This window comes from Paenibacillus apii, assembly GCF_011043685.1.
GTDB classification, from domain to species: Bacteria; Bacillota; Bacilli; order Paenibacillales; family Paenibacillaceae; genus Paenibacillus_AQ; species Paenibacillus_AQ sabinae.
In genome coordinates, this window is the sequence record NZ_JAAKGU010000004.1 from 288357 (window position 1) to 345470 (window position 57114).

The window sequence follows — 57114 nt, forward strand, 5'->3', positions numbered from 1 at the left end:
CTCCGTGCTCTCCATCGCAGTGGCCGGCAAAGGCCAGCACCAGGACGCAGGGGCCAAGATGATCCATTTGGCACCGGACACAACATCCACCATCATTTCCAAATCGATCAGCAAGCACGGCGGCAAAGTTACTTACCGCGGACTTGCTTCCTTCGGCCGCCAGGCGGAAGGCGCGAAATCGAACATCAAGTGCGATACACTCATTATGGATAACGAGTCCACTTCGGATACGATTCCTTATAATGAGATTATGAACGATAACATTACGCTTGAGCACGAAGCGACGGTCTCGAAGGTATCCGAGGAACAGCTCTTCTACCTCATGAGCCGCGGTCTGTCGGAAGCCGAAGCAACCCAGATGATCGTCATGGGCTTCATCGAGCCGTTCACCAAGGAGCTGCCGATGGAATACGCCGTCGAAATGAACCGTCTCATCAAGTTCGAGATGGAAGGAAGCATCGGTTAACCTTGATTATTCAAGGTTTTCCGGCTTTCGGACGGAGTTTAGCCCGATAATCAAATATCATCTTAGATACGTGTCCGCCAGTGAACTTGACGCTCTTATGCCCAAGACGCTCGGACACGTATTTTATTTAGGCCTACATACTTTAAATTGTGCTGGAAATTAGGGGGAATATCATGAGCTTTGTGTCTATTTTGGGCCGGGAGAATTTTTTAAGTGTGATGAGCGACGGAAAGCTGCTGGGTGAGAACAACGAGGTTTTGCAGGAGGATTATCAGAATTTTATTAATATCGGTAACAGCGCTTTTATTGCTTTCGCGGGCAGTCAAGGACCTTGTGAAGAGCTTTCAGTCCAGATGCTTCCCTACTTTGATGAAAAAACGGATTTTGCCGCCATTCATCAAGCTTTGGTCGATTTTTTTAAAGTCGATGATCCGAGTCAAAGGGATGTAAAGATAATGATTGCCTTTGGAGGCATCAACCTCGAAGGCCGTATTGAGTTCTATACGATTGATTCAGGAACGAACACAAGCGAGAGGTACCTTCCGGAGGGTGAAGATATTAAATTCTGTTTCCTGCGCAGCGGAGAGCTCCTTACTAACCTGAATGTAAAGGGGAAAATGATCGAGCTGCTCCGCACTACAGGCGCAGGTACGCCGACCGAGTGCATTTCCGCGCAAAAATTGCTGAATGATTATGCAGCCGACCATGATGCTTCGGTTAATAAGAAGACCACGAGAATGGTTATCAAAAAATAAGGTAAGCCCGACCCGGCCGCGGCCGGGTTATATTTTGGACTAGACACGAACATATGTTCTATGATAACATGGCAGTAGATATTTAAAATCCAAGATTGAAAGGGATGTTGAAGACATGGCTAAACTGACCCCGTACATTTTTTCGGAGGATGCCAAATCTCAGGCTGCTTTTTATACCGAGGCGCTTGGCGGAGAAATTCTGGACGTGATGACATTTGCGGATGGTCCCGACCCGAATCCGGAGTACAAAGATAAGGTTATGCATCTGAGTCTGAAGGCGGCCGGTATTGTATTTTACATGTGTGATTCCATGTGGGCGTTCGAGCGTGGTAACGGGCTGGCTCTCTCGCTTGAATTTCCTGCGGAAGCAGAGGCTTATGCCGCTTTTGACAAGCTGGCCGAGGGCGGCAAAATCATGGAGCCATTAAAGAAACAATTTTGGGGAGCGCACTTCGGTCAGCTTGAGGACAAGTACGGGATCATTTGGCAAGTCATGACGGAGATGGCGGCGCCCGAGCCCTCCTGATTCCATCCGAAGCTTGCAAGCTTGACAACGGTAATGACAGGATAACGATGAGCGTTTCCGCGCTGGAGACGCTTTTTATTTTGTTCCCGATTTATCCTAGATAAGGCCAGCATGGAGGAGAGAATAGAAGCATTCTATGAACGCGAGGACCGATTTGGATAGAATAAACGTCAAATTCCAGGATTTAACGCCGAATCCGGCTATTTTTCCGCTTTGCTCCATCAATTTAGGAATGATAAACTGCTTAAAGTCGCTAAAAACTGAAAGCGTTAAATTTTGGAAAGGTGTGAAATAAAGGAGGAGAGACATGGATGTTCTTAGGCAACTGCGGGGCTTTTACCGGGAGAGGCTGCATTATCTGATTCTTTCGATAGTATGTTTAGCCGCCGCTACGGCAGTAGGGCTGATTACCCCGAACCTGCTGAGGAAGCTGATTGACGATGTGATTGTGCCCATGAAGTTCGATGACGTTCCCCTGCTTGCTCTGACCGTACTGGCTGTGGTGTGCGTGAAGGCGAGTTTGCAGTTCGCACACGGTTTTTTCGGAGGAAGGGTTGGGAATTATCTGGCCTACCGGCTCCGCAACGCCTGTTATGAGAAACTGCAGTTTCTGTCATTCCGTTATTACGACACCGCAAAGACCGGAGATCTCATGTCCCGGCTGACCGGTGATCTCGAGGCGATCCGGCTGTTCATCGGCTTCGGATTCGCGCAGCTGCTGAATGTTTTCTTCATGGTGGTTTTCGGATCGATCATGATGTTCTCGCTCAACTGGCAGCTTACGCTGGTGACGCTTGTCACGATGCCGCTGCTGGCAGCGGTAGCTTTCAGGTTCGAATCCCGCATTCATCCGGCTTTTCAGGAGATGCGTCTTGCGCTCAGCGCGCTGACAACGGCGGTTCAGGAGAACGTGACCGGTGTGAGGACCGTCAAATCTTTTGCCAGAGAGCCGCATGAGGTGGAGAAATTCTCCGGTCGTAATGAGCGGTATAAAAATAATCAAATTTTTGCAGCCGGTCTCTGGAGCAAGTTCTTTCCGATCATGGAGTTTCTGGCTTGCGCCTGTGTGGCTATTCTCCTTGGAGTGGGCGGAACGCTGGTCATTAATTATGGAATGACACTCGGCGAACTGGTCGCTTTTTTCAGTCTGATCTGGTATATTATCGCTCCCGTATGGGGGCTCGGCTTTCATATCAACAATTATACCCAGTCAAAGGCTTCCGGAGAAAGAGTGCTGGAGGTGCTGAATCAATGGATCGACGTCCGGGATCGACCGGGTGCGGTGGAAGTGGCTGCGACCGAAGTTGAGGGTAATATCGAGTTTGATCATGTTACCTTTGCGTATGGAAATAAGCTTCCGGCTGTAACGGATATTAACTTTGAGGCAAAAGCCGGCTCGGTCATCGGTTTCCTTGGCGGGACCGGTTCGGGCAAATCAACGATCATCCAGCTGCTCATGCGGGCTTATGATGTTAATGAGGGCAGCATCAGACTGGACGGCACCGACATCAGGGAGCTCGGAGTGCGCAGCTTGAGATCTCAGATCGCCACCGTATTTCAGGAGACCTTTCTGTTCTCGTCCTCGATTCGGAACAATATCGCCTACGGGCTGAAGGATGTGACGATGGAGGAGGTAATCCGGGCAGCCAAGCTGGCACAGGCGCATGATTTTATTATGGAGCTGCCGGAAGGGTACGAGACGATTGTCGGTGAGCGCGGCATGGGGCTCTCGGGAGGCCAGAAGCAGCGGGTTGCAATCGCCAGAGCTCTGCTGAAGAACCCGCGGATTCTGATTCTTGACGATGCCACAAGCGCGGTCGATATGGAGACGGAGCATGAAATCCAGGCAGGATTTCAGGAGGTTATGCGCGGCCGGACGACACTGATTATCGCGCACCGCATTTCTTCGCTCCGGCATGCGGACGAGATCATTGTTCTGGACGAAGGAAAAATCGCGCAGCGCGGCACCCATGATCAGTTAATTCAGGTTCCGGGCCCCTACCAGGATGTGTACCGGATTCAATACGCCGATTATTTGGCGAAAGCCGCTGGAGGTGAGGTACAGTGAGCCATGTGACGGTGAAGACCAAAGAGGAAGCGCCCAGCTCTTTGAAGACGGGAACGGAGATATCGACGCAGGAGAGATTCGTCTACAAGGATGACGATGTCATTGACAAGCCCTTCGACTGGAGGCAGTTTCTCCGGTTGTTCGGCTACATGAAGCCATATGCCAGGCAGATGCTCCCACTTGTTCTGCTGATGATGGTACTGGGCACGATCACCAAGCTTGCGGTACCGTTTCTCACCAGTCAGGCGATTGATAAAGCCATCGCACCGAGGACAGGAATCCCGAATCCGACCTTGCTCTATCTTCTTACCGCAGGCGTTATCGTACTGTACATCGTACAGTGGGTTGCCGGTGTCTACCGGATCAAGTACACCAATGTGATCGGCCAACGCGTCATCTACGATCTCCGCTCCGATCTGTTCAAGCATATTCAGAAGCTCTCATTCAACTTTTTCGACAAACGACCGGCAGGCTCGGTGCTGGTGAGGGTGACCAATGACATCAACTCGCTCCAGGATCTGTTCACGAATGGGGTCGTCAACTCGATTATCGACTGCGTTCAGCTTGCCGGGATTATCGTAATTTTGCTGGCGCTGAACTGGAAGCTGGGCCTCGCCGTCATGGTGACGGTGCCGATCATGTTCTTCGTCTCGACGAAGCTCCGCAAGACGATCCGCATCGCCTGGCAGGAGGTCCGGATCAAGAACTCGCGGATCAATTCGCATTTGAACGAGTCGATTCAAGGCATACGGGTAACCCAGGCCTACACCCAGGAGCTCGAGAACATGAGCTACTTCGACGCCATGAACATGGACAGCAAGAAGTCCTGGGATAAGGCGTCAGCCATGAACCAGTCTTTCGGACCGATTATCGAGATCACGGGCGGCATCGGAACGCTGATTCTGTTCTGGCTCGGAGCGCATCTGATCCAGACGGGGAATCTGACGGTAGGTGTGCTCGTGGCTTTCAGTACTTATGTGAGCAACTTCTGGGACCCGATCAACCGGCTGGGGCAGACCTATAATCAGCTGCTTGTGGCGATGGCATCTTCGGAACGCATTTTTGAATATCTTGATGAAGAGCCGCTTGTCCGGGATCATCCCGGCGCGAAGCCGCTGCCGACGATCCGCGGCGATATCGCCTTCCGGAAGGTCTATTTCGAGTATGAGAGAGGCCGCGCCGCGCTGAAAGGAATCGATCTGGATGTCAAAGCGGGGCAGTCGATCGCGTTAGTCGGCCATACCGGTTCGGGTAAGAGCACCATTATTAATCTGATCGGGCGCTTCTATGATATTACGGGCGGACTAATTACAATAGACGGCCGGGACATCCGCGAGGTCACTCTGAGCAGTCTCCGGAGCCAAATCGGAATCGTGCTGCAGGATACGTTTATTTTCTCCGGGACCATCCGGGATAACATCCGCTTTGGGCGGCTTGACGCGACAGACAAAGAGGTTGAAGAAGCGGCCAAAGCGGTGGATGCCCATGAATTCATTATGAAGCTCCCGGACGGCTATGATACCGAGGTAGAGGAGCGCGGCAGCGCGCTGTCGATGGGGCAGCGTCAGCTGTTGTCATTTGCCCGGGCGCTGCTGGCCGACCCGCGTATTCTGATTCTGGACGAAGCGACGGCCAGCATCGATACCGAGACGGAGCTGAAGATTCAGGAGGCGCTAAAGGTGCTGCTTAAAGGCCGGACGTCGTTCATCGTCGCCCACCGGCTGTCCACGATCCGCCATGCGGACCAGATCGTCGTTCTCGATCACGGGGAAATTAAAGAAATGGGAACGCACCGCGAGCTGACGGAACGGGAAGGCATATATAACGGCCTGATCGAAGCGCAGTTCCGGTTTCTGTGACAAATAAATACCCCGGCAGAGTCCTGAATGTTCAGGCTCCGCCGGGGTATTTATGTGCATATATGCAGCGGGTTACAGCTTCTCCACCTTGAATACAAAACGCCATGTGGCCGTGTTTCCGGAATACCGTCCGCGGTTCTCGGTAACAGTGACGTTCAACGTTTGTTGATGGAGGATTTAAGGGAGGACACTTTAACGGAAGCATTGGCGATTCCGTCTTCAGGAATTTTATCCTGTTCCTGGGCTTCCGCGCGAAGCTTGATGGAACCCGATGAGCTGGCGCTTACAGTCACAGACGATCCTTCCTCAAGCTCCTTGCCATTGACATAACCGCCCCACCACCACTCATTGCCCACATGCTCGTTCTGAACCAGCTCAGCGCTTACGAAGGTCACTTTAACCTTCACAGTCTTGCCTGCCGCAAAGAGGGGCTGAGCCGAGAGGATAAAGGCCAGCATGAACAAAAGACCCGCTTTTACCGCTTGCTTAACCATTGTGCTGCATCTCCTTACAAACTATTTTCTTCCAATTATACTACTCTATTTATACTAGGTATATGGAACTATATGAAAATAATATGTACAAGGCGTATCCGTCTTTTGGCGGGGCATGACGAAAAATCTTAAACCGTGGGTGATATGCAGGGCCGGTGTAACCTCATAATAAGAGCAGCCCCCCGGGAAGCTTCCCGGAGGGCCAAGTCTGTCACTCCATATAGATTTCTACAATTGAAACCTGCCGTTCCCGGTCCAGATCGATGAAGCGGCCTTCGCTCTGGACGAGAGGCCGAAAGACGTCAATTGGGTTATTCATGATGATAATTCCCATGTCGCCGGTGCTGAGCAGCACTCTTTTGCCGATAAAGTTAGGAATTAAATGATGGATAAAGGATTGTACAAATTTGCCGTTCAATTTGCCGAATCCGAGATTATGCAGCTCTCGCAATACACTGATAAACTCCTGCTTGGACTGAAACGCGCGGGTTGTTGTCATTGCGCTGTACACGTCCGCGATTGCGGCGATTTGGGCGTAGGGATGAATTTCGCTTGATTTCAGACGCCCGGGATAACCCGACCCGTCCTCGCGTTCATGATGCTGAAGAGCCACAAGCGCCGTGCTGTCATCGTTCATGGAATTGCGGATGATTTCATATCCGTATGTAGTGTGCCGCTTGACCTCCTGAAATTCTTCTGGAGTCAGTCTGCCGGGCTTGTTCAGCAAGGAAGTCGGGATACGGCATTTGCCAATGTCGAGCAAGTAACCCGCCCGGGAAATTTCGTAGCATTCCTGCTTGGAATAACCGAGCCAGGTAGCAATATAATAGGTTAGCATACCGACCTGAAGGGAATGGGTATAGGTATATTCATCATCACGATCCAGCAGAAGAAGCAGCGAAACAGTGTCCTTGTGCTGGTCGAGCGAGTGAAGCAGAGGCTTCAGGATATCGTCAACCATGGAACGGTTGAAGCTTCCTCTGGACAACGCCTCCAGATAGAGGGATTGAAAGCCCTCGATGCTTTGGTCAAAATTCGTGGTAACCGTATGGAAGACACGAGGAATCGAAGCGAGTGTTTGAGGGGGGTCCTCAATATCCACATAGTCCACATCATGCCGAATTAACCTGGAAATATCATCCATTTGGAGCAGAGCTCCCTTGGACAGCACATGAATGCCCCTCTTGCTGAAGGTGTCGTCCTTCAGGCAATCGCCGGGCTTTAAATCTGTGACGTGAACTCTCAAATCCAATGTCTCCCCTGCCAGTTATTTGCTTCAAGCATAACAAGAGCAGGTAAAATTTTCAATGAGAATCAGCGGGGGGAGCAGGTCAATTGTCCCGGGAAGCCGGATCGGCGCCTTTCCACGATTGGGAGGATTCGCCTATGTCTTTCTTCCAGATGGGGACCATTCGTTTCAGCTCTTCAATCGCAAAGCGGCTGGCCTCATAACAGGCCGCCCGATGCGGGGAAGATACCGCGATCACAACGCTTGCTTCCTGCACGCCCACATGTCCGATGCGGTGCGAAATGGCGCAGCGCGCCTGCCAGCGTTCCCCGACTTCCCTGCCGATTTCTTCAAATTTGGAGAGGGCCATCGGAATATAAGCCTCGTAGTACAGGGCGGAGGTGTGCTCGCTGCCCGTAATTTCCCGGGTCGTTCCGACAAAGACAAGCGAAGCGCCGTGATTCCTGTCCAACACTTTTGCCAGGATGTCCTCCGTACGGAGCGGCTGCTCCGTTACGGTGTACAATCCATCCTGAGTGCTGTTCTCCTCCGGGGAGGGCTCTCCCCCGGAAACCGGAGGAATCAGCGCCACTTCGGAAGATTCGGGAATTACGGTGTCTTCGGGAGCATATTCGCGGTCGACGGCCACCATGGAAACGGCGATCTGACCGGCGGCTTCCGGATAGGAAGCGGACAGGAGCTCCTTGAGTCTGCCGGCGGTTACAGGAGGCTCGGCAACGTGGAAATTCAAGGTCTGGGAGCCGATAACTTCGGCCAATCCCGCGAAAAGACGAATGGAAAGCTGCATCTGAAGTTCACCTCGCTATGATCGTAATGACTACAATATACCATAATGTCTTTTAAAATGTTATGCTAGGCACTATAGACAAACTGCCGGCCGCCCCTTATGGGCGCGGATATACAGGCGGAAGGAGCTTGGACGATGAGGCCTGAAACAGAGCGTCTGACGATTCTACATACTAATGACATTCACAGCCACTTCGAGATGATGAGCCCGCTTGCAGCCGCTATCGCAAGGCAGAAACAAGAGGCCCGAAGCAGTCCCGTGCTTCTGTTCGATATCGGAGATCATATGGATCGGGCCGCCCCGGAAACTGAAGGCACCTTGGGACATGCGAATATCGATATGATCAACCTGACGGGCTACGACGCCGTTACAATCGGTAATAATGAAGGCTTAACCTTTACCCGGGAGATGCTGTCTTCCGTCTTTGCCGGCATTCAGTGTCCGGTCGTATGCTGCAACTTGGTGGAGAGCGCAACGGGGAAGCCCCCGCATTGGATGCAGCCCCATGCCATTCTGGAAAGAGAAGGCATACGGATCGGTGTTACAGGAGCAACCGCTCCTTTCACCTCGTTCTATTCCCTGCTCGGATGGGATGTGCTGGAGCCCGAAGAATGCCTTCGGGAACAATGCCGGCTGCTCGCACAGAAGGCTGATATTGTCATTATCCTTTCGCATCTGGGCTTGCCGACGGATCAGCGGCTCGCCGAACGCCTGGACGGGGTTCACGCCATTCTCGGCGGCCATACGCATCACGTGCTGGAACAGCCGCTGCTCGTAAGCGGCACAGCGGTATGCGGCGCGGGCAAATTCGGGAACTATCTAGGGCGCCTTGAATTCGAGCGCGACGAAGCGTCGGGACGTTTCCGTTACTTAGCTGGAGAATGCGTGCCCGTCAATCCGGATTTCATGGAACCTTCACTTTCCTCTGCGGCCGCCCTGCAGCTGGAACGCGGAAGGGAAGCGCTGAGCGAGACGGTTGCCATTACCGACCGGCGGCTGGCCCTTGATCTCAGGGGAGAGTCGCCTTTTGCCAATCTGCTGGCGCAGTCGGTAAGACGATTCACAGGGACCCCGCTTTCGCTGGTCAATGCCGGTCAGCTGCTAGGACCGCTTCCTGAAGGGGAGATCACGGCCGGAATGCTGCATGCGCTCTGTCCGTCCCCGATTAACACGTGCATTATGCGGCTGCCCGGACGGGATATCCGCACCGCGCTTCACCAGAGTCTGTTAGCGGAGTTCCGTGAGAAGGTCGTATACGGATACGGCTTTCGGGGTGAACGGCTCGGCGGTCTGGCTGTGGACGGATTAAAAATCTTGTACGATCCTCATGTGATGCCGTATGATACAAATATTGCAGTTTTTGTCGACGGACAGCCGCTTGACGACAGCCGGGAGTATACGGTCGGGACGCTCGACATGTTCACTTTTCGCATGGGGTATGAGTCGATAAGCAATGGAGAAGATGTCCGGTACCTGCTGCCTCATTTTCTCCGGGATTTGCTGCGGCTGGAGCTGCAGCGTCCGGGAAGTCTGGACGAGTGCGGAAAGGTCCGATGGGAGCCGAGAGCCCGCTAACAAAAAGCGCATCTACATCACCTTCAGAATGTATATAGTTCCAACGGTTCCCGCAAAGTGTCGGAATTATTCTTCGAGAACAGGCCGTGCGCGCCCGGGGACTGTCTTACCACTAAATTGCAGAACTGTTAGGAGGCCAAACATGGACACAATCACAGCTATCATTCTCGCTATCGTTGAGGGCATCACCGAATTTATTCCCGTATCCTCCACCGGTCACATGATCCTGACCACCCGGCTTCTCGGATTTGAAGAACAGGACAATTTGATGAAGACGTTCGAGATTTTCATCCAGCTCGGGGCGATTCTCGCAATCGCGCTCATCTACTGGCGGCGCATCCTTAATCTGCTCGGTATCGGCCGCAAGAAGGAGAGAGCTGGCGTCATGCCCCGCTCGCGCCTTAACCTCATTCATGTTCTTCTCGGCATCGTCCCTGCGCTTGCAGTCGCCTTTTTCGCCCGCGATTTCATTAAAAGCCTGTTCGGAGCGAGCACGGTGCTGTGGGCTCTGGTCGCAGGAGGGATTCTGATGATCGTCGCCGAGTGGGTCAACAAGCGCAAAGTGCGGATCACCGCGCATGAACTGGATGACCTGTCCTACGGACAAGCTCTGGCGATCGGATTGTATCAGATTATTTCCGTACTGTGGCCCGGCTTTTCACGTTCCGGCTCGACGATTTCGGGCGGCATGCTGAGCGGGGTCAGTTACAAGGCTTCCGCCGATTTCTCCTTTTTGATCGCTATCCCGATCATGTGCGCGGCGTCAGGCTATGAGCTGCTCGATTCCTACAAGGACATTACCGGCGACACTATCGGAATTTTTGCCATCGGGTTCCTTGTTTCGTTTGTAGTAGCGTACCTCGTCGTGATACTGTTCATGCGTCTGATTCAAAAAATCCGGCTCACCCATTTTGCCATTTACCGCTTTTTGCTAGCCGCCTTCTTCTGGCTGTTCGTTATGCGCTAAGACCTGTTTCTTGCTGAAGAGTCACCTTTATCGACCCGCTTGCTGGATGTAACGGTAACGGTATAGCTACCCGAGCGATCATGAATATTTTGTATGGCACCCAATTACCGTTAAGGCAGGAGTGAGCCCAAGTTGCGTTTGGTACCAGTCAATCGGCTTCAAGAGGGGATGAAGCTGGGCAAAAAAATATATAACGATGAGGGATTAGTGCTGCTCGCAGACGGTGTGGAGCTTACAGGTCCTCTGATCGGCCGCCTGGCCAGAATGGATATCGGATATGTATACGTACATGATTCCCTGACGGAAGATGTCGATATTCCGACGATGCTGCACGATGAGACCCGCAATCAGGCGCTGAAGGCGATACGCACCCAATTCCAGGACATGTCGAACTCGTCGGGCATCAGGAAAGGCTTTTACCATCTGGACAAGAAATTCTCCAACATCATGGATTCCATTCTCGACGATATGTCTTCGCAGGAAGACCCGATGATTATGCTTCATGATATGCATACTACGGACAATTACCTGTACGTCCATTCGCTGAATGTATGTCTCTATACGCTGGTGCTCGGAATCGCTCACGGTTACAGCAGCTCCGACCTGAAAGTGCTCGGGCTCGGCTCGCTGCTGCACGATATCGGCAAGACGCAGATTCCGATCAAGATCGTGCAGAAGCCGGGCATGCTGAGTGATGAAGAGTTCCGGCACATGCGGGCCCATACCGAGATCGGCTTTAAGATTCTGAAGGAGGAACCGAACATTCCTCTTCTCGCCGCCCACTGCGCCTATCAGCATCACGAACGGATCAATGGGTCCGGGTACCCGCGCGGCATTCGGGGTCCGGAGATTCACGAATATGCCAAATGGATCGGTGTGGCGGATTCCTATGATGCGATGACATCAAACCGTGTCTATAAAAAAGCGCTGCTGCCGCATCAGGCGGTGGAGGCGCTGTATGTTGGTTCCGGCACGCTTTATGAGCAGAATCAGCTTGAGATCTTCCGGGATCGCGTGGCGATCTATCCGATTGGCTTGAACGTCAAACTGAGCACGGGAGAGACCGGCGTTGTCGTTTCAATTGATCCAAGCCTTCCCCACAGGCCCGTTGTCCGGGTCATCGAGGGTCCGGAGGGCGAGAAAGTGACTCCCTATGAAATCGATCTGCGCAAGGTCCTGTCGGTGGTCATTTCTGATATGACGGAATAGGCCCTGTATATGCTCGCTAATCTCCAGGGGTTCCGTACGGAACCGGCCGCCATGCAGCGGGAATGGGGACGAAAGGCGCCTCCGGCCGGGGGATGTCTTCGCCTTCTTTCCCGCTGCATTCTTTGTTTTGACCCGTCATGAGCTTTGGGAAGCGGCTGTACGAGTTGCGGAACCCTGCGTTTTTTAAAAAGTTCATGGTATGATATAGGATAAGACGGAAGTTTTTCGCGTTTTTTTTGGTTAATAAAGAGAATAAGCAATTGCTATCGAAGGAGTTACTGCCACATGAACAGGATTCAATCACCGGCATCATTACCCCAGGAGCTGTCGCCCAGCTATGATCCGTGGGACCCGATTTCTTCGCTCAGCCGATACGGGAAGCATGTGCTTACCAGCGTGGAAATGACAGTTACCAATCTGTGCAACATGCGCTGCGAGCACTGTGCGGTTGGCGACAGTCTGACGACTCGGGAAGGAGAGATGCTGCCGCTGGAGATGATGTTACGCCGGCTGGAGGAAGTAGAGCATCTGGAGACGATCAGCATTACCGGCGGGGAGCCGATGTTCCGCGCAAGTACCGTGGACAACATCATTGTTCCATTACTTCAATATGCCAAGGAGCGCGGGTTGCGCTCGCAGATCAATTCGAATCTGACGATGCCTTATTCCCGGTATGAGAAGCTGCTCCCGTATCTTGACGTCATGCATATCTCGTTCAACTATGTGAACGGCAACGATTTTCATGAGGTCGGGTTTGCGGCTAGCGGCCATTCGGTGGCGAAAGAGACGGCTTACCGGCTGTATGACACGATGCTGGAGAACGCGGAGCGGCTCAGCCGGGAAGGCATGTTCATCTCCGCTGAATCGATGATCAACTACCGGACGCACGGCAAGCTGCCGGAAATTCACCGGCTGATCGGAGAAATGGGCTGCCGCAGACATGAGGTTCATCCGATGTACGCCTCCAATTTCGCGTCCTCGCTTCCGGTTCTCTCCCTGAATGAGACGGCAGCAGCCATTCAGGGCCTGCTGGACCGGCGGAATCCCGACATGTGGATGCTGTTCGGAACGCTGCCCTTTTTTGCCTGCAGCTTTCTGGAGGAGGACCGCAAGCTGCTGCGCCGCCTGAAGTCCGAGAAGAACGTTACGGTGCGCAACGATCCCGACGGCCGAAACCGCGTCAATGTCAATCTGTTCACCGGCGATGTATTCGTAACGGACTTTGCCGACATTCCAGCCTTCGGGAACATCGCCGAGCAGAAGCTGGACGATATATTTGCGGAATGGCAAAATGAGCACCCGCTGAATCAGCAGGTGAACTGCCACTGCGCCGAAGCCGGCTGCTGCGGCCCCAATCTATTGGTAAAAGACATGTACTATCCGGATATAGACTTCAAATCGAGAAAAGCGATCACTCTGTAGAAATGGGGCGTTGTTATGACCGCGCATACGGAATTTGAGATAGGAAGTTTAGTGCTAAACCTTCTGCTTGTTCTGGTGCTCGTCTTCCTGAACGGTATATTTGTCGCCGCGGAGTTCTCCCTAGTAAAGGTCCGGCAGTCCCGGCTCACCCAGCTTCAAAGCGAGGGCAATAAACTGGCCGCCTATGCGCTCAAGGTCAACCATCGGCTGGACGCTTACCTGTCCGCCACCCAGTTCGGCATTACTCTGGCTTCGCTTGGTCTTGGCTGGGTGGGGGAACCGGCGATTTCGGAGCTGCTCGTGGAGCCGCTGATGTTCAAGCTGGGGGTCACCGACCATGGACTGATTTCCACCGTATCGGTCGTTATCGGCTTCTGTATCATCACTTTTCTACATATTGTGCTTGGCGAGCTTGCGCCCAAGTCTCTGGCGATCCAGAGGACCGAAGGCTCGGCGCTGCTGTTGTCGGCTCCGCTGATGTTCTTTTACAAGCTGTTCTTTCCGGTTATCTGGGTGCTGAACGCGTCGGCGAACGGGCTGCTGCGTTTCATCGGCGTAGAGCCGGTGAGTGAGGCGGAGGCCGCCCACTCCGAGGAGGAAATCCGCATTCTGATGAATCAGAGCGCGAAGAGCGGTGTCATCGATAAGGACGAGATGAAGCTGATGGACAACATCTTCGAGTTCTCCGACCTGTTGGCCCGCGAGGTGATGCTTCCCCGAACGGATATGGATTGCCTGTATACGAATCTTTCCGTTGAAGAGAATTTGCGGATTGTAATGGAGACCAAGCATTCCAGATATCCCGTGGCGCTGGAGGACAAGGACCGGATTATCGGCTTTGTTCACATTACCGATTTTCTGCTCGCTTCCCCGGAGCAGCAGGGTAATCTCGCCAGCCTGGTCCGCCCGATTCTGAATGTGCCGGAATCGATCGAAATCAGCCACGCGCTGCGGCTGATGCAGAAGCATCATTCCCAGCTGACGCTGGTTGTGGACGAATACGGCGGCACGGCCGGCCTGCTTACGGCGGAAGAAATTCTCGAAGAGATTGTCGGCGACCTGCATGACGAGTTCGAGGATGAGCGCCCCGATGTGGAGCACAAGGAGAATGGCTATATCTCCGTCTCCGGCCGGCTGCTGATCGAGGATATCAACGATTTGACGGGCATCGAGATCGAGGACGACGAGGTTGACTCCATTGGCGGTTGGCTGTTCAAGGAACTGGAGGGGAATCCGGCCAAAGGCAAGCGCAGAGTCGTGGATCATGTGATATTCGAGGTGGAGGAGTCCACCAGGCTGCGCATTACCCGGATCAACATTCACCGGGAGCCGGGCTTTTCCAAAGCGGATGAAGAAGAGGAAGTCCAGGATCGAAACGATTAAAGCCCATGACGGCCGCACTCGTTCCAACCTTTAAAGACTCGCCCCGCGCCTTACGGCGCTCTTACGGGGCGGGTTTTTATTTTTTTCGGAAAGATCGTCTTAATGGCGGGAGGGCTACATAGATTAGTTACGAAGATAATCCCCGGGAGAGCAGAATTTACGCGTCAGCCGGGAATGCGAAGGAGGAATAGCCGTTGACTTCACAAGCGCCGAACTCCGAAGAACGTGTATATTCGGTATACGCAGGGCCGTTCGATCCCTGTCCGCCGGTGACTTGCAAGACTTATGTCGTGCCCCCGCATTTGTTTTTGGGCTTCCAACCCCCCAATCTGCCGCAGTTTAACCTTCCGGAAGCCTTGAGGCTCGGCACGCTGTGGCCCGCGCTGTACAGTCCGTATACGCCTCAAATCAGAGGAGGGAACTAGCACATGGAAGCAACTCCCTGCGATCCCCGCTATTATGAACTGCTGGAGCAGCTGCAGACGCTGGATTTTGCGCTGGTTGAGCTGAATCTGTACCTGGACACTCATCCGACCGATCTGCAAAGCATCCAGCAGTTCAATCAGCTTACTCAGGAACGGACGCGGCTCGCGAAGCAGTTTCAGGAGCTGTACGGTCCCCTGCAAAATTTCGGGCGCGCGTACTCGAAATGTCCCTGGGAATGGAGCGAAAGTCCTTGGCCTTGGCAGGTTTAAGGAAACGATAGAGGCGAAAAGGAGGTCCAGCGCATGTGGGTTTACGAAAAAAAACTGCAGTATCCGGTCAGGGTGAGCAAGTGCGACGTCCGGATGGCGAAGTATCTGATTGAGCAGTATGGAGGAGCGGACGGAGAGCTTGCCGCCGCCCTTCGATATATGAATCAAAGATACACCATTCCGGGCAAGGTGATCGCGGTGCTCAACGATATTTCAACGGAAGAGCTGGCCCATTTGGAAATGATAGCTACGATGGTCTACAAGCTGACCAAGGACGCGACCGTGGAGCAGTTGAAGGAGGCCGGACTCGGCGCCCATTATGCCAACCATGACTCCGCGCTGTATTACGAGAATGCCGGAGGCGTGCCGTGGACAGCCGCTTATATTCAGGCCAAAGGGGACCCGATTGCCGATCTCTATGAAGACATTGCCGCAGAGGAGAAGGCGCGGGCTACATATCAGTGGCTGATCAATATGACCGATGACGTGGATCTGATGGACAGTCTTAAATTCCTGAGAGAGCGGGAGATCGTGCATTCGCAGCGGTTCCGGGAAGCTGTTGAGATTCTCAAGCAGGACCGCGAATACAAGAGGATATTCTGAGCAAAAAAAATCGGCTGGGCCTGCTCTTGAAGCGGGCAGCCGCGAAAAAACCAATACCCCGCCCTCAATTAGCGGGGTATTGGTTTTGAGGTGCGGGCGGACTCGTCCGATTCCTTCAAAGGATCGGGAATCCGGTTTATATCGGCGGCCCGCCGGCTCGATCGGTGCTTCAGAAGCTCCGATACCGTTACGACGGAATAATTCCGCCTGCGAAGCTCGGGAAGGATGATTTTGAGCGCTTCGACCGTCTGCGTGCTGTTGTATACATAATCATGCATCAGGATAATATCGCCGCTGCGAACATTGCCCAGCACTTTGTTTACGATGCGGCCAACCCCCGGTTTGGCCCAGTCCCAGGTATCCTGATGCCAGGACCACAGCACCATCTGCATCCGGTTTTGTTTGATAATATCCACGACTGCTTCGTTATACCAGCCGCCGGGAGGACGGAACAGGACGGGCTTATGGCGGGTTGCCTGCTGGACCGCTTCCTGTGTCCGGCTGATCTCTTCCAGAATCCGGATGGAGGACGCTCCCTGGAACGAGGGGTGATGGAACGTATGATTGCCGATTTCATGGCCTTCATCAAGCTCGGCCCGCAGAATTTCAGGATACCGTATCGCCTTGTCGCCGACGACGAAAAAGGTGGCCTTCGCCCCGTATTGTTTGAGTAGACGGAGGATTTCCGGGGTGAGCCTCCGGTCGGGTCCGTCATCGAACGTAAGGGCGACGAGCTTCTCCGCTGTAGGCACCTCCCAAACGATTTCACCATGTTTCTCGTAGTATGTTCTGTCTTTGGGCCCCGCCGCCGATGCGGCATTCGCGCTGCCTCCGGCCAGCGCGGCGGACAGCAGCAAGCATAAGGGCAGTCTATAAACCCGCAATTTCGATACTCCTCTCCAGCGCATCTCCGGCGCAAAACCAACACTTAATTGTTGCTCTTAGCGTTAGATTTCCTGAAACAGGCACCGGTTATGCCAGTCCTCCGGAATGCGGACCGCATTTTCTGTATCTCTCTATTATTTTGCGCTTTCCGCTTTAATAGAATGGAACGATATAGTAGAATAGGAGGGATGCTGAAATTTTTTCAATGTAAAGGTTTACAAACGAGGGGGATTCAGTTTGCGCAGACTTCCGCTATTCTTCATTATGATCTTGCTTGCTCTGTCCATTCCGGCTGGGACCGAAGCGTCTGCCGTTAACCGTACAGCGGCCGCCGCTTCCGATATCAAGCTGGTGTTCGCCGGTGATATACTGCTCGACGGCTATGTCGGCGATCAGATTGCCAAATACGGAGTGAATTATCCTTTTGTTAAAGTGGCGCCATTGCTTCAGAAGGCGGATGTGGCCTTTGCCAATCTGGAGACGCCTGTTTCGACTAAAGGCCAGGCCGCGAAGAAGACGTTTGTATTCCGGTCAAAGCCGGGTACGCTCGCCGGTCTTCAATATGCCGGAATTGACGGAGTGACCATGGCGAACAATCATATTCTGGATTACGGGCAAGCAGGCATGCTGGACACCTTGTCCAATCTCGACAAATACGGAATCGGCCGTACGGGTGCGGGAAAGGATGTCGAGGAAGCGTTCAAGCCCTATATTAAGACGGTGAACGGCCAAAAAATCGCGATCCTGGGCGTAAGCCGCGTGCTGTCGGATTCTTCTTGGTACGCGGGGAAGAACAAGCCGGGGGCGGCCTCGGCCTACACGCCGGAGCCGCTGCTCGGCAAGATCAAACAGTCGGCCAAAACCAATGATTTCACGGTCGTCTATATCCACTGGAATCAGGAATTCAAGGATTATCCAGAGAAGTATGCGCGAGCGCTGGCCAGGCAGATGATCGACAGCGGAGCCGATTTGATTATCGGAGCGCACAGCCACTGCTTGATGGGAATCGAGTACTATAAGCACAAGCCTATTTTTTATTCTCTCGGGAATTTTGTATTCAACCGTTCTACACGCGGCGGAGACAAAACGCTGGATTCGATGCTCGCGAATTTCCGGATTGCCGGAAACAAGCTGTCCTCCAGCGTAACGCCGGTGAAAATTATGCACGGACAGCCGGTACTTATGGACGCAAATTACAACAAGAAGATTATTCAATTGCTAAAAGAGCGGTCATTTAATGCTGTCGTAGATTCGAAAGGACAGGTTTCCGAGAGAACCGCAGGCGCATAGTGACTGAATGAGAAGGGCGGCCGCAAGGCCGCTCTTTTTTTGACCGAAATCCCTGCAAAGCATGTGGAATTAGCGCCGGACATAGGCAACTCTAGCGACTCTACTAGAGATATGTTGGAATAAACTTGCCATTACCCCTGATTTTAGATTAAATTAGTAATAACTCAATCTTGGTTTTTGTCGAATTTAGGAAAGTTAATGCGATAAATTTGTCGATTGATATCGGAAGATGTAGAAATATGAATTGACAGGAAACTTGTGACACTTTACAATTCAAGTAAGAGCGTAATCATTTCTATCCGTTAATGGAATTTTTCGCTTTTCTATTCTAAAAGATGGCATAATGTGTTATTTCAAGGGAGGATACATTGAATGAAGGCAACTGGAATCGTAAGAAAAGTGGATGAGCTGGGACGTATCGTCATTCCGATCGAGCTTCGCCGCACGATGGGAATCGACATTAAGGACCCGCTTGAAATTTTCGTCGACGGAGAGAAGATTATTCTCAGAAAATATGAACCAACCTGCATTTTCTCCGGAAGCTCGGAGAATCTGATTAATTTTAAAGGCAAGATGATCAGCAAGGACATTCTGGGAGAACTGCTCGAGAGCTTTAACCAGGTCTAATCCGGCAGACTCAAAAATAATAATACAACGGCAGGAGGGGAAGTTCCGAAGGGGACGGCCAACCTGCCGTTTTTAATTGCGGGGACCAGGACATGCAGAAGCTGATAGTAAGGCCCGAGGCGATGGTATTCGATATGGACGGAACCCTGCTTCAGACAGAAAGTCTGCTGCTCCCAGCCTACCACAAAATGTTTGATATTCTGCGCGAGGAAGGTCTGTATTCGGGGCCAACGCCGCCGGAGGAGCGGATTCTGGGCTGCCTCGGCATGCTGCTGTCGGATATTTGGAAGAACGTCATGCCGGAAGCCGGGGAAGCGGTTCACCGGCGCGCCAGCGAGCTGCTGGCGAAGCTGGAGATCGAAGGGCTTGAGGCCGGCGGCTCCATTCTGTACCTGAGCGTTCCGGAGACGCTGCGGAAGCTGAAGGAGCAGGGCATCCGGCTGTTTGTTTGCAGCAACGGTCTGGAGGAATACATACACAGCATTGTCGTGATACATAAGCTGGAAGATGTGTTCGAAGGCTTGTACAGTGCGGGCGGCCAGGGTACCTCCACGAAGGCCCAGCTGCTGAAGCTTCTTCTGGACAATCACGGCATCGGCAGCGCCTGGATGGTAGGAGACCGTTCTTCCGACGTTCAGGCGGGAAAAGAGAACGGACAGACGGTGATCGGCTGCGCCTATGCCGGATTTGGCCGTGAGGACGAGCTTGAAGGCTCGGATGTGATTATCCGCTCCTTTGACCAGCTTCTGGAGTTGTACGAAGGGACGCAGTAATCAAGAGAGTCAATATAGCAAAAACAAACCCCAACGAAGCAATTGTCATCCGCACGGAAGAGGCGGGTTTAGTCAATCGCTTGTTGGGGTTTTTTGCTGCCGGGACGAAGAGCTTCCCCCGTCACTCCTCGACTTTCTTCGAGGAGGAGGGCGCCAGCTTAGTCCGGTAAATCCAGAGCGCGTATTCCAGCGGCCGCCTTAGCGCTTTGCGGTAGGTTTCCTTATCGCCGGCCCTGGAGAACACCTCGCGGGCCGGTTTGGGGTTAACCTCAAGGACATAGATCCTTCCTTCCCGGTCGATGGCCAGATCAAGAGCGAGCTCGCACAGGTCGCTGAAGCTGTCTTCCAGATAAGCGGCGGCGTCCGTACCGAGCTTCTCGGCCGTTTGTATCGTTTTTGCCGCTTTCTCTTCACTGCCGAGCCACTGCTTCAGCAGTATCTCCGCTCTAATCGCATGACCGCCGCCATGCAGATTGGAGGTCACGCTCCTGGCTGCTCCAACCCGGCCGGCGATGCCGGTCATCGCCCAGTTGCCCTGGCTGTTCTTCTGAACGAGCATCCGGTAATCGTGAAAACGGCCACCCGGAAGGCGGAGCGGGATGCCCTGCTGGACGAGAAAGCGACCGCCGATGCACCACTGGCGGACGATCGACTCCAGCCGGGATAAGGAAACCCGGCGGGGCTGAATAATCCGGCGGTTAAGACGCCGGCCCTGGATGTCGAACATCGAACGCTCTCCCTTCAGCCGCTCGATGCGCAGAATCCCTCTTCCGCCTGTGCCGTTAGATGGCTTGATGTAGACCACCGGATTCGCCCTGAGCATTCGGTGCAGGTCTGCCGAAGACTGATACAGCAGAGTATCTGGCAAATGCTGGCGGAAGCGGCCCTTTTGCGAGAACGTCTGGTGAATCGTCCATTTGTTGCGCAGCGGCCGATTCAGGAAGGTGAGATGGTTGTAACGCGAGCGGAATTGAAGCAGCTGCTGGAAGCGGACGCTGCGCTGAATGCGGCACCGGTCATAAATCATGTCGGGAAAGCTCCGCCATTTGCGGCTCCACTCTCCCTTTGCCGGGTCGAACACAAGCGCATAAATGCGCTGCTTCACGTTGTCGACATCCATCGGCGTGAACACAAAGACGTCCAGCCCAATCTGTTTGCCTTCCACGATCATCCGGCGGTACACCTGCTTTTCTTCCAACTGCCGGGCGTTATTCAGATACAGGGTCAGAATTCCCAGGACGGGTTGGCTCACAGAGATTCACCTTCTTGCAGTAAAATGGTACTCCGGTCCCGCTCCGCGTCCGGCCCGGCGGCTTCCGCGCGCAGGAACCCGGCCGGGAAGGAGCGCAGGCGGAGAACCGGCGCGCCAGAGGCGCTCCGGGTCAGCGCCACGGCAGCCAAGCCGGCATTGAAGCACATCTTCAGGCCGGCTGCATGTTCCGGAGCCACACAGCATTCGAGCGTTCCGAGACGTTTCACCTGCTCCCGCATCAGGGAGGCGCCGATGCCTTTGTCCCGGTACAGCGGGTGCACGGCGATGACACAGACCTCCTTGCCGTAATCCGTCACCAAGCTCAGGGCGGCAAGCTCGGTACCGAGCTGATCGCGGAGAGTTGCCGTCAGCAGCGACGTTCCTGGAGCGGCCAGACGTCCCGGCGTCAGATCCGCCAGCGTTTGCAAGCATTCCGGGGGAATCCGCTGGCCGGCATGGCGGCGGAGAAAGGCAAGAAGCGCGCCATGCTGCCGGCTCCACTGTGCGGAGCCGACGGCGTAAACAGAAGATATCCGCATGCTGGCTGATCACATCCTTTGCGGAAAGATTGCGATTTGGCGGTACAAATGTTGGCTGTATTGAATGATCCGTTCAAGTGAAAGCCTCCGGATGTCCGGCTCATCGAATTTCATCGGACGGGAATTGGCTTCGAAGAACCAGAGACCGCCTTTTTCGTCGACGCCCAGATCCATGGACATTTCGCCCAGCATGTAGCCGGAAGCCCGCTCGATCTGCCGGGCGATCAGCAGGGCCGTTCCGGAAACGCTTTTCAGGATGGATACGGACCGTTCGGGGCCGAACATGGCTTCGAGCATGCTGGAGGGCTCTTCAACACTTCCTCCTCGGGGAACATGGGTCGTGATGCTGCGGGAGCCGGCCAGTCTGGCACCGATGCCCGTCATGCTCCATCCACCCTTGCCGTTTTTTTGCACGAGTACGCGCAGGTCGAAAGGTCTTCCTTTGCACGTCGCAAGCTCAATTGCCTGCTGAACGATATAGCGCGAATCGCCACGTTCCTTTCCGATGCGGGACCAGAGCCGCTCTACTGTCGCCGCCTTGTACGTGACGTTCTTCTTGCCGCTTTGAATCTGCAGCCGGTACGGCAGCTCACCGTCTGCGTGATAGATGACCCGCATGATGCCTTTCCCCGCCTTGCCGGTCTCGGGCTTAAGGTACAGGCTGGTGTGGGTCTTCAGCATGGCCGCCAGCGTTCGCGCGCTTCTGAGCCGCCGGGTAGCAGGCACATGCCGGGCTGTCGCGTTTGAGCCTCTCAGCCATTCGAACAGGCTCCATTTGTTGAAAAAGTAAGGATTGTACAGCCGAATGCCCGGATACTCCAGACATTCGGCGAGTTTGCGGGCGACTGCGGGTTTGGCTTCATCCTCGCGGGTCGGAATGCGATTGTACACGACTTCCGGCGGGGGAAGCTGGACGGAGATCCACGATTTGCCCGGACCCGGAACGTAACCGTTAACATAGTGATTCCCCAGCCTTAGTTCTTTCACGGTGATCACATAAACGAGATAGCCGAGTTCCTTTCCGGTTCGGATAATATCGCGAAAGTTCTTATGATTGCCGCGGAATTGCCGGAACTTATCTCTGGTCGTTAGTATGGCGATGACGGGCTTTCTGTCGTCGGACCGGATGTTCACATATCATCCCTCCTGCGGAACTTGCTGAGGTATAGGCAGTGCTCCAGTATATGCTCGATGGAGGCTTTGCCTTCAGCCCTCAGGGAAGGATGGCGGAAGATGGACCGCCCGGGCTTGGCGTTTGCCTCGAACATCCAGATTTCTTCATTCTGATCAATGCCAAGATCGAAGCCGATTTCTCCAAGCAGATGGCGATGCTGGGTTTCCAGCGATTCCGCCAGCCGGATGGCCGTTTGCTTCGCCCGCTGCAGCACTTCGTCGGCTTTGGCTCCGAATACGCGTCCGAGTGCCTGCTGCGGGGTAAGGAGGGAGCCTCCGTTTTTCAGATGGGTCGTTACGCTGCCGCGTCCGGCCTTCTTCGCTCCGATTCCGACCACAACCCACTGGTTGCTGCCGTTCTTGTGCATATGGAACCGGAAGTCGATCGGGCAGCCGTCGATTTCGATCAGCCGGATACCCTGCTGAACGACATAGCTCTGCAGAGAGCGGCCGTGACGGGATTGCAGCAGCCGCATCAGGCTCTCAAAGGTTCCAAAACGAAGCAGAACGTTCTTGCCGCCCCGGCGGTAGCGGGCGAAATATCCGCGTTTGGGCAGATACGTCAGCCTGTAAATGCCGTGGCCAAGGCTGCCAGCGGATGGCTTATAGTAGACGAAATGATGGCGGTCCAGCATATCTCTGATGAGCTCGGTATCGGGACTGCTGTGCGTTTCGGGTACATGCTGGCTCGCGAAGCTGTCGTTTTCAAGGAGCCGGTAAATGTCGGATTTGTTAAAAAAGCTCCAGTTGAAAAACGGGATTTTCTTCCGGGTGAACCGTTCCCGGAGCTGGTTAATCGCAAGCGACGTCTCCGCCCGCCTGCTGGGCAGCCGGTTGTAGATGACATCGGGCAGCGGTACGATCTTGCGCTCGAACTTGCCGCTTTCCGTCAAAAAGTACCCGTTCACACGTTCCTGCTGCCAATTAATGTCCCGGGGCATGAACGCGAAAATATAGCACATGTTGCTGCCTTCGCGCAGCAGCTGCTTGATGAAGCCCGTTCGTGAACCGAACGGCTGGGCCAACGAAGACGGGCCGTCGGACAGGACGCCCACGAGCGGGCCGATTTGAACCTCGTCGTTCTGCAGGTTCCTCAGGTAGACGCTGCCCGTTTTGGGCACCTTGATGGCGTTCTGAACGCCCGAAGCGAGAAAAAGATGCTTCCCGGCTCGCTTGATCGGCTTGATCACCGCCGGAATGGCGTCTTTGCCGAGTCGCAGCCGGATGTTCCTCTTCCCGGACAGCTTCAGGCTTTTCATCAGCGACCCCGATATATAGACGACTCTTTGGGGCTGCTTGGTGAAATGGACATTGCAAAATGTGAGACCCATTTATGAATCCTCCTTAAGCACCATTGATATCAATCTTCCGGATCATCCGCTTAAGCTTTCGGCGCTTCGGGGAGAACGTCGCCGTGTCAGCAGCAGGTAGCGGGCGTAGGAAAGAGGGTTTTCCGCCGAGCGCCGCGCGGCGTCTTTGTCGCCCGTAATTGTAAATGCGGAGCGGCCCGGCTTGGAGTTGGCCTCGAGCAGCCAGATCCGGCCCTCGGGATCGATGCCGAAATCGAGCCCAAGCTCGCCGAGACGCCCGCAGGCAGCCTCCAGCAGCGGCGGAAGAAAGGCGGCGCTAAGCTCCACCTCACGCAGAATATCATCCGCGGCCCCGCCGTATTGCTTCCGTAAGAAGGAAGCGGGATGGACCGCGGTTCCTCCGCCGTGAAGGTTCGAGGTAAGCGCGCCGCTCGGGCCAAGGCGGGCAGCCATTCCGGAGAGTGTCCAGCGGCCGGCGCCGTCCTTCTGCATGAGCACGCGGACATCGAACGGCTGTCCGCCGCCGGTCAGCCGCAGGAACGGCTGCATGATGAAGCCCTGCTTGCCGATAAAGCGGTCGATCCATTCAAGACCGCTCAGGCGGTTATCAAAGCCGCGGACGATCTCCCGGTTATCTCCATCCCGGCCCTTTACGAACAGTCCTTCGGATGAAGTTCCCCGGAGCACGGCATGCAGGGTTCGCTTTCCGTGTGTGCCTGCCCGGGGCTTCAGAAAGACCCCGTCTCCCAGTTCGGCGAGCATTCGCTCCAGGCTGCGCCGGCCTGCATACCTTCTCGTCTCGGGCAGCAGAGAGGAAGCCCTGCGGCTGCGCCGCAGAAGTTCATATACCCTCCATTTGTCCGGCAGCCCCCTCGACCATGCCAGACTGCGCCCCAGCGCATGCAGGGCCCGGGAGCCGTTTCGTCTTTCCTCCGGATTTCTGCAGAACATCCGGTTATACACAATGTCGGGCGCTTCGGCCGTCGCTTCGAGCCATTCTTCACCTTCGCGGACAAACCCTCTCACTGTCCGGCCGTCGCCTGATACGCCATCGGGAGTGAAGACGATGACGCGCAGACCGTAGGATGGAGCGGTCCGGCACAGTACGCTGCAGAAGGCGGGTTCGGCAACCGGGGAACCTTTGACGCCCCGGCACGTCAGAATGCCGAGACAGCCCATTTCGGTCACTGGCATGGCGTCCTCCTTACAGTCCGGCCAGGTAGCGGCAGTACTGAATCATTTGCTTCACGGACGGTCTGATTTTGGTGTCGTTCAGCGGAGTGTTGTCGTTCTTGGACGGCTTCGAGTTTACTTCGAGCAGCCAAATCCGGCCGGATTGATCCATTCCAAGATCGATGCCCAGCTCTCCGAAATGGGCCGGAATATTGGCCTCCACGCCTTTGGCAATGGCAAGCGCCGCCCGGGGCAGCTGAAGATTTGCGCTCTCTTTGGCGCCGGGAGGGATGGAGCTTTTGCCGATCGCCTCGCGAACGGTGCTGAGGCTGCCGCCCCGCGCCAGATTCGAGACGAAATGGTTGTTCCCGGCGGTGCGGGCGACGATGGAGGTGACATTCCATTTTCCGGTGCCGTTCTTTTGCACGAGCGCCCGGAAATCAACCGGCCTGCGTCCGATCTCCATCAGCGGCAGCCCCTGCTGAATCTGGAATCGGGTGGTCTTCATCTTCGGCGCAACCGCCTGATACAATTTGGTGAGGGTCGGGTAGCTATGCTTGCGAGTGCCCAGCGGAGTTGTGGCCTGCAGCCGGTAGCCGCCGCCTTCTTCCCGGGAAATCCGCAGAATGCCTTTGCCGAGGCTGCCCCGGACAGGCTTCAGGAACACGACCGGATAATGGCCGCACATTTTCTTGAGAATCGCAAACCCGCCGAGCAAGTGGGACTCCGGCAAATAACGCTGAAGGGACGGGTCCCGCCGGAGCGCTTCGAACACCTCGCTCTTGTCGAGGAATTTCTCATTGAAAAAATGAGTGCCATACCTTGATTTTACTTCCGACAAAAAATGCTGTACGCTAGGTTTATTCTCCGCCTTGCGCGTGGTGAGCCTGTTGTTGATGACATCGGCAATGGGCAGCTTCGATCGTTTCCAGCCTTCGTCGTATACCCAGCCCGTAATGGAGGAGCCGGTACTCTCCAGTGCTTCCGGGGTAAAGAAATAGACAAAGGCGCCCTGCGCATGGCAGGCATTCGTTAATTCCCGGCAGAACAGGGTGATTGGACCGAACAGCCTGTCGAGGCGCTCGGGATGCTCTCGGCTGACCAGCACGCCGATCAGCGGCCCGAGCCGAAGCGTCCGGCTTCCGGAACTGTAGGAGGCGTTCAGCACGTTCCGCGCCTTGATTCCGGTCTTCCGCGCCAGACCCTCGCTCACGCGAAGATTGTCGGATCGGGGGACCGGAATGACGGTGACCTCCTGACGGAAAGTACCGAAGGCAAGCAGGATCGGTCCGTGCGCCGGGATTTTGAGTTTTTTGATGAGCCGGTCGCCGAGCATGACGGCGTTCTCCTGCAGGATGCCCGAGTACACCGTATGGACCGGGATCTTTAGCTTTGACATCGTGGATCTCCTTCCGGTAGGCAGCATGATGCCGGCTGTTTCACAGCTGAGGTCTTCATATCATCCATCATATGGAGTCATACGCCCCTTGGTGATTGACCCATCTGCCGAAAGGTCCCTTATTCACAAGGGGGAAGGGGTCTAACAATACTTTTAGGAGGAACCGAAATATGAACATCTACGACAAGGCGCATGAATTGGCCCGTGCAATCAAGGATAGCAGCGAGGTGGCTGATATTTCCGCAGCACTCAAGCTGGTGGAGGCTGATCCGGGCAGCAAGGAAATGCTGGACAATTTTCGCAGCAGCCAGCATGAGCTTCAGGAACGGATGATGGCAGGGGAAATGCCGGCACAGGAAGAGATGGAGAAGATGGAGAAGCTGTTCGAGGTGCTGAATATGAACCTCAGCATCCGCCGCCTGTTCGAAGCGGAGCGGCGCCTCAGCGTCGTTATCGAGGACGTGAACAAGATTATTACCGGCAGTCTGGAGCATCTGTACGGAGAAGACGTTTAAAGGCGCCTCAGGCATCATTTCATCACAAAAAAATCAAAGAGGGTGCTTGTTGGCCAGTTAGATAAGGCTAACAAGCACCCTCTGTTTGTACAGACGATAAGCATAACCGGTTTACCCGGCGGTCCCCTGCTTGCCTTCGTCCGGGCCGAGAATGATCCATTCGTCTTTCAGAATCGACTTCAATCCGTTGCGGCGAAAGGCGCCGACAGGCACGCCCGTCTCCGAATCCGTGACAAACGCAGGTAGCGGACAGGTCGATGATATGACGGGCTTTGATGGGAGAAGCTCGGTGTCCAGATTCCGCACACAGGACCTCCTTCGCGTATACGTCCGGCCGCCCTGATCATGTCATTGCTCTCCGGCATTTTGATAACTCGTCTCATAATTTGGACGGCTTGCTCATAGAGTAGAGTATAGATTCGTTATGAAGGAGCTGTCGAAAGAAATGAGAAAAAGAAACAAGTTCAAGCATGTGGTCTATCTGGTGCTGGCGCTGGTCATGCTCCTGTATGCGCTGCCGGAGTTGTCGTGGGCCGGTTCAACCCCGGTATTTGTGTTCGGGGCGGTATGGGTGGCCTTTGCGCTGCTCGTGATTGCGGCTCACCTGCATTTTATTCTCGGGGTGGATGAGGAGAAGCAGAAACGGCTGGAGGCGGTGCGCAAGGCGAAGCTGGATATGTGGCAGGGAAAATGGAGCGAAGAAGGACGGGCTGCTCAGCGGTTATAGTCCTTTCGGCATACGGTCTGTCCGGAAACAATCCGGCGGGCCGTTTTTTATTTGCGCTTATGAAACAAAGGATTCATTTGACGGCCGTACCCGGTTGCGTCTACAATACAGATACAGTGTAGTACAGTTTTGGCTTCGGAGGTGTAACAGTTGGACAATCAAGGCGATGCAGTCACTAAGCACGAACAGCTGCTGCAGCATATTGAAAACCTGAAAGTGGGCTCCAAAATATCGGTCCGGAAGCTGGCGAAGGAAATGGCTGTCAGCGACGGAACGGCATATCGGGCGGTCAAGGAAGCGGAGAACCTGGGGATTGTCATTACCAAGGAGCGCATAGGAACCGTCCGGGTGGAAAAGAAGCCCAGAGGCATCTCGGAGCAGCTCACGTTCGGCGATGTGGTTGACATTGTCGAGGGGCATGTGCTCGGAGGTGCTAACGGCCTGGACAAGCCCTTGCATAAATATATCATCGGCGCCATGAAAATCGACGCCATGATCCGCTATATCGATGCGGACAGCCTGCTGATTGTAGGGAACCGCGACGATGTCCATTCGCTGGCACTGGAACAGGGCGCGGGGGTGCTTGTGACCGGAGGCTTTGGAACTAGCCGGGAGGTCAAGGAGCTGGCGGACAAGCTTGACCTTCCGGTCATTTCTTCGCGCCACGATACCTTTACCGTAGCCTACATGATCAACCGCGCGATTTTTGACCGGTTAATCAAGAAAAAGATTATGCTCGTGGAGGATATTGTCGAACGGAAGCCGCGGATCAACACACTGAAAATATCCAGCACGGTCGGCGAGCTGCTCAGTCTGTCCAGGGAGAGCGGGGAACAGCGGTTTCCCGTCACCGACGAATGGAACCGCGTCATCGGCATCGTCGGCCGCCGGGATGTGGAGGACCTGCCCGAAGACCAGACGATCGAGAAGATGATGATCCGCGGTCCGGTCACGGCCGGTCTGCAGACGTCGCTGGCCTCGGCGGCCCAGATTATGATGTGGGAGGGCATCGACTTTCTGCCCATTATCGACCGGAACCGCAAGCTGGTAGGCTCGCTCACCCGGAAGGAAGTGCTGCATAGCCTCAGGGACGCGCGCAACCAGCCGCAGCTTGGGGAAACCTTCGACCATCTCATCTGGAACGGATTTGCCGAGGAGCGGGACGAGGAGGGCAAGCTGTTCTTCCACGGCTTCATCACCCCGCAGATGGCGACGGATCTGGGCACCATTTCCGAAGGGGTGATTTCGACGCTTATGATGCATTCCGCATTCAAGGCGGCCAAGGATATCACCGGGAACGACCATGTGCTGGACAATATGTCCACTTATTTTGTTCGTCCGGTCCAGATCGAGGACTCCGTTATCGTAACGCCGAGACTGCTGGAGAGCAGCCGCCGGACCTGCAAGCTTGAAATCGAGATCAGCCATCAGGGCACTCTGGTCGCCAAGGCCGTATTGATGCTTCAGTCGATCGACCACGGATAGATCAAGCGGCAAGAGATTCTTAGCAGGGGCCGGACAAGGACAGCGGACTTTATCGTTCATAAGGCTTCATCAAGGGCTTCGTTAGCTATGACGGAGCCCTTTTTTTCTGCAAATGCTGATTTCACATTTCTTCAACCCTCTAAAGGATTATTGAGGCGGTATCTCCTTGGAGGATGGCCTTGGGTCGAAAGTTGACATTTCCTGCATTTTTATTGCAAAGGGAAAACCGATTCTTTAGAATTGGAACAAAGTAAGAGCGGCTTTCAGAAAATTCCCATCAGCTTTTCCTCCACAACGGCCCTACATTTACCTGCGGGAAGGGATGAAGAAATTGAAAAGAATGTTGATCCACGCGTATACCAAATTCAATCTGGGCGATGATCTCTTCGTCAAGCTGCTATGCGAGAGGTATCCGGACACCCATTTCGTCCTTCCCGCCCGGAGCGAGTACAAGCAGTGCTTCGCATCTTTGTCCAATCTTACCCTGTATCCGATCGAATCGATTTGGGTTCGCGGAATCCGCAAGATTCTCAAGAAGTTGAAGTTTCAGAGCATTGATATTGAGAAGCTCCTGCTGAGGAGACTGGCCCGGCGCTGCGACGGGGTCGTTCAGATCGGCGGTTCGGTATTTATGCAGGGAGCCCGGTGGAAAGAGGATTACGCCTGGAAGCTGGACGTATTCGACAGCAGAAAACCGTACTTTGTCCTCGGTGCCAACTTTGGACCTTACAAGGACGACGCGTTCTACGTCAGGTACAGAGAGCTGTTCTCCACGTACACCGATATCTGTTTCCGGGACCGGTACTCCTACGATCTGTTCAAGGATCTGGGCAACGTCAGGCTGGCACCGGATATCATTTTCCAGCACACCAAGCCGGATAACCCAAGGAACGGGAAATATGTCGTCATTTCCGTCATCAAACCCTCGGACCGTGAAAGCCTTAAAGACTTCGACGCGATGTATTACAACAAAATCAAAGAGATTGCCGTCGCTTTCGCCGAAGAAGGCTACGGGGTGAAGCTGATGTCGTTCTGCGAGTATGAAGGGGACGAGGAAGCGGTCAAAGCCATCCATTCTTTAATTCCGCAGGTCTATGCAGACCGTGTGAATATGTATTTTTACCGGACCAACTTGGAGGAAGCCGTCGGGCTGCTGGCCTCTTCCGGCATGATTGTCGCGACGCGGTTCCACGCCATGATTCTCGGCTGGGTGTTCGGTAAGCCCGTGTTCCCCATCGCCTACAGCGAAAAGACAACCAACGTCATGAATGACGCCGGTTTTACAGGCTCTTACGTTGATCTCAAAGCAATGGACTCCCTGGATCCGGAAGAGGTTGTCCGCAGCCTGAACACGAACACTCTGAACGTCTCCGTGCTAGCCAGACAGGCCGAGCGGCATTTCGAAAAGCTGGACAACTATCTCGGAAAAAACATAAATGCCAAAGAAGCTTCGGCTGCGTTAAATCCCGGCGTCTTTGCAAGGAGGGGCCATGAAAGCTAAACGGAGTATTCTTAACCTTGTCTTCGGTTTGGGCAGCCAGCTGATTACGATTGTTCTCAGCATTTTCATTCCCCGGCTGATCATGGTCCATTACGGGTCGGAGGCTAACGGGCTTGTGTCTTCCGTCGTCCAGATCATTGCGTATCTGGCGCTGCTGGAAGCGGGCGTGGGCGCGGCATCGCTGCAGGCGCTGTACAAGCCGATCTCGAAGGATGACCGTGAAGGCATTAATTCCATCCTTTCGGCCACCGCCATGTATTACAAAAAAACGGGCTTCTACTACCTGCTCTCCGTAATCGCCATTTCGGTGATTTACCCATTCGCGGTCAAGACGGAGCTTGGAATGTGGCAGGTAATGGGCATCGTACTCTTCAACGGCATGGGCGGAGCCATCAACTACTATTACCAGGGCAAATTCAGGGTGTATCTGCTAGCCGAAGGCAAGAGCTATGTGGACACCTCAGTTGTCACTGTCGGCAACATTATCAACAATCTGGTTCGGATCATCCTGCTGATGCAGAGCGTGGATATCGTGCTGGTGCAGGCTTCGTATTTTGCCGTGACGCTGCTTCAAATGGTTGCTTTTCATATCTACAAGAAACGGCATTATAAATGGCTGGATTTCAACAAAGAGCCGAATCTTGAGGCTATCAACCAGAAAAATTTCGTGCTCGTCCACGAACTGTCGTATATGATCTTCCGGAACACAGACGTGCTGGTGCTGACCTTTTTCACCAATTTGAAAATCGTCAGCGTGTACGTGATGTACAACATGATTTTTACGATTATCGACAACATCGTCAATACGGTAAATACAAGCGTCCGGTTCGCCCTGGGGCAAAGCTATCATGAAGGCCGAAGCCGATTCATCAAGCTGTACGACGCTTACGAGCTGTATTTCATGGCCTTTGTCTTTTCGCTGCTGACGGTCGCCTATATTCTCATCCTGCCGTTCATCACGCTCTACACAACCGGCGTCAATGACGTCAATTATGTGCTGTACTGGGTTCCGGTCCTGTTCGTCGCCCAGAAGCTGCTGATCAACGCGCGTTCGTCCGCCAATAATGTCATCAATATCGCCGGCCATTTCAAAAATACGCTGAGCCGTTCGCTCCTTGAATCGGGCATCAATCTCGGCGCATCGCTGATTCTGGTCAACTTTATGGGCATTTACGGTGTGCTGCTGGGCACGGTGGCCGCGCTGGTGTACCGTTCCACGGATATTATTTTTTACGCCAACCGCAGGCTGCTGGATAGAAGCCCCTGGATCACATTCCGAAGATGGGTCATCAATATCGCGGTATTTGCCGGAGTCGTTTATCTTAACAATCTTGTAGGCTATTCGTTCGATTCCTACCTTTCAATTATTTTGGGAGCCTTTGTTCTTGGCATCATCATTTTTCCGCTCTACGTTGCGGTTGCTTCGCTGCTGGAGCGCGAGGTGTTTCTGTACAGTCTCGGGCTGTTCAGGGGCCTCGGCCTAAAGATGAGAGCCAAGTTCGTTCCCGGCAAGGTCAAGGTCAGCGGCTGACATTAGGAAACCAGAAGATATCGCTGTATTACAGATCGCGACTGGAGGGGTGGGAATGGTTCAAAAAGAGGAAATGCGGCAGGTCTGCCGCAGATTTATGGACAGCGTAAGCCGCGAAATCGGCGGCGGTCCGGCAGCGGAAGAAACGGTGTTCGAAACGTGCAGGACACTTGCAGCCCGGGAGCAGCCGGAGGCGCAGGAAGCGCTGACGGCTCTGGCGCGGGTAATCGCCCGCCAGGCCGCGGGGAAGGATGAACCCGAGGTGCTCCGCTTCTACCTGGACAGCCAGTTCGGGGCAGGTGAGTCGGAAGAGACCGACCTGCTGGAGGCCAAGCTTGCGGCGCTGCGGGGCGGCACCGGGGCCGAAACGGCGGACAGCGCCGCGTCAGGTGCCGAAACCGGCAGCGCGCCCAAAATCAGCGTCATCATTACCACCTACAACCGCAAACCGTTCCTGCGCCAGGCTGTGGATAGCATCCTGGCCCAGGATTATCCGAACAAAGAGATTGTCGTCATCGACGACGCTTCGACGGACGGAACGGAGTTGATGATGGAGGAGCGCTTCGGAGAAGAGCCGCGAGTCATTTACATGCGGAACGAGACCAACCGGGGGCCGGGTGCGAACCGGCTTGCGGCCTTTACCGCGCACGGGGACGGCGAGTACATTCTCTTCCTCGACGACGACGATTATTTGATCGACAGCGGCTATTTCAGCAGAGCCGTTGCTTTTCACCGGAGCCGTCCCGGCCTTTCCTTTGTGGCCGCCAACGTCTTTCTGGAGTATTCCGCGACGCAGCGGCTGCAGCTTCAGGAGATCGGGCTTTCGGATGTGACTGACCGGCGCGCCTATTTTCTGAATTTCGAGCGCCCGGGCTACGGGAAGCCGGCTTCCACGCTGACCACGCTATTCCGCCGGGAAGCGCTGATCGAAATGGATATTCTTCATATGAATATGGTGAACGACGCGTCCATCTACCTGCGCTCCCTGCTCGTCGGAGACGCCGGATTCATCGACGCGGCGGTCGGCGTATACCGGATTCACGGCAATAACATCACCTTCAATCTGTCCCGGGATTTTCTGGTGCGGAATCTGGAAGAGAAGCGCACGATCCGCAACCTGGCCATCGAGCGGTACAATTATAAGAAGAAGGAAATGACCGGCTGGTTCAACAACACCGCCTACGATACGATCGTCTACTACCTACGGAATTCGGCCAAGACGAAGGAAGACTACACGTACATGTACGAGTGGACGCGCAGCAACTGCCCGGAGATATACGCCAAGGTCAAGCAGGAATTTCGGACCCGGCTCATTAAAAAGCAGATTCTCCGGGTTCCTTTAATCCGCAAGCTGATCGGTCGTTAACTGAATATCTGGAAAGGCAAACAGCCTTCTTGTCCCGAAAGGGAAGAAGGCTGTTTGAGTTGGCTTCCAGAGCAGACCCCGTCTCGCAGCAGATAACCTCACCGCCGGGGCCGCGAATGATCCGAACGGCTGTAGTAGCCGTAACTGCGCAGTCCGGAAAATACGTTGAAGGCGCCGAGCACAAGAAATACCGCTTCTACAATGACGCTGACGGTGGAGCCCCGGAACAGAAACATCGACATCAGCGCGAGCAGAACGAGCATACATCCGAGCAAAATATTCATGACCGCCCGTTTCAGCCTCCGCTCGCCGGGACTTAAGGCGCGGCGGGAAGCGGCGCTGTAATAGGCGGCTCCGAGGACGGAAAGCGTCAGCAGGAGAAACAGGAGATATTTGATAACCAGAATCATGGCGCACCCCTTTGAGCGCTGTCTGCCCCCGCAAGCTCTTGTCCGGCAGACAGGCGAACTAAAGCGTTTTCTAGCTGTATTTTAGCATGCTGTTGGCGGGTCTGCCCACGTTAATCTGCGATTTATCCCCGGTTATTCGGCGTGATCTCCACCCAGATCTGCAGAACGCCCTCCATGACAAGCATGGTACGGATGCGGACCGCGTATTCCTTGTCGCGTACGATGTATACCTTGCCGCTCAGCAGAAGACGGGCCATCTTGCTGTCCTCGTCGATGTCGAAGACGCTGCGGCCGCGCATCGGCGCGAGGTCGCCGCTCATTTTGAGGATAATCTCCTTTACGGTTGCCGGGTCCAGCCCGTTTGCGGTTTCCCTTGATCCGCCGCTTTCGGACCGGATTTTGATTTCCTTGATGACTGTTGAGCTGTTTTTGTATTTTTTCAGGGTCAGAATATCCTTCTCATACTGCTCCACCTGCACACGCAGGTCCTGATTGTCCAGCCAGAGTGCGTTGAAGCCCATATGAAAAATCGCATTGTACACCGCGCTGCCGACGATCATCCCCAGCACAAAAATGGCCGACACCTTGGAGAACCGGCGAAACTGCTGAAAGGGCGGAACCCTCATGGCATTACCCCCTGCTGCATACCCATTTCACCAGCTCGCTGCCCATATGCGCGCCCAGAAAAGCAAAGACCAGATATAATATCTGCTTGATGGCCGGGGACAGATTTCCGCCCAGCATATTGCTTTCAATGACCCGCATCGGGTCGATCGTCCCGCCTACGGCGGCGGCCAGCGCCCAGATTTTGATCCTGCCTGCCACATCCAGCATCGTCTGCGTCGGCGGCTGAAGCGATATGACCGCTCCGATGCCCCCGAGCATGGCTCCGCCCAGCACAATGCCGAAGGCAATGAAGAAATCGAGGACGGCTTTGCCCAAAAAAACGTTCATAAAGTCCCCCTTGTCCGGACGCGGCTTCTGTCAAGCGCTTTGCCTGTCCTTGTGCTCTCCCTTCATTCTATGGGCCAATCCCCCTTCAATATGATAAAATAAACGGTATATCGAAAAACCGGAAGGAAGTGGGATCATGAGCCCTTTCGTGCATCTGCATGTGCACAGCGAATACAGTTTATTGGACGGGGCGGCGCGCATTGCCGATCTGGTGCGCCGGGCCGGCGAACACGGAATGAAGTCGCTGGCGCTGACCGATCACGGAGTGATGTACGGGGCGATCCCTTTTTATAAAGCGTGCAAGGAGAACGGCATCAAGCCGATCATCGGCTGCGAGGTGTATCTGACGGCGGGCTCGCGCCGCGAACGCGGCAGCCGTAAGGACCAGCCGATCTATCACCTGATTCTGCTGGCCCGGAACGAAGAAGGCTACCGCAATCTGATGAGGCTTGTCACCATCGGCCATCTGGAAGGCTATCACTATAAGCCGAGAATCGACATGGAAGCCCTTGCCGCGCATGCGGAGGGCCTTATTTGTCTAAGCGCCTGCCTCGGCGGAGAGGTGCCGCAGCATCTGCTCTACGGACGGGACGGTGAGGCGAAGAAGGCGGCGCTGCGATACAAGGACATCTTCGGCGGAGACTTCTATCTGGAGCTTCAGGATCACGGAATGTCCGAGCAAAAAAGAGTAAACCCGAAGCTGATCGCCCTCGCCGAAGAAACCGGAATCCCTCTGGTGGCCACAAACGACGTGCATTATCTGTCCCGGGAGGATTCTGAGGTTCAGGACGTGCTGATCTGCATCGGAACGGGGAAGACGGTGGAAGACGAGGACCGGCTGCAAATCGGAACGGATCAGCTTTATCTAAAGAGCGGCGAGGAGATGGCCGCGCTGTTTCCTCATGTCCCGGAAGCGGTTATCAACACGGCGGTCATCGCCGAACGGTGCAATCTGGAGCTGGAATTTGGCAAGCACATACTGCCCGCCTACTCCCCGCTGCCTGAAGGACTGGACGCCGCCGCCTATTTAAGGCGGCTGTGCGAAGCCGGCCTGGAGGAGCGCTACAAAGACACTCTCCGGTGGGAATCGGAGGAGAGCCGGAAGCTTGCGGAAGAGCGGCTGTCCTATGAGCTGGGGGTCATCGAGACGATGGGCTTCTCCGATTATTTTCTGATTGTCTGGGATTTTATCGCCTTCTGCCACAGAGAAGGCATTGCGACAGGACCGGGGAGGGGCTCGTCCGCCGGAAGCCTCACCGCCTACTGCCTGCGCATTACGGATGTCGATCCGCTGAAGTACAATCTGCTGTTCGAACGCTTTCTGAACCCCGAGCGGATTACGATGCCCGATATCGACATCGATTTCAGCGACGAGCGGCGCGACGAGGTCATCTCGTATGTCTCCGGCAAGTATGGCGAAGAGCATGTCGCGCAGATCATTACGTTCGGGACTCTGGCGGCCCGGGCGGCGGTCCGAGACGTGGGACGGGCGCTGAACCTGCCCTACGGGGAAGTGGACAAAGCGGCCAAGCTGATCCCGGGAACGCTCGGCATCAGCATCGAGCGGGCGCTGGAGAGCAGTCCGGATCTTAAAGCGTTGTACGAGGGCAGCCCGAAGACCCGCGATTTGCTCGACATGGCGATGAAGGTCGAGGGCATGCCGCGTCATGCCTCGACGCATGCCGCTGGAATCGTCATCTCCCGGGGGCCGCTCACGGACGCGGTTCCGCTGCAGGAAGGCAGCGAAGAGACGGCGTTGACCCAGTATTCGATGGAGAATCTGGAGAGCGTCGGACTGCTGAAGATGGACTTTCTGGGTCTTAGAACGCTGTCGATTATCGAGCGCTGCATGAACTGGGTCGGAGAGATGACCGGGAGCCGGCCGGATTTCCGGAAGATTCCCGACAGCGACGAAGCGACGTATGCGATGCTGGGCCACGGCGAGACGACGGGCGTGTTCCAGCTGGAGTCGGCCGGCATGCGCCGCGTGCTGAAGGAACTGAAGCCGACGGTCTTTGAGGATATTATTTCCGTCCTGGCGCTGTACCGCCCGGGTCCGATGGAATTCATACCGAAATATATCCAGAGCAAGCACGGGCTTGCCGAAGTGGAGTATCCCCATCCCGATCTGATTCCGATTCTGTCCGACACCTACGGCATCATCGTCTATCAGGAGCAGATCATGCAGATCGCTTCGGCGATGGCGGGCTTCTCGCTTGGCGAAGCGGATCTGCTGCGCAGAGCCGTGTCCAAGAAGAAGCGCGAGACGCTGGACCGGGAGCGCGGCCATTTTGTCAGGGGGAGCCTGAAGCAGGGCTATGAGGAGGCGGATGCAAACGCGGTTTATGACATGATCGTCCGCTTCGCTGATTACGGCTTCCCCCGGGCCCACGCCGCGGCTTACGGCGTGCTGGCCTTCCAGACGGCCTACCTCAAGGCGCATTATCCGGTGCCGTTCATGGCTTCGATGCTGACGGCGGTGACGGGCGTCCACCGTAAGGTGGCGGAATATGTGCTGGAATGCCGGCGCATGGACATCGGCGTGCTGCCGCCGGATGTGAACGAGAGCGGTGTGCTGTTCACGCCGGTGGACGGACCGAGCGGCGCGGGCGGACATATCCGCTTCGGGCTGGCGGCGATCAAGAACGTCGGCACGCTGGCTGTGGAGAGTATTCTGGAAGCGCGGAAGGAGCGCCCTTTCGACAGCCTGCTCGATTTTTGCCGCCGCGTCGACCTCAGAGTCTGCAACAAGCGCGTCGTGGAATCGCTGATCCAGGCGGGGGCCTTCGACAGCCTGCCGGGACACCGGGCGCAGCTGCTTGCCATGCTTGATGAGACGACGGAAGCGGCGGCCAAATGGCGCAAGGAGCGCGAGGAGCTGCAAATCCAGCTCTTCGACGACCTTGTCGAAATGCCGAACTGGGACATCCGGTACCCCGATGTTCCGAAATTCACGACGGGCCAGCAGCTGGAGCTGGAACGAGAGCTGCTGGGCCTGTATTTGTCGGGCCATCCGCTGGACGATTATGCGGAGCTGCTGGAACTATCCGGCGTGCAGCGCCTGATGGATCTCGGCGAGGCACCGGATGAGAGCTCGGCGGTTACGGCCGGCATGGTCGTATCCCTCAAGGAGATTATGACCAAGGCGGGGAAAGCGATGGCCTTTGTCGAATGGGAGGACCAAATCGAGCGCTGCGAGGTCGTGCTGTTCCCCGAGGTGTGGAAGCGCAGCCGCGCGCTCGTCGACAAGGGCGCGCTGCTTGCCCTGCGCGCCAAGGTCCAGCAGCAGGACGAAGGCTTCAAGCTGCTGGCCGACGAGGTTGCGCAGCTGTCGCCAGACACGCTGCGCGCCCTGCAGCAGCGCCGCGCGGCCGCGGCTGCGCGGCCGCAGGGCCGCCCCGCGCCGGCAGGCTCCGGCGCGCGGGGAGCGGCGGCCGCCCCAGCCGCGGCCGCAGGAACCGCCGCCGGCGGCCGGGGACCGGCCGGGCCGCCGGGCGGCCTGGCGTCTGCCGGGCGGGCACCGCGGCAGGCCGCTGCACAGCCGGCGGCGGGCTCCGCCGGCCAGCGCGCGTACATCAAAATCACGGCCGCCGCCGAGGAAGGCGGCCTCCTGCCGCTGCTGAAGGAGCTGCTGCAGGATCATCCCGGGGCTGTCCCGACGCTGCTGTTCTATGAGCGGGAGCAGAGGCTCATCGCGCTAAGCGACAGCTTTCGGGTCAAGCCTTCGCCGGAGCTGTTCGGGCTTGTCGAATCGCTGCTGGGCCCTGGTACAATAAGAATAAAATAAGAACATTTCGCCATCTTTTCGCATACATTAGGGAACCACAGGCTTCACTTGCGGAAAGGGGAATGAAGATGTCCTACCAGCTGGCGGTGAACTTACTGGAACGCAGAGGCGTTACAGTCGAGTCGATCGCCAAGATCGTATACACGCTGCAATCGGCTTATTATCCGGATTTGAGCGGGGAGGAGTGCCTGGCGAGCGTCAGTGCCGTTTTGGGCAAACGAGAGGTGCAGTACACGCTGATGACAGGCATCGCTCTGGATGAGCTGGCGGAGAAGAAACAACTGCCGCAGCCGTTTCAGGCCATCATGGAGGCCGATGAATCGCTTTACGGGGCGGACGAGACACTCGCGCTGGGGATTACCGGCGTTTACGGCATGATCGGTCTGACAGGCTTCGGCTATCTGGACAAAATCAAGCTGGGTGTCATCGGAGAGCTGAACAACAGAAAGGACGGAATCAACGTATTTCTCGACGATCTGGTCGCCGGCATCGCCGCCGCAGCTTCGGCAAGAATCGCCCACCGCCATGATGGAGCCAAGGTGTATCCCTACGACGTAAACCCGGCATGAAGCCATGAATCCGGCGCGGTCTCACCCGCGTTGCCTCCCTCCCCTTCTGTTGCAGGGAAAAAGAAAACTGTGTTATCATGGTTCCATTATACGGGATACGGCTTTGGAATCGACATGGGGAGGCCTCGTCAGGACATGTGGACGGTCATTTATATTGCGCCTACCGCCAAAGTGGCGGAGATGATTAAGAGCAAGTTGACGGAAGAGGGCTTTCTGGTTAAATGCCGTCCCGTCAATATGTCCAAGCAGCAGTTTGAGATTCTGGTTCCTTCCGGCGAGCTGGATGAAGTGCAGGAAGTGCTTAACCTGATTCTGCATCCCTAGATTGACATCATTGAAAGCAATCGTGACAGCGGAACGCTGCATAATGCAAATAAACGGCTGAAGAGGTGCGGATCTTGTTTAAAGACTTGTTTCAGAAGAAAAGGAAATACGCGACGGTTCCTTCCCAGAGGCTGGAGCAGTTAAAAGAACCGGCGGAAGGGGAGCGGCCCAAGCGGGAGATTCCCGAAGGGCTGATGAGCAAGTGTCCCAAATGCGGTTCCATCCAGTACAGCAAGGAGCTGGAAAAGAATCTCAAGGTCTGTTCGGAATGCGGCCATCATCTCCGTCTGAACGCTCCGGAGAGAATCGCCATGACGCTGGATGCGGGAAGCTTTATCGAGTTCGACGCAGACATGAGGTCGGTGGACCCGCTGGGCTTTCCGGGCTACAGCACGAAGCTGGAGCAGCAGCAGCTGAAGTCTGGCCAGCTTGACGCCGTCATTACGGGGCAGGGCAGCATCGGCGGGAATTCCGTTATTGTGGCGGTTATGAATTTTGAATTTTTCACGGGCAGCATGGGCTCGGTGGTAGGGGAGAAGATTACCCGCGCCATCGAGGAGGCTACTGAAAGAAAGCTGCCGCTGATCATATTTTCGACTTCCGGCGGAGCCCGGATGCAGGAGAGCATCCTGAGTCTGATGCAGATGGCGAAGACCAGCGCCGCGCTGGCCCGCTTCGGGGAGTTGGGCGGATTGTACATATCCGTGATTACCGACCCAACGACGGGAGGCGTGTCCGCGAGCTTCGCGACGCTGGGCGATATCAATATCGCCGAGCCGGGAGCCGTATTCGGCTTTGCCGGACGAATCGTCATTGAGCAGACGATCCGGCAGAAGCTTCCGGATGATTTCCAGACGGCGGAATTCAATTTGCAGCACGGCCAGCTCGATCTGGTGGTGCACCGTAAGGAAATGCGCTCCACGCTAAGCAAAATTCTGGAGCTGCATGACGTGAAAGGGGGATTTTAGAATGGCGGGGGACTTGCCTTTTGAAAAACCTCTCGTTGAAATGCGCAAAAAGATTGAAGAGCTGAAGCAATTCGGCCTGGAAAAAGACATCGATTTCACCGATGAAATCTCCCGTCTCGAGGAGCGGTACAAGCTTCTGGAGGAGGAAATTTATTCGAATATTACCCCTTCGCAGAAAATGCATCTGGCCCGTCATCACGGCCGGCCGACCTCGCTCGATCTGATCGGGCTGATCTTTACCGACTTTATTGAGCTGCACGGGGACCGGTTGTTCGGGGACGATCTTGCGGTCGTCGGCGGCATCGGCAAGCTGGAGGGAGTACCGGTCACCGTGATCGGACAGCAGCGGGGCAAAGACACGAAAGACAATATCGCCAGATTTTTCGGCAGCCCGCATCCTGAAGGATTCCGCAAGGCGCTTCGGCTTATGCAGCAGGCGGACAAGTTCCGCCGTCCGATCATTACATTCATCGACACGAAGGGCGCTTATCCGGGCAACACCGCGGAAGAGCGGGGCCAATCGGAGGCGATTGCCCGCAATCTGCGTGAAATGTCAGGCCTTGGCGTGCCGGTCATCTGCGTCGTCATCGGCGAGGGCGGCAGCGGCGGGGCGCTGGCGATGGCCGTTGGCAACCGCGTGCTGATGCTGGAGCATGCCATATATTCCGTCATCTCGCCGAACGGCGCCGCTTCAATCCTGTGGAAGGACGCCTCGAAGGCCGATCAAGCGGCGGAAGCGATGAAGATTACCGCTGACGACCTGCTGGCCATGGAAGTGATCGAGGAGGTCATTCCCGAGCCGAAAGGCGGAGCGCACCGCGATTACGAGAGCACGGCGTCGGCCATCAAGGACGCCATTATCCGTCATCTGCGCGATCTGGCCGGTCTGGGCGCCGACGAGCTTAGGGAAGACCGTTACCTGAAGTTCCGGAAGATCGGTGAGTTCGCGGAAACGCAGGCGGCGGAAGAAGTATTTTCCGAGGAACCCGTGCTGGAGTCCGAAGTAAGCGAAGCCGGTCCGTTGACTCTAAATAACTAGCAATTTGCAACCCCGAAGAGGCTTCGGGGTTATTTTTTTGCAATGCCGTCAATGATGATTTATATGAAAAAAGCCGCGGAAACATTGATTTTGTTATCCAGTTGAAGTAATATTCATAAGGGCGCCGTCCATACTGCATATGACATAGTTCCTATCCAAATGGACGACTTTGTAGTAGATTTTGTAGTTGGAAAAAGTGAGACATAGAGAAAAGAAAAAACGGAGGAAAACCAAATGCGGAAAAGTAAAATTGTATGTACGATTGGTCCAGCAAGTGAATCGTTGGAGAACCTCAAGAAATTGATTCTGGCCGGAATGAATGTGGCACGCCTGAACTTCTCCCACGGTGACTTTGAAGAGCATGGAGCACGGATTAAGAACATCCGTCTGGCATCGAAGGAACTGAACAAGACCGTTGCCATCCTGCTCGATACGAAAGGACCTGAGATTCGTACAGGCAAGCTGGAAGTAGAACCGATTGAACTGGTGCAGGACGAGTACCTGACCCTGACTACGGAAGAGATTCTTGGCGACAAAAATCGTATTTCCGTCACTTACGCTGACCTTCCGAAAGACGTTCAAGTAGGCTCCACCATTCTGATTGACGACGGCCTCATCGGACTTACGGTTGTCGACGTTCAAGGCACAGAAATCAAGACCCGCATTGTCAACGGCGGCACGATCAAGAGCAAGAAGGGCGTTAACGTCCCTGGAGTTGCCATTTCCCTGCCGGGCATTACGGAAAAAGACACCAACGACATCATTTTCGGGATCGAACAGGACATCGATTTTATCGCCGCTTCCTTCGTTCGCAAAGCCAGCGACGTTCAGGAAATTCGCGATTTGCTCGAGAAACATGGTGCAAGCCATATCCAAATCATCTCCAAAATTGAGAACCAGCAAGGTGTCGACAACCTTGATGAAATTCTTGCGGTATCCGACGGCCTGATGGTTGCCCGCGGTGACCTTGGCGTTGAAATTCCGGCGGAAGATGTGCCGCTGGCGCAAAAACTGATGATTCAAAAATGTAACATTGCAGGTAAACCGGTTATCACGGCTACTCAAATGCTTGATTCCATGCAGCGCAACCCGCGTCCGACACGCGCCGAAGCGAGTGACGTAGCCAACGCGATTTTCGACGGAACCGACGCAATCATGCTGTCCGGCGAAACGGCTGCAGGGAAATATCCGGTTGAATCGGTGCTGACGATGTCCCGTATCGCCGAAAAAGCGGAATCCGCACTGAACTACCGTGAGATCTTCCTGAAACAGCAAATCGCCCAAGAAACGACAGTAACCGAGGCAATCAGCCAATCCGTATCCATCTCGGCTCTGGATCTGAACGCGAAAGCGATCATTTCCTCGACAGTCAGCGGCCATACTGCACGCGTCGTTTCGAAGTATCGTCCGAAGTCCCCGATTATTGCCGTAACGACGCAAGAAAGAACTATGCGTCAACTGGCGCTTGTATGGGGCATAATTCCGGTACAAGGCTCCCCGGCTTCTTCCACGGATGAGCTTCTGGAAACGGCTGTTAAAGGCGGTAAAGACTCCGGTCTGGTTAAAGCAGGCGACCTGGTGGTTATTACGGCAGGCATTCCGCTTGGACATTCCGGTTCGACGAACCTGGTGAAAGTGGAACAAATCACTGAATAATCAAGCATTAGCGATGTTTTGAGATTATGCTATAAGATTTGAATTAAAAGCAATGGCATTTTTCGCCATTGCTTTTTCTTCATCCCGATTTGTGATTGGCCCCCTTTTTTTCGTAAGATAGATAATGTGCAGCTTTAGGCGGCGAGGAACAGGCATTTAGTTAACGGACGGAGAGGACATAGGAACAACATGGAAAAATTGCTGAAGCTGCGCGTCTTTTATTTGTTTTTGGGTCTTGGCGGGGGCTTGTTTTCGCCCTTCCTGACTTCGCTGCTCGTCGACAACGGGTTGAACAGCGGGCAGGTGGGGATGCTGATGGCGACCGGGACACTGGTTGCGATCCTTTTTCAGCCGGTATGGGGCATGATTTCCGACCGGTATAACCAGGCCCGTCTGGTGCTCATTTTAAGCGTCGCCGTTCCGGCGGGGCTTGCCGTTTTTTACCGGTCCGAATACTTTATTGTCCTGTTTGCGGTCTATATGATATCCACTATTTTCTCCTCCACGCAGGCTCCGATTGCCGATTCCTACGCCATTGCCGCCGCGAGAAGAGCGGGCTCGACCTACGGCAGCATCCGGCTGATGCTAAGCTTCGGCGCGGCTACGGGAGGCTACCTCGGCGGTGTGTATGTGTCCGAATATTCCGTCTCGACCATTTGGATACCCTATCTGTTATTCAGCCTGATTACTGTACTTGTCGCGATTACGCTGCCGAAGGAAGCGGAAGGAAATTCGATCCTGACCCAATCCTTCGCCCAAGGGATCCGGCAGCTGCTGGGAAACAGGATTTTCCTCGCTTTTTTGGGAGGGAGCTTTCTCGTCAATCAGACGATGATGGCGTTTGGCTCGTATTTTGTGCTTGCTTTCGAGTCGGTGGGAGGCTCGGCGAAGTATGCCGGAATCGCGCTGATGCTTGCTTCCATCACCAATGTGCCCTCCATGCTGGTGGCGTCGCGCGTTATCGGCAAAATCGGGAGAGAGAGGATGCTGCTGCTCGCCGCCCTCGTCTATGTGCTGCGTTGGGCGATCCAGGTTATCTTCCCGTATCCTGCGGCCATGATAGGCGTTCAGGTGCTGCACGGCCTGTCCTTCGGCTTCTTTCTGGTCGCGGCGGTGGAATATGTATCCCGGACGACATCGGCGGATATGCAGGCCACCGGGCAAAGCGTGTTCAATATGGTGTTTTCCGGCCTTTCGGGCATTGTCGGAAATTTGCTAAACGGCGTGCTGCTGAGTCAGGGAGGCGTCCAGCTCATGAACATCTCGTGTATGCTGAGCTCTGCTGCCGGAGCCTCGCTGCTCCTCTATGTAGCCCGTAGCTCCCGCAGACAGCTGTCCTCGGCAACCGAAGGATTAAGTGCCTAAACGGAAGTATAGACTGCATAAGCCAGCTTTTTTAAGGGGGTAACACGCATGGAAACTCAAGATTTTCTGTCAGGCTGCTGGCATGCCGCATCGTTTCGGGTCCGTTATCAAGAGAGCGACCAGATGGGCGTGGTCTATCATTCGAATTACTTGAACTGGTTCGAAATCGGGCGGACCGAAATGCTGCGCGAACTCGGCTTTACCTATCTTGATCTGGAGAAAAAGGGGCTGCTGCTTCCCGTTCTCTCGGCGGAGCTGAAGTTCAAACGATCGGCGAAATACGACGATACCGTCACCGTCTATACGCGCATCACGTCATATACTCCGCTGCGCCTCGTTTTTGAGTATGAGGTTCGCCGTGCGGGGGCTTCGGGAAGCGGTTTGGACGGATCGGAATCCGTCCCTCAAGGCTTTAAATCTTCGGCGGACGGCGAATTGCTGGTATCCGGCTACACAGGCCATGCCTGGGTTAACCGGGAGTTTGCGCCCGTGCGGCTTGACAGGACGCTGCCCGAAATTTACGGCGGCATACGGAACGCGCTGAGGGAAGAAAGGGGGACGATATGATTATCAAAAGAAACGTGCTGTGGGCCGCGTTATTTTTTATACCTGCCGTAGAACTGTTCGGCTTTATTCTGGTGTCATCCTGGTTTGGCGTGTCCAAGACGCTGCTGCTGCTGATTTTGACTTCGCTGATCGGGCTGCTGATGATGAGATTCGAAGGCAGCAAGGTGCTTCAGGACAGCAGACAGCAGATGCAGGAAGGACGGATTCCCGGCCGGACAATGCTGGATGGGCTATGTATCTTTTTTGGCGGTCTGCTGCTGATTATTCCGGGCTTTATCACGGATATTATCGGTTTTACCCTTGTTTTTCCTTTGACCCGGCCGCTGTACCGGGGAGTCCTGCTGAAGTGGATCGAGAAAAAAATGAAAAACGGCACGTTTACCTACTACAAGAGGTAAGCGTCCCGCATGGCTGACAAAAGCGAAGGCTGCGTGATCATCATGCGGCCTTCGCTTTTTGGTTTGTCCCCGCTTACCCTTAACGCAGCCTGCCGCTGAGAATATAGGACTGCAGGCTGCGGAAGACCCCCGCCCTCCAAAAGGCGCCAAGCACCACAAGCGCGACCGGACCGAGAATGAGGCCGGCCGCGCCGAGCAGCTTCAGACCGGCGAACATGCCGATGAGCATGGCGAGAGGGTCCAGGCCGATGCTGCTGGCCAGCACTTTGGGCTCCAGCACCTGGCGGGTAATCAGAATGACCGCGTAGAGCACCGAAAGGCCGATGCCGAGCGCCATATCTCCAGTCATCCAGGAATAGAACGCCCAGGGAATAATCACAATGCCGACGCCAAGATAAGGCAGCAGATCGACAAGGCCGATCATCAGCCCGAGGACGAACGCCGATTTGACGCCCAGTATCAGCAGGCCGATAATGACCAGGGCTCCCGTAATCGAGATCAGGACGAGCTGCGCCAGCAGGTAACCGAAGAGGGCTCTCCGCAAATCGCACCAGATGTCCGCCGCGGCGCTGCGTAAACCCTCCGGCAGCCAATCCGACAGCATCCGCCCGCGCTTTTCCCAACCGGTCGCTAGAAAAAAAGCGGCAAGAATGACGACAATCAGAACCGTCCCGACTGAAGGAAGTGAAGCAATCAGCTTCAGAATCAGATTGAAGATGCCGGTGACCAGCTCGGTTGCGGCGCGCCCGATGGTTTCTGTCGTTTTGCTGAGATGGCTGTCTATTGTAGCGTGATAATCCGGGTTGCTGTTGTAAAACTGATTGATCTGGTTAATGATATATTGAAGTCTGTCATTGCGGCCCCAGGAGAGGAACAGTTCATGCCACTGCGCGGTGTGAAGGTTGAACGTTTGGGCAAGGATGGCCAGCTCTTTGACCAGTCGGGTTATGAGAGCGGTAAGCATAAGACCGGCGGAGCCGATATAAAGCGCCAGCGAGAGAATCACAGCCAGCCATGACGGCAGCCTAAACCCCTTCAGAAGCTCCACGACCGGACGTATGCTGTAGGCGAGCAGCCATGCGAGGCACAGCGGGTAAAGCAGCGGAACCAGTACATAAAGACAGAACACTACAAGAAAGATGGCGAATACGACCCACAGGCCCCGCAGCACTCGTTGTAACGTCAGCCGGTCCATCCTGATTCTCCTTTCGATCAAACTTCCAGCGGAACATAAACATGCTTTTAATTTGGGTATTATGCAAATGCCCGGTTCGGCGAATAGCTCGTCTGATGCTCGCACTAATGTATATTCCCCTAACAGAGAAAACATCCCATTTCCGGCCCTCTAAACGGAAAATACAAAGATGAAACGCCCGGTACTGAAGTATTTTTCTATATCTCCGATAAAATCATTTGATGCGCTGAAAAGCTTCCACTTAGTTCACGTAACCGACAATTTCCGGTATGATAAATAGAGGACTCTGCTCTGCATTCCTGAAATTATTACCGCTGACTGAAAGCGGTGGAATGCATAATTATTCATTCTTTAGAATATTTCAAATTGTAAATGTTTTCACGGAAAACCCGCTTTTTAAATATCCAGTGGCAAAGGAGAGATTATATATGACAGTTATCAAAGGACTGGAAGGCATCGTTGCGACTACTTCCTCGATCAGCTCGATTGTGGACGGCGTGCTCACCTATCGCGGCTATGATATCGACGATCTTGCTGAACATGCCAGCTTCGAAGAGACTGCCTTTTTGCTCTGGTTCGGCAGTCTGCCGACCACGGCGGAGCTGGAGAAGCTCAAGCGGGATCTGAGCGATTTCGCCGCCATTCCGGAGCCGCTGATTGAGCAGATGAAGCTGTATCCGAAGGATGCCAACACGATGGCTGCCCTGAGATCCGCCGTATCGAGCCTGGCGCTGTTCGACGAGGAAGCCGACGATATGAGCCGCAGCGCGAACGAGATCAAAGCGGTGAAGCTGCAGGCGAAGATTCCGACGATTGTGGCGGCTCTGGCACGTATCCGCAAAGGGCTTGAGCCCATTGCTCCGAAGCCGGGCTTCTCCATCGCCGAGAACTTTTTATACATGCTCCGGGGCGAGCAGCCCGATATGGTGTCGGTCAAGGCGCTTGATACGGGGCTCGTGCTTCACGCCGACCATGAGCTGAACGCTTCAACCTTTGCCGGAAGGGTAACGGTTGCCACCCTGTCGGACATCTACTCCGGCGTCACCTCGGCGATCGGCGCCCTCAAAGGGCCGCTGCATGGCGGAGCGAATGAAGCCGTGATGAGAATGCTGGAGGAAATCGCCAGCTTCGAGAATGTGGAGCCTTATATCCGCGGCAAGCTGGCGCGCCGGGAGAAGGTTATGGGCTTCGGTCACCGCGTGTACAAGAACGGCGATCCGCGCGCGAAGCATCTGATGAAGATGTCGCGGGAGCTGGGTGCAATGAAGGGCGATACGCGGCTGTACGACATGTCCGTGAAGATCGAGGAGCTGATCACCGGAATTAAAGGTCTCAAGCCGAATGTCGATTTTTACTCCGCCTCCGTGTATACTCAATTAGGCATAGACCGCGAGCTGTTTACGCCGCTCTTCGCCATCAGCCGGGTATCCGGATGGACCGCTCATATTCTGGAGCAGTATGAAGACAACCGCATTATCCGTCCGCGCGCGGAATACACGGGTCAAGTGGAGCAAAAATACGTTCCGGTCACTGAAAGATAAGCCGTCTCTTTGACGCGCCTACCTCTTGCAGGAAAGGTGCCGTCTTCAGATGACGGGTCACTTAAGGGGTGTACGCTTTTTACTGCCGGTTTTTCGGCGGAAGTCAAGGCGGGGAGCGTATGCCCCACATTAACTTTTAAGGAGGAATTACACACCAATGCTGAAACTCGAAAAGTATGCTCTGCCGACAGAAGGCGAACAAATTACCATTGACAACGGAAAGCTGCAAGTCCCGAATCATCCGATTATCCCTTTTATCGAGGGAGACGGAACGGGACGCGACATCTGGAAAGCCTCCAAAAGAGTGCTGGACGCGGCGGTCGACAAGGCTTACGGAGGTACCAAGAGCATTGCCTGGTACGAGGTTTTTGCCGGAGAGAAAGCATTCAATACATATGGGGAGTGGCTTCCGAACGATACGCTTGAAGCGATCCGCGAATATATCGTGGCGATCAAAGGGCCGCTTACGACCCCGATTGGCGGAGGCATCCGTTCGCTGAACGTGGCGCTGCGCCAGGAGCTGGATTTATACGTTTGCCTGCGCCCGGTGCGGTATTTTGACGGCGTACCGTCCCCGGTGAAGCGTCCGGAGCTGGTCGATATGGTCATTTTCCGGGAGAACACCGAAGATATTTACGCCGGCATCGAGTACAAGGAAGGCTCGGAAGAGGTCAAGAAAGTGATCGAATTCCTGCAGCAAGAGATGGGCGTTAACAAAATCCGTTTCCCGGAAACGTCGGGCATCGGCATCAAGCCGGTATCCTCCGAAGGCTCGAAGCGTCTCGTTCGCGCCGCTGTGGAATACGCGATCAAGCATGGCCGTAAGAGCGTCACGCTTGTGCATAAAGGCAACATCATGAAATTCACTGAGGGCGCGTTCAAGAACTGGGGATACGAAGTGGCCGAGCAGGAATTCGGCGACAAGGTGTTCACCTGGAGCCAGTACGACGCCATCAAGGAGGCCGAAGGCGCCGATGCGGCAAACGCGGCCCAGAAGAAGGCTGAGCAGGAAGGCAAGATCATTGTCAAGGACGCCATTGCCGACATCGCGCTGCAGCAGGTGCTGACGCGTCCGACGGATTTTGACGTTATTGCCACGCTGAACCTTAACGGCGACTATCTGTCCGACGCCCTGGCTGCGCAAATCGGCGGCATCGGCATTGCTCCGGGAGCGAACATCAACTACGTGACCGGACATGCCATTTTTGAAGCGACGCATGGTACGGCGCCGAAATACGCGGATAAGGATGTCGTGAATCCGGGTTCCGTCGTTCTGTCCGGGGTAATGATGCTTGAGCATTTGGGCTGGCAGGAAGCCGCCGATCTGATCTACAAAGGTATGAGTACCGCAATCAACAACAAAACCGTTACTTACGATTTCGCTCGTCTGATGGAAGGAGCAACCGAACTTAAGTGTTCTGAGTTCGCTGATGAAGTAATCAAACACATGTAGTGAGGACGATCACATTGGCCATCAAACGTGTAAAAAATGTAGCGCCTGTAGTCAATGTGTGACGAATTGACAAAAATATGAACGGCATCCCCATTTTATTTCGATAAAATGGGGATTTTCTTTTGAGAAGCGGTGGCAATTGGTTATAATATTTACGAATGTAACTTATATCATAGACTTATCGGGAGGGATCTGATATGGATTGGGATGTTTTAATGTTCTTACATATGATCGGCATGCTGGCGTTGGGATTCTACCTGGTGCTGCCTTTCATCCTAGGCCGGCTGGAGAAGCTTTCTCCCGCGGCCAAAGAGGGGGCGCTTAGCGCCATTACCGGATTTAACCGTTTCGCCCAATACGGCCTTGTTGTCCAACTGCTAACAGGAGGCTATCTGATGACCAAAGCAGATGTTTCGGTTCCGTGGATGATTATCGTAACGCTGCTGCTGCTCGCGATGTTCGCCCTGGGCGGCATTATGAGCAAACCGCTTCGGTTGGCCGCCTCAGGCATGAAGCAGGGCCGAAATGTATCCATCGAAACCGGCAAAATCCGCACGTTGAGCGCACTGCTGGCGGTATGCTTGCTGGTTATACTGTTCTTTATGGCTTTTGACGAGATTATTTAAGCCGCGCGTACAGCCGTAACGTATTGCCGCTTCCTTACGGGGCGGTTTTTTTGCGCTTTGGGGGACGGCGCTCTTAGGTTCCTGTCTAGCGTAATGGACAAGCTTCCAAATGAGCTGGTCTTCGGCTGGGCTGGGGCAGGCCTGTTTGAGCCTCCGGCAAATGGTTAATTTAAATATCGTAAAGGGAACGCATAATTGCACATCCCAAAGACATCCTAAGGAAAGTCTGAGCTTTTGCAAACTTTCGAAAGGAGAATGAAAGATGTCCAATAGCAGTCAGCAAACCCAGAAGACGCTGCCACCGCAGCATCAGGACCGTCAACCCGGCCTGGAATCGGAAATGACGCCGCGGCCTAAATATGAGCCGGCGGCATATAAAGCGGCCGGCAAGCTGCTTGGCAAAGCGGCGCTCATTACAGGCGGTGACAGCGGGATCGGCCGCGCGGTTGCCGTGGCTTTTGCCAAGGAGGGGGCCGATGTGGTCATTTCCTATCTGAATGAGCACACTGATGCCGAGGAGACGAAGCGGCAAGTCGAGCAGGAAGGGCGCAAATGCATTCTCATATCCGGCGATATTGGCGTTGAAGCCTTCTGCCAGGATCTCATGAACAAATCGGTGGAGGGTCTTGGCAAGCTGGACATCCTCATCAACAATGCCGCGGAGCAGCATCCGCAGGAAAAGATCGAGGATATTACTTCCGAGCAGTTGGAGCGGACGTTCCGCACGAATATTTTCTCGATGTTCTATTTGACGAAAGCGGCGATGCCTCATTTGAAAGAAGGCTCCACCATAGTCAATACGACATCGATTACGGCATACAGAGGAAACCCTCAACTGCTGGACTATTCGTCAACTAAAGGCGCCATCCTTGCCTTCACTCGCTCGCTTGCCATGAATCTGGCCGACAAAGGCATTCGCGTCAATGCCGTCGCGCCGGGTCCGATCTGGACACCGCTCATTCCGTCCACCTTTGACGAGAAAAAGGTCAGCGAGTTCGGCTCCACCCAGCCGATGAAGCGTCCGGGACAGCCGGAAGAGCTGGCGCCGGCCTATGTCTATCTGGCCTCCGATGATTCGACGTATGTGACCGGCCAGGTTATGCACGTCAATGGCGGCGAAATCGTGAACGGCTAACCGTTCACGCCGTGAAATCAACCGCGTCGGCGGTAGGGTACAAAGCCTCCGGTTCGCTAGTGCGGCCGGGGGTTTTTTTCACGGAAGGGGTATGATGAGAAGGAAGAATATGCTATGCTGTAGAAGATTCATAACCGTATAGCGATTGACACTAGGGGTGCCGCATGGCTGAGACGAACGTGATTGTTCGGACCCTTTGAACCTGATCTGGATTGTACCAGCGTAGGGAAGTGGAGAGTGAATAGCTGCATCCGGGCCTCATCTGAGGTTCGAACCAATCCGCAGTTTTCGGCCGCCTTCCTTCGGAGGGCGGCTTTTTTGGCGCGATTAATGAAATTTGGAAGGAGAGGATGGCTGTGCATGCGGCACTAGATCCCCTTAACCGGCGTTCCACGGCTGCGGGCATTAAAGACAGTGATCCCGAGATTCATCTTATTTCCGGCGGCGGGACGCGGCTGGACAAGTTTCTGCTGATTGCGGAAACGGTCCATTCATGGGTCGATTACATCCATTTGCGAGAGAAAGCATGTACAGCGAATGAGCTGTACCAAGCTGTGAAGGAGATGACACGGCGCGGAGTGCCGCTTGCCAAAATCGTCGTGAACGACCGGCTGGATGTCGCGCTGGCTGCGGGAGCCGGCGGCGTCCAGCTTGCGGGGCACAGCCTTCCTCCTGCAGCCGCCCGTCCGCATGCCCCGGGGCTGCGCATCGGCCGCTCCGTCCATTCTCCAGCAGAGGCGGCTGCCTCCGCGGGCGAAGGGGCGGACTACTGCCTCTACGGGCATGTGTACGCCTCGGCCAGCAAGCCGGGCTTACCCGGCCGGGGCCTGGACCGACTCGCGGAAACCGTCCGGGCCTGCCCGGTTCCGGTCATCGCGATCGGCGGCATTGAGCCGGGAAATGCAGGGCAAGTTCTCTCAACCGGCGCGGCGGGCATTGCCGTGCTCTCGGGCATCTGCGGCGCCGCCGATCCGGCCGCGGCGGCAATGGCTTACCGCGCCGCGGTCCAGGCGGCCCGGCTTGAAAGGAGGTGAAGGCCATGATGCTGTATATCAACGGCAGTGAGACCAGGCTTGACGAAGCATGCGGGACGCTTGCGGATTTGCTGAGCCGTCCCGAATGGAAGGAACGACGGATGATCGTGGAACTGAATGGGATCATCGTGGGCAAGGACGATTACGGGCAGGTCACGCTGGCCGACGGGGACCGTGTCGAGCTGGTGCATTTTGTGGGAGGAGGCTGAGGATGAGGTGATTTCCGCCGGAGAGGACAGATACAGCAGGCAGGAACGCTTTTATGGAATCGGAATCGAGGGCCAGCGAAAGCTTGCCCGGGCGAAGGTGCTCATCATTGGCGCCGGGGCGCTTGGCTCTGCATGCGCGGAGACGATGGTGCGCTCGGGCGTCGGTAAGGTGACGCTTGTGGACCGGGATTATGTGGAGTGGAGCAACCTGCAGCGGCAAAATCTGTACAGCGAGCAGGATGCGGCGGAGCGGATGCCCAAAGCGGTGGCGGCGGCACGCAGGCTGCGCAGCGTCAACTCCTCCGTAAAGGTCGAAGGAATAGTAGCGGATATTACAGCGGAGGAGATCGGCCTCTACACGGGGGATGTAGACCTTATACTCGATGCGGCGGACAATTTCGAGGTGAGGATGATTGTCAATGATATTGCCGCAAGGGACGGCATTCCCTGGATCTACGGCGCCTGCACCGGCAGCTACGGGATTTCCATGACCATTGTCCCCGGGCAGAGCGCCTGCCTGCACTGTCTGCTGGACGGGCTTCCGGCCGGAGGGGATACCTGCGACACGGCGGGTATTATCGGTCCTGCCGTACAGATGACCGCCGCCTATCAGACGGCCGAGGCGCTGAAATGGCTGTCGGGGAACAGCGGTGCACTCCGCGGAACGCTGGTCTCCTTCGACCTCTGGGCGAACCGCCACTCGTCTGTGGATACGGCAAGGCTGAAGCGGGCCGATTGTCCGTCCTGCGGCGACAAGCGGACGTATCCGTATTTGTCGCCGGGCAGCCATTCCAGAACGACCGTGCTCTGCGGGCGGGATACGGTGCAGATTCGCCCGCCAAGTCCGGCGAGACTGGATTTGGAGGAGTGGGAGCGGCGGCTTTCCGCTTACGGCCGGGCCGAGCGCAATCCGTATATGCTTTCACTGACGCTGGAGAAGCACCGTCTGGCGGTCTTTCCCGACGGAAGGGTGCTTGTTCACGGAACGGGAGATCCCGCCGAAGCCCGTTCGCTTTATCACCGCTATTTTGGCTGACCGCTCTATTATCAGGAATGGGAGGATGAAATAATTATGCAGGATGCTTTACATATCGGGGGCAAGGCCCTTTCCAGCCGTTTGTTCATCGGAACCGGCAAATACAACCGTAATACGCTTATACCGGAAGTAATCGCGCGTTCAGGCTCCGAAGTGATTACGGTCGCTCTGCGAAGAGTCGATCCGTCGTCGAACGAGGAGAATATTCTGAGCCATATTCCGCCGCACATGACCCTGCTGCCGAATACTTCCGGCGCGCGTACCGCGGAAGAAGCCGTGCGCATTGCCCGGCTGGCCAGGGCGGCAGGAATGGGGAACTGGGTCAAGATTGAAGTCATCAACGATCAGCGGTACTTGCTGCCCGATAACCTGGAGACAATCCGGGCTACGGAGATTCTGGCCGCCGAAGGCTTTGTCGTTCTTCCTTACATGAGCCCGGACCTTTCCGCGGCGCTGCGGCTGAGAGACGCTGGCGCGGCTGCGGTGATGCCGCTGGGAGCGCCCATCGGAAGCAACCGGGGCCTGCGGACGAAAGAATTGATCGGCATCCTGATCGAAGAGACCGGCCTGCCGATTATTGTGGATGCCGGAATCGGACGGCCGTCGGAAGCGGCGGAAGCGATGGAGATGGGAGCGGCGGCCGTGCTGCTGAATACGGCGATAGCCACCGCCCGCGATCCGCTGGTCATGGCGGAAGCCTTCCGGGGAGCGGTTGTCGCCGGACGGCAGGCGTATCTGGCCGGGCTGGGAGCGGTCCAGCAGGAGGCGGAAGCTTCTTCGCCTTTGACCGGATTCCTGAACGTATAGAAGGGGGAAGGGAAATGAGCTTCTATGAATCGCTGATGGCGCTGGAGCAGCTGCCTTTCACGGAGCTGTGGAAGGAGTGCGGTCCGGAGGATGTGAAACGGGCGCTTGCCAAGGATAAGCTGGATGAAGAGGATCTGCTTGCCCTGCTGTCGCCGGCCGCGGGACAGCATTTGGAAGAGATGGCTCAGAAGGCGCAGCGTCTCACCCGTACTCATTTCGGCCATGTCATGCAGCTGTTTACACCGATGTATGTCGCCGACTTTTGCGTCAACCACTGTACGTACTGCAGCTTCAGCTCCATTTATGATTTTCCGCGCAAAAAGCTGACGCTTGAAGAAGTGGAAAAGGAAGCGGCGGCGATCGCCTCCACGGGACTTCGCCATATCCTGCTGCTGACGGGGGAATCGCGCCGGGACTCGCCGGTAAGCTACGTTAAAGATTGCGTCACCGTGCTCCGCAAGTATTTCTCCTCCATCGGCATCGAGGTCAATCCGCTGTCCCAGGAGGAATACAAAGAATTGGCTCATGCGGGAGTGGACGGATTGACCATCTACCAGGAGGTATACCACCGAGAGACCTACGAGAGGCTTCATGTCAAAGGACCGAAGCGGAACTTCCGCGCCCGCCTTGACGCCCCGGAGCGCGGCTGTCAGGCAGGCTTCCGTTCCGTCAACATCGGCGCGCTGCTCGGCCTGTATGACTGGCGGCAGGAAGCTTTCATGGCCGCGATGCATGCGCGCTATCTTCAAGACCGTTATCCCGGCTGTGAAATCGGCCTGTCTCCTCCGCGGTTCCGCCCTTATCTGGGCAGCTTCAACCCGGAATCGGACGTGACCGACCGGGCGCTGGTGCAGATCATTCTGGCGTATCGGCTGTTCCTGCCCCGTTCCGGTATTACCTTGTCCACCAGAGAACCCGCCAGGCTCCGCGACCGCCTAGTCCACCTGGGGGTCACCAAAATGTCGGCTGGCGTCTCTACCGAGGTTGGCGGGCATACGGGAGAAGGCGGAACGCCGCAGTTTGAAATTTCGGACAGCCGGAGTGTGCCGGAAATTCGGGAGATGCTGTACCGAAGCGGGCTGCAGCCGGTGTTCAAAGACTGGGATATCCTTGCCGAAAGCACCGTTTGATCAACGGGTGCAAGCCGGTCCATTTCAAGCCAACCTTCTCCTTAGGGCAGGGTTGGCTTGCTGCTTTTATCCCGGTTCCCAGTAATTTATCTCGTTTCCCAGTAAGGAACCGCAGGCCACGCGCGAGCCTTCGGACAGCGTGGACAGAGCCGCAGTCTGCTGTCCTGAAGTGCTTCAGCGGATCGGAACCGCAAATACAACATGCAGCCGACCTTGGATGCGCCGGTGTTTCGTAATATAGCCATTGCCATCGAACCAGGCCAGCAGGCCGGAGAGCGAGGGATAGCCGTCTTCTTCCGGCAGCGGCGGAGGGTCCCCTTCCGCGAGCATCAGGTCGGCAATGCAAATGCGGCCGTGGGGCTTCAGCACCCGGCGCATTTCCTTGGCGGCCAGCGTCTGCTGCTCCCCGGCAAGATGATGAAAGGCGAAGCTGGACACGGCAAAGTCGAATCTCTCGTCAATGAACGGCAGCGCAAGAAAATTGCCCAGCTTCGTCTTAAGCTTCGGATATTTCCGGCCGCATTGCTTCAGCATTTCCTTCGACTGGTCGACTCCCGTCATGTTCGCGCCTTGCTCCATCAATTTTCCCGCCAGATTGCCGGTTCCCGTGCCGATGTCGAGCCCTTTTTCCCCCGGAGCCGGCGCCAGCCACTCCACAGCCAGTTCCAGCGCTTCTTCATAGCCTGCATACTCGGCGGCGCTGCGGACATTCCGGTCATGCAGGACGGCCCGGCTGTCATAGTTCCATTTATCTTCCCAATTGCGGCTCCCCCGCAGCTTGCGCGAAGCTTCGGCCAGTGCGTACAGATTGTCCAGCTTCAGCGCGCCTTCTTTTTTAACCATTTCAATCATCGAATCGGCAGTCTCGATCATGCTCTTGATTTCCAGCCATTTGGCGAACAGCGCGGACCTTTGCAGCTCAAGATAATACTGGAGCCGCTCGTGATCCCGTCCCTCCCACTCCTGCAGCGCCCTGCGGATATCTTCGACACTCATGCCCGCCTCCCGCAGTGCGATCACCGTCTGAAGCCGCCACACTTCCTGCTCGCTGAACTCGCGGTACTGATTGTCTCCTTTCGAGGGGGCGATCAGTCCCTTTTCTTCGTAAAACCGGATGGCCCTGGCCGACAGGCCCAGCTTCTCCGCGACTTCTTTGATTTTCATAGGTTATCCTTTCGTCAACTGAGCTTTCTCTATCATATCAAAAAATGGATACCCCCTTGACCTTCTCCTTGCGGAAAGGTTTATCCTGCGATCATGAATCATTCAACCGAAGAGGGAGGCGGAGGAATTGAGTATTTTGATCA

57 protein-coding genes and 1 riboswitch (2 of these 58 running past the window's edge) are annotated in these 57114 nt (G+C 55.3%); of the genes, 41 read left to right on the forward strand and 16 right to left on the reverse strand.

Annotated features, from left to right (window positions below; all coding sequences use genetic code 11):
- From sufB to G5B47_RS11550, 5 genes are all read left to right on the forward strand, one after another.
- Positions 1-466: the 3' end of a Fe-S cluster assembly protein SufB gene (sufB, locus tag G5B47_RS11530; protein WP_165098016.1), read on the forward strand. Its footprint begins 932 nt before the window's first position; 466 of the gene's 1398 nt are visible here — the last part of the coding sequence; its start codon lies beyond the left edge, outside the window; its stop codon occupies positions 464-466.
- Between the two features lie 173 nt (positions 467-639).
- Entirely contained in the window at positions 640-1221 is a 582-nt protein-coding gene (locus G5B47_RS11535; protein ID WP_165098018.1) for a hypothetical protein, read from the forward strand.
- 115 nt (positions 1222-1336) lie between these two features.
- Positions 1337-1747 carry a VOC family protein gene (locus G5B47_RS11540; protein WP_165098019.1) on the forward strand — a complete coding sequence of 137 codons (411 nt, stop codon included), beginning with the start codon at positions 1337-1339 and terminating at the stop codon, positions 1745-1747.
- 307 nt (positions 1748-2054) lie between these two features.
- On the forward strand, positions 2055-3815 hold the full coding sequence (locus G5B47_RS11545) for an ABC transporter ATP-binding protein (RefSeq protein WP_165098022.1): 1761 nt from the start codon (positions 2055-2057) through the stop codon (positions 3813-3815).
- Between the two features lie 41 nt (positions 3816-3856).
- Positions 3857-5674 carry an ABC transporter ATP-binding protein gene (locus tag G5B47_RS11550; RefSeq protein WP_206107338.1) on the forward strand — a complete coding sequence of 606 codons (1818 nt, stop codon included), beginning with the start codon at positions 3857-3859 and terminating at the stop codon, positions 5672-5674.
- Between the two features lie 155 nt (positions 5675-5829).
- Here G5B47_RS11550 and G5B47_RS11555 read toward each other — a convergent pair whose 3' ends face one another.
- The 3 genes from G5B47_RS11555 to G5B47_RS11565 all read right to left on the reverse strand — a co-directional run bounded on the left by G5B47_RS11555 (position 5830) and on the right by G5B47_RS11565 (position 8204).
- Positions 5830-6168, reverse strand: a complete 339-nt coding sequence (locus G5B47_RS11555; RefSeq protein WP_235957143.1) for a hypothetical protein — start codon at positions 6166-6168, stop codon at positions 5830-5832.
- A gap of 211 nt (positions 6169-6379) precedes the next feature.
- The gene (locus G5B47_RS11560; protein ID WP_165098027.1) at positions 6380-7414 is read right to left on the reverse strand and encodes an HD-GYP domain-containing protein; all 1035 of its coding nucleotides are present in this window, start codon (positions 7412-7414) and stop codon (positions 6380-6382) included.
- Positions 7415-7499: 85 nt separating this feature from the next.
- Complete coding sequence (locus G5B47_RS11565; RefSeq protein ID WP_165098030.1) at positions 7500-8204, reverse strand: molybdenum cofactor biosynthesis protein; 705 nt, start codon at positions 8202-8204, stop codon at positions 7500-7502.
- A 135-nt stretch (positions 8205-8339) separates the two neighbouring features.
- On the opposite strand from G5B47_RS11565, the gene G5B47_RS11570 reads away from it, so the two are divergent.
- The 8 genes from G5B47_RS11570 to G5B47_RS11605 all read left to right on the forward strand — a co-directional run bounded on the left by G5B47_RS11570 (position 8340) and on the right by G5B47_RS11605 (position 16058).
- Positions 8340-9779 (forward strand): bifunctional metallophosphatase/5'-nucleotidase, encoded by a 1440-nt coding sequence (locus tag G5B47_RS11570; RefSeq protein WP_165098033.1) that lies wholly within the window; start codon positions 8340-8342, stop codon positions 9777-9779.
- Between the two features lie 142 nt (positions 9780-9921).
- The gene (locus G5B47_RS11575) at positions 9922-10746 is read left to right on the forward strand and encodes an undecaprenyl-diphosphate phosphatase (RefSeq protein ID WP_165098036.1); all 825 of its coding nucleotides are present in this window, start codon (positions 9922-9924) and stop codon (positions 10744-10746) included.
- A gap of 132 nt (positions 10747-10878) precedes the next feature.
- Positions 10879-11955: an HD-GYP domain-containing protein gene (locus G5B47_RS11580; RefSeq protein WP_235957144.1), complete on the forward strand. Its 1077-nt coding sequence runs from the start codon at positions 10879-10881 to the stop codon at positions 11953-11955.
- A gap of 285 nt (positions 11956-12240) precedes the next feature.
- Entirely contained in the window at positions 12241-13377 is a 1137-nt protein-coding gene (gene yfkAB, locus G5B47_RS11585; RefSeq protein ID WP_165098039.1) for a radical SAM/CxCxxxxC motif protein YfkAB, read from the forward strand.
- Positions 13378-13392: 15 nt separating this feature from the next.
- On the forward strand, positions 13393-14760 hold the full coding sequence (locus G5B47_RS11590; protein WP_165098041.1) for a hemolysin family protein: 1368 nt from the start codon (positions 13393-13395) through the stop codon (positions 14758-14760).
- A 194-nt stretch (positions 14761-14954) separates the two neighbouring features.
- A complete protein-coding gene (locus G5B47_RS11595) occupies positions 14955-15185 on the forward strand; it encodes a spore coat associated protein CotJA (protein WP_165098043.1) in 231 nt (76 codons plus the stop codon).
- 3 nt (positions 15186-15188) lie between these two features.
- The gene (locus G5B47_RS11600) at positions 15189-15455 is read left to right on the forward strand and encodes a spore coat protein CotJB (protein ID WP_165098045.1); all 267 of its coding nucleotides are present in this window, start codon (positions 15189-15191) and stop codon (positions 15453-15455) included.
- A 33-nt stretch (positions 15456-15488) separates the two neighbouring features.
- The gene (locus G5B47_RS11605) at positions 15489-16058 is read left to right on the forward strand and encodes a manganese catalase family protein (RefSeq protein WP_165098047.1); all 570 of its coding nucleotides are present in this window, start codon (positions 15489-15491) and stop codon (positions 16056-16058) included.
- A 68-nt stretch (positions 16059-16126) separates the two neighbouring features.
- Here G5B47_RS11605 and G5B47_RS11610 read toward each other — a convergent pair whose 3' ends face one another.
- On the reverse strand, positions 16127-16942 hold the full coding sequence (locus G5B47_RS11610) for a polysaccharide deacetylase family protein (RefSeq protein WP_235949833.1): 816 nt from the start codon (positions 16940-16942) through the stop codon (positions 16127-16129).
- A gap of 238 nt (positions 16943-17180) precedes the next feature.
- On the opposite strand from G5B47_RS11610, the gene G5B47_RS11615 reads away from it, so the two are divergent.
- The 3 genes from G5B47_RS11615 (at position 17181) to G5B47_RS11625 (ending at position 19633) form a co-directional block, all read left to right on the forward strand.
- On the forward strand, positions 17181-18233 hold the full coding sequence (locus G5B47_RS11615) for a CapA family protein (RefSeq protein ID WP_235957145.1): 1053 nt from the start codon (positions 17181-17183) through the stop codon (positions 18231-18233).
- A 372-nt stretch (positions 18234-18605) separates the two neighbouring features.
- Positions 18606-18860, forward strand: a complete 255-nt coding sequence (locus G5B47_RS11620) for an AbrB/MazE/SpoVT family DNA-binding domain-containing protein (RefSeq protein ID WP_165098052.1) — start codon at positions 18606-18608, stop codon at positions 18858-18860.
- A gap of 92 nt (positions 18861-18952) precedes the next feature.
- Positions 18953-19633 carry an HAD family hydrolase gene (locus G5B47_RS11625; RefSeq protein ID WP_165098055.1) on the forward strand — a complete coding sequence of 227 codons (681 nt, stop codon included), beginning with the start codon at positions 18953-18955 and terminating at the stop codon, positions 19631-19633.
- A gap of 121 nt (positions 19634-19754) precedes the next feature.
- On the opposite strand, the gene G5B47_RS11630 is transcribed toward G5B47_RS11625, so the two are convergent.
- The 6 genes from G5B47_RS11630 to G5B47_RS11655 are packed head-to-tail and all read right to left on the reverse strand — an operon-like array spanning position 19755 to position 26479.
- A complete protein-coding gene (locus tag G5B47_RS11630; protein WP_165098058.1) occupies positions 19755-20885 on the reverse strand; it encodes a YheC/YheD family endospore coat-associated protein in 1131 nt (376 codons plus the stop codon).
- Positions 20882-21424 (reverse strand): GNAT family N-acetyltransferase, encoded by a 543-nt coding sequence (locus G5B47_RS11635; protein ID WP_165098060.1) that lies wholly within the window; start codon positions 21422-21424, stop codon positions 20882-20884. Before G5B47_RS11635 ends, G5B47_RS11630 begins: the two co-directional genes overlap by 4 nt.
- 9 nt (positions 21425-21433) lie before the next feature.
- Complete coding sequence (locus G5B47_RS11640) at positions 21434-22558, reverse strand: YheC/YheD family endospore coat-associated protein (protein ID WP_165098062.1); 1125 nt, start codon at positions 22556-22558, stop codon at positions 21434-21436.
- Complete coding sequence (locus tag G5B47_RS11645; RefSeq protein ID WP_165098064.1) at positions 22555-23928, reverse strand: YheC/YheD family endospore coat-associated protein; 1374 nt, start codon at positions 23926-23928, stop codon at positions 22555-22557. Before G5B47_RS11645 ends, G5B47_RS11640 begins: the two co-directional genes overlap by 4 nt.
- 42 nt (positions 23929-23970) lie before the next feature.
- Positions 23971-25101 carry a YheC/YheD family endospore coat-associated protein gene (locus tag G5B47_RS11650; RefSeq protein ID WP_165098066.1) on the reverse strand — a complete coding sequence of 377 codons (1131 nt, stop codon included), beginning with the start codon at positions 25099-25101 and terminating at the stop codon, positions 23971-23973.
- 10 nt (positions 25102-25111) lie between these two features.
- The gene (locus G5B47_RS11655) at positions 25112-26479 is read right to left on the reverse strand and encodes a YheC/YheD family endospore coat-associated protein (RefSeq protein WP_165098068.1); all 1368 of its coding nucleotides are present in this window, start codon (positions 26477-26479) and stop codon (positions 25112-25114) included.
- Positions 26480-26649: 170 nt separating this feature from the next.
- On the opposite strand from G5B47_RS11655, the gene G5B47_RS11660 reads away from it, so the two are divergent.
- On the forward strand, positions 26650-26994 hold the full coding sequence (locus G5B47_RS11660) for a YlbF family regulator (RefSeq protein ID WP_165098071.1): 345 nt from the start codon (positions 26650-26652) through the stop codon (positions 26992-26994).
- Between the two features lie 111 nt (positions 26995-27105).
- Here G5B47_RS11660 and G5B47_RS11665 read toward each other — a convergent pair whose 3' ends face one another.
- Positions 27106-27300 (reverse strand): hypothetical protein, encoded by a 195-nt coding sequence (locus G5B47_RS11665; RefSeq protein WP_165098074.1) that lies wholly within the window; start codon positions 27298-27300, stop codon positions 27106-27108.
- Between the two features lie 139 nt (positions 27301-27439).
- Here G5B47_RS11665 and G5B47_RS11670 point away from each other — a divergent pair, with 139 nt between their 5' ends.
- The 5 genes from G5B47_RS11670 to G5B47_RS11690 all read left to right on the forward strand — a co-directional run bounded on the left by G5B47_RS11670 (position 27440) and on the right by G5B47_RS11690 (position 33604).
- On the forward strand, positions 27440-27721 hold the full coding sequence (locus tag G5B47_RS11670; RefSeq protein ID WP_025334181.1) for a hypothetical protein: 282 nt from the start codon (positions 27440-27442) through the stop codon (positions 27719-27721).
- Between the two features lie 150 nt (positions 27722-27871).
- Positions 27872-29206: a DRTGG domain-containing protein gene (locus G5B47_RS11675; protein ID WP_165098076.1), complete on the forward strand. Its 1335-nt coding sequence runs from the start codon at positions 27872-27874 to the stop codon at positions 29204-29206.
- Between the two features lie 340 nt (positions 29207-29546).
- Positions 29547-30707, forward strand: a complete 1161-nt coding sequence (locus tag G5B47_RS11680) for a polysaccharide pyruvyl transferase family protein (RefSeq protein WP_235957157.1) — start codon at positions 29547-29549, stop codon at positions 30705-30707.
- A complete protein-coding gene (locus G5B47_RS11685) occupies positions 30697-32238 on the forward strand; it encodes a lipopolysaccharide biosynthesis protein (protein WP_165098080.1) in 1542 nt (513 codons plus the stop codon). The genes G5B47_RS11680 and G5B47_RS11685 overlap by 11 nt, the downstream gene beginning before the upstream one ends.
- Before the next feature lie 55 nt (positions 32239-32293).
- The gene (locus tag G5B47_RS11690) at positions 32294-33604 is read left to right on the forward strand and encodes a glycosyltransferase family 2 protein (RefSeq protein ID WP_165098082.1); all 1311 of its coding nucleotides are present in this window, start codon (positions 32294-32296) and stop codon (positions 33602-33604) included.
- 98 nt (positions 33605-33702) lie between these two features.
- On the opposite strand, the gene G5B47_RS11695 is transcribed toward G5B47_RS11690, so the two are convergent.
- The 3 genes from G5B47_RS11695 to G5B47_RS11705 all read right to left on the reverse strand — a co-directional run bounded on the left by G5B47_RS11695 (position 33703) and on the right by G5B47_RS11705 (position 34968).
- Positions 33703-34014: a YtpI family protein gene (locus G5B47_RS11695; RefSeq protein ID WP_165098084.1), complete on the reverse strand. Its 312-nt coding sequence runs from the start codon at positions 34012-34014 to the stop codon at positions 33703-33705.
- 122 nt (positions 34015-34136) lie between these two features.
- A complete protein-coding gene (locus G5B47_RS11700) occupies positions 34137-34640 on the reverse strand; it encodes a hypothetical protein (RefSeq protein ID WP_165098087.1) in 504 nt (167 codons plus the stop codon).
- A 4-nt stretch (positions 34641-34644) separates the two neighbouring features.
- Positions 34645-34968 carry a YtrH family sporulation protein gene (locus tag G5B47_RS11705; RefSeq protein WP_025334188.1) on the reverse strand — a complete coding sequence of 108 codons (324 nt, stop codon included), beginning with the start codon at positions 34966-34968 and terminating at the stop codon, positions 34645-34647.
- 136 nt (positions 34969-35104) lie between these two features.
- Here G5B47_RS11705 and G5B47_RS11710 point away from each other — a divergent pair, with 136 nt between their 5' ends.
- From G5B47_RS11710 to G5B47_RS11750, 9 genes are all read left to right on the forward strand, one after another.
- The gene (locus G5B47_RS11710) at positions 35105-38755 is read left to right on the forward strand and encodes a DNA polymerase III subunit alpha (protein ID WP_165098090.1); all 3651 of its coding nucleotides are present in this window, start codon (positions 35105-35107) and stop codon (positions 38753-38755) included.
- 68 nt (positions 38756-38823) lie between these two features.
- The gene (locus G5B47_RS11715) at positions 38824-39324 is read left to right on the forward strand and encodes a phosphatidylglycerophosphatase A family protein (RefSeq protein ID WP_025334190.1); all 501 of its coding nucleotides are present in this window, start codon (positions 38824-38826) and stop codon (positions 39322-39324) included.
- Positions 39325-39459: 135 nt separating this feature from the next.
- Positions 39460-39648: a hypothetical protein gene (locus G5B47_RS11720; protein WP_025334191.1), complete on the forward strand. Its 189-nt coding sequence runs from the start codon at positions 39460-39462 to the stop codon at positions 39646-39648.
- Positions 39649-39722: 74 nt separating this feature from the next.
- On the forward strand, positions 39723-40616 hold the full coding sequence (accD, locus tag G5B47_RS11725; RefSeq protein WP_165098092.1) for an acetyl-CoA carboxylase, carboxyltransferase subunit beta: 894 nt from the start codon (positions 39723-39725) through the stop codon (positions 40614-40616).
- A gap of 1 nt (position 40617) precedes the next feature.
- Positions 40618-41655 carry an acetyl-CoA carboxylase carboxyltransferase subunit alpha gene (locus G5B47_RS11730; protein ID WP_165098123.1) on the forward strand — a complete coding sequence of 346 codons (1038 nt, stop codon included), beginning with the start codon at positions 40618-40620 and terminating at the stop codon, positions 41653-41655.
- Between the two features lie 234 nt (positions 41656-41889).
- Entirely contained in the window at positions 41890-43311 is a 1422-nt protein-coding gene (gene pyk, locus G5B47_RS11735) for a pyruvate kinase (protein ID WP_165098125.1), read from the forward strand.
- A gap of 189 nt (positions 43312-43500) precedes the next feature.
- Positions 43501-44676 carry an MFS transporter gene (locus G5B47_RS11740; RefSeq protein ID WP_165098127.1) on the forward strand — a complete coding sequence of 392 codons (1176 nt, stop codon included), beginning with the start codon at positions 43501-43503 and terminating at the stop codon, positions 44674-44676.
- A gap of 48 nt (positions 44677-44724) precedes the next feature.
- On the forward strand, positions 44725-45243 hold the full coding sequence (locus tag G5B47_RS11745) for an acyl-CoA thioesterase (protein WP_165098129.1): 519 nt from the start codon (positions 44725-44727) through the stop codon (positions 45241-45243).
- Positions 45240-45641, forward strand: a complete 402-nt coding sequence (locus G5B47_RS11750) for an FxsA family protein (protein WP_165098131.1) — start codon at positions 45240-45242, stop codon at positions 45639-45641. Before G5B47_RS11745 ends, G5B47_RS11750 begins: the two co-directional genes overlap by 4 nt.
- 79 nt (positions 45642-45720) lie before the next feature.
- On the opposite strand, the gene ytvI is transcribed toward G5B47_RS11750, so the two are convergent.
- Positions 45721-46836: a sporulation integral membrane protein YtvI gene (ytvI, locus tag G5B47_RS11755; RefSeq protein ID WP_165098133.1), complete on the reverse strand. Its 1116-nt coding sequence runs from the start codon at positions 46834-46836 to the stop codon at positions 45721-45723.
- Positions 46837-47264: 428 nt separating this feature from the next.
- On the opposite strand from ytvI, the gene citZ reads away from it, so the two are divergent.
- The 9 genes from citZ (at position 47265) to thiH (ending at position 55807) form a co-directional block, all read left to right on the forward strand.
- Entirely contained in the window at positions 47265-48377 is a 1113-nt protein-coding gene (gene citZ, locus G5B47_RS11760) for a citrate synthase (RefSeq protein ID WP_165098135.1), read from the forward strand.
- Between the two features lie 157 nt (positions 48378-48534).
- Positions 48535-49830 carry an NADP-dependent isocitrate dehydrogenase gene (gene icd / locus G5B47_RS11765; RefSeq protein ID WP_165098137.1) on the forward strand — a complete coding sequence of 432 codons (1296 nt, stop codon included), beginning with the start codon at positions 48535-48537 and terminating at the stop codon, positions 49828-49830.
- A gap of 197 nt (positions 49831-50027) precedes the next feature.
- Positions 50028-50456, forward strand: a complete 429-nt coding sequence (locus G5B47_RS11770; protein ID WP_165098139.1) for a hypothetical protein — start codon at positions 50028-50030, stop codon at positions 50454-50456.
- 262 nt (positions 50457-50718) lie between these two features.
- A complete protein-coding gene (locus G5B47_RS11775; RefSeq protein ID WP_165098141.1) occupies positions 50719-51591 on the forward strand; it encodes an SDR family oxidoreductase in 873 nt (290 codons plus the stop codon).
- Positions 51592-51734: 143 nt separating this feature from the next.
- Positions 51735-51837: riboswitch (TPP riboswitch) on the forward strand.
- A gap of 104 nt (positions 51838-51941) precedes the next feature.
- Complete coding sequence (locus tag G5B47_RS11780; protein ID WP_165098143.1) at positions 51942-52625, forward strand: thiamine phosphate synthase; 684 nt, start codon at positions 51942-51944, stop codon at positions 52623-52625.
- Between the two features lie 5 nt (positions 52626-52630).
- Positions 52631-52834 carry a sulfur carrier protein ThiS gene (gene thiS, locus G5B47_RS11785; protein WP_025334204.1) on the forward strand — a complete coding sequence of 68 codons (204 nt, stop codon included), beginning with the start codon at positions 52631-52633 and terminating at the stop codon, positions 52832-52834.
- Positions 52835-52841: 7 nt separating this feature from the next.
- Positions 52842-53870, forward strand: coding sequence for a ThiF family adenylyltransferase (locus tag G5B47_RS11790; protein ID WP_328804515.1), 1029 nt, complete (start codon positions 52842-52844; stop codon positions 53868-53870).
- 36 nt (positions 53871-53906) lie between these two features.
- Entirely contained in the window at positions 53907-54677 is a 771-nt protein-coding gene (locus G5B47_RS11795; protein WP_165098148.1) for a thiazole synthase, read from the forward strand.
- A gap of 14 nt (positions 54678-54691) precedes the next feature.
- Entirely contained in the window at positions 54692-55807 is a 1116-nt protein-coding gene (thiH, locus tag G5B47_RS11800) for a 2-iminoacetate synthase ThiH (RefSeq protein ID WP_165098150.1), read from the forward strand.
- A 174-nt stretch (positions 55808-55981) separates the two neighbouring features.
- On the opposite strand, the gene G5B47_RS11805 is transcribed toward thiH, so the two are convergent.
- Entirely contained in the window at positions 55982-56971 is a 990-nt protein-coding gene (locus G5B47_RS11805; protein ID WP_165098152.1) for a MerR family transcriptional regulator, read from the reverse strand.
- Between the two features lie 127 nt (positions 56972-57098).
- Here G5B47_RS11805 and G5B47_RS11810 point away from each other — a divergent pair, with 127 nt between their 5' ends.
- On the forward strand, positions 57099-57114 hold the 5' end (the start) of the coding sequence (locus G5B47_RS11810; protein WP_235957147.1) for an amidohydrolase. Its footprint extends 1271 nt past the window's final position; 16 of the gene's 1287 nt are visible here — the first part of the coding sequence; the start codon lies at positions 57099-57101; the stop codon falls past the right edge of the window.

What these genes read in the sequence shown, in the direction of transcription:
- G5B47_RS11535 (WP_165098018.1), top strand. Translation starts at nt 640, where the DNA reads ATGAGCTTTGTGTCTATTTTGGGCCGGGAGAATTTTTTAAGTGTGATG.
- thiS (WP_025334204.1), top strand. Translation starts at nt 52,631, where the DNA reads ATGATGCTGTATATCAACGGCAGTGAGACCAGGCTTGACGAAGCATGC.
- ytvI (WP_165098133.1), bottom strand. Translation starts at nt 46,836, where the DNA reads ATGGACCGGCTGACGTTACAACGAGTGCTGCGGGGCCTGTGGGTCGTA.
- G5B47_RS11600 (WP_165098045.1), top strand. Translation starts at nt 15,189, where the DNA reads ATGGAAGCAACTCCCTGCGATCCCCGCTATTATGAACTGCTGGAGCAG.
- G5B47_RS11795 (WP_165098148.1), top strand. Translation starts at nt 53,907, where the DNA reads ATGCAGGATGCTTTACATATCGGGGGCAAGGCCCTTTCCAGCCGTTTG.
- G5B47_RS11695 (WP_165098084.1), bottom strand. Translation starts at nt 34,014, where the DNA reads ATGATTCTGGTTATCAAATATCTCCTGTTTCTCCTGCTGACGCTTTCC.
- G5B47_RS11570 (WP_165098033.1), top strand. Translation starts at nt 8,340, where the DNA reads ATGAGGCCTGAAACAGAGCGTCTGACGATTCTACATACTAATGACATT.
- G5B47_RS11720 (WP_025334191.1), top strand. Translation starts at nt 39,460, where the DNA reads ATGTGGACGGTCATTTATATTGCGCCTACCGCCAAAGTGGCGGAGATG.
- icd (WP_165098137.1), top strand. Translation starts at nt 48,535, where the DNA reads ATGCTGAAACTCGAAAAGTATGCTCTGCCGACAGAAGGCGAACAAATT.
- G5B47_RS11590 (WP_165098041.1), top strand. Translation starts at nt 13,393, where the DNA reads ATGACCGCGCATACGGAATTTGAGATAGGAAGTTTAGTGCTAAACCTT.
- G5B47_RS11605 (WP_165098047.1), top strand. Translation starts at nt 15,489, where the DNA reads ATGTGGGTTTACGAAAAAAAACTGCAGTATCCGGTCAGGGTGAGCAAG.
- G5B47_RS11660 (WP_165098071.1), top strand. Translation starts at nt 26,650, where the DNA reads ATGAACATCTACGACAAGGCGCATGAATTGGCCCGTGCAATCAAGGAT.
- G5B47_RS11670 (WP_025334181.1), top strand. Translation starts at nt 27,440, where the DNA reads ATGAGAAAAAGAAACAAGTTCAAGCATGTGGTCTATCTGGTGCTGGCG.
- G5B47_RS11625 (WP_165098055.1), top strand. Translation starts at nt 18,953, where the DNA reads ATGCAGAAGCTGATAGTAAGGCCCGAGGCGATGGTATTCGATATGGAC.
- thiH (WP_165098150.1), top strand. Translation starts at nt 54,692, where the DNA reads ATGAGCTTCTATGAATCGCTGATGGCGCTGGAGCAGCTGCCTTTCACG.
- G5B47_RS11555 (WP_235957143.1), bottom strand. Translation starts at nt 6,168, where the DNA reads ATGGTTAAGCAAGCGGTAAAAGCGGGTCTTTTGTTCATGCTGGCCTTT.
- G5B47_RS11540 (WP_165098019.1), top strand. Translation starts at nt 1,337, where the DNA reads ATGGCTAAACTGACCCCGTACATTTTTTCGGAGGATGCCAAATCTCAG.
- G5B47_RS11740 (WP_165098127.1), top strand. Translation starts at nt 43,501, where the DNA reads ATGGAAAAATTGCTGAAGCTGCGCGTCTTTTATTTGTTTTTGGGTCTT.
- G5B47_RS11620 (WP_165098052.1), top strand. Translation starts at nt 18,606, where the DNA reads ATGAAGGCAACTGGAATCGTAAGAAAAGTGGATGAGCTGGGACGTATC.
- G5B47_RS11655 (WP_165098068.1), bottom strand. Translation starts at nt 26,479, where the DNA reads ATGTCAAAGCTAAAGATCCCGGTCCATACGGTGTACTCGGGCATCCTG.
- G5B47_RS11685 (WP_165098080.1), top strand. Translation starts at nt 30,697, where the DNA reads ATGAAAGCTAAACGGAGTATTCTTAACCTTGTCTTCGGTTTGGGCAGC.
- citZ (WP_165098135.1), top strand. Translation starts at nt 47,265, where the DNA reads ATGACAGTTATCAAAGGACTGGAAGGCATCGTTGCGACTACTTCCTCG.
- G5B47_RS11545 (WP_165098022.1), top strand. Translation starts at nt 2,055, where the DNA reads ATGGATGTTCTTAGGCAACTGCGGGGCTTTTACCGGGAGAGGCTGCAT.
- yfkAB (WP_165098039.1), top strand. Translation starts at nt 12,241, where the DNA reads ATGAACAGGATTCAATCACCGGCATCATTACCCCAGGAGCTGTCGCCC.
- G5B47_RS11805 (WP_165098152.1), bottom strand. Translation starts at nt 56,971, where the DNA reads ATGAAAATCAAAGAAGTCGCGGAGAAGCTGGGCCTGTCGGCCAGGGCC.
- G5B47_RS11770 (WP_165098139.1), top strand. Translation starts at nt 50,028, where the DNA reads ATGGATTGGGATGTTTTAATGTTCTTACATATGATCGGCATGCTGGCG.
- pyk (WP_165098125.1), top strand. Translation starts at nt 41,890, where the DNA reads ATGCGGAAAAGTAAAATTGTATGTACGATTGGTCCAGCAAGTGAATCG.
- G5B47_RS11750 (WP_165098131.1), top strand. Translation starts at nt 45,240, where the DNA reads ATGATTATCAAAAGAAACGTGCTGTGGGCCGCGTTATTTTTTATACCT.
- G5B47_RS11575 (WP_165098036.1), top strand. Translation starts at nt 9,922, where the DNA reads ATGGACACAATCACAGCTATCATTCTCGCTATCGTTGAGGGCATCACC.
- G5B47_RS11650 (WP_165098066.1), bottom strand. Translation starts at nt 25,101, where the DNA reads ATGCCAGTGACCGAAATGGGCTGTCTCGGCATTCTGACGTGCCGGGGC.
- G5B47_RS11705 (WP_025334188.1), bottom strand. Translation starts at nt 34,968, where the DNA reads ATGAACGTTTTTTTGGGCAAAGCCGTCCTCGATTTCTTCATTGCCTTC.
- G5B47_RS11635 (WP_165098060.1), bottom strand. Translation starts at nt 21,424, where the DNA reads ATGCGGATATCTTCTGTTTACGCCGTCGGCTCCGCACAGTGGAGCCGG.
- G5B47_RS11730 (WP_165098123.1), top strand. Translation starts at nt 40,618, where the DNA reads ATGGCGGGGGACTTGCCTTTTGAAAAACCTCTCGTTGAAATGCGCAAA.
- G5B47_RS11690 (WP_165098082.1), top strand. Translation starts at nt 32,294, where the DNA reads ATGGTTCAAAAAGAGGAAATGCGGCAGGTCTGCCGCAGATTTATGGAC.
- G5B47_RS11780 (WP_165098143.1), top strand. Translation starts at nt 51,942, where the DNA reads ATGGCTGTGCATGCGGCACTAGATCCCCTTAACCGGCGTTCCACGGCT.
- G5B47_RS11700 (WP_165098087.1), bottom strand. Translation starts at nt 34,640, where the DNA reads ATGAGGGTTCCGCCCTTTCAGCAGTTTCGCCGGTTCTCCAAGGTGTCG.
- G5B47_RS11645 (WP_165098064.1), bottom strand. Translation starts at nt 23,928, where the DNA reads ATGGGTCTCACATTTTGCAATGTCCATTTCACCAAGCAGCCCCAAAGA.
- G5B47_RS11715 (WP_025334190.1), top strand. Translation starts at nt 38,824, where the DNA reads ATGTCCTACCAGCTGGCGGTGAACTTACTGGAACGCAGAGGCGTTACA.
- G5B47_RS11565 (WP_165098030.1), bottom strand. Translation starts at nt 8,204, where the DNA reads ATGCAGCTTTCCATTCGTCTTTTCGCGGGATTGGCCGAAGTTATCGGC.
- G5B47_RS11775 (WP_165098141.1), top strand. Translation starts at nt 50,719, where the DNA reads ATGTCCAATAGCAGTCAGCAAACCCAGAAGACGCTGCCACCGCAGCAT.
- G5B47_RS11710 (WP_165098090.1), top strand. Translation starts at nt 35,105, where the DNA reads ATGAGCCCTTTCGTGCATCTGCATGTGCACAGCGAATACAGTTTATTG.
- G5B47_RS11680 (WP_235957157.1), top strand. Translation starts at nt 29,547, where the DNA reads ATGTTGATCCACGCGTATACCAAATTCAATCTGGGCGATGATCTCTTC.
- G5B47_RS11745 (WP_165098129.1), top strand. Translation starts at nt 44,725, where the DNA reads ATGGAAACTCAAGATTTTCTGTCAGGCTGCTGGCATGCCGCATCGTTT.